Annotated in this window: 56 protein-coding genes and 1 other RNA gene (1 of these 57 only partly in view); 21 read left to right on the top strand and 36 right to left on the bottom strand. The window is 58.0% G+C overall.

The genetic code is table 11. From position 1 onward, the window contains the following. Positions 1–20 precede the first annotated feature (20 nt). Genes ACOQH0_RS18730 through ACOQH0_RS18745 form a run of 4 tightly spaced genes read left to right on the top strand, consistent with a single transcriptional unit; the run spans position 21 to position 3,532 of the window. Positions 21–380 carry a copper resistance protein gene (locus ACOQH0_RS18730; RefSeq protein ID WP_211446515.1) on the top strand — a complete coding sequence of 120 codons (360 nt, stop codon included), beginning with the start codon at positions 21–23 and terminating at the stop codon, positions 378–380. Between the two features lie 48 nt (positions 381–428). Then, positions 429–2,438 carry a protein-disulfide reductase DsbD family protein gene (locus ACOQH0_RS18735; RefSeq protein WP_421510974.1) on the top strand — a complete coding sequence of 670 codons (2,010 nt, stop codon included), beginning with the start codon at positions 429–431 and terminating at the stop codon, positions 2,436–2,438. 1 nt (position 2,439) lies between these two features. Next, positions 2,440–3,042 carry a DsbA family protein gene (locus ACOQH0_RS18740; RefSeq protein ID WP_421510975.1) on the top strand — a complete coding sequence of 201 codons (603 nt, stop codon included), beginning with the start codon at positions 2,440–2,442 and terminating at the stop codon, positions 3,040–3,042. Beyond that, positions 3,032–3,532 (top strand): protein disulfide oxidoreductase, encoded by a 501-nt coding sequence (locus ACOQH0_RS18745; RefSeq protein ID WP_421510976.1) that lies wholly within the window; start codon positions 3,032–3,034, stop codon positions 3,530–3,532. Before ACOQH0_RS18740 ends, ACOQH0_RS18745 begins: the two co-directional genes overlap by 11 nt. A 3-nt stretch (positions 3,533–3,535) precedes the next feature. Here the strand turns inward: ACOQH0_RS18745 and ACOQH0_RS18750 are convergent, their stop codons facing one another. The 8 genes from ACOQH0_RS18750 to ACOQH0_RS18785 all read right to left on the bottom strand — a co-directional run bounded on the left by ACOQH0_RS18750 (position 3,536) and on the right by ACOQH0_RS18785 (position 13,566). After that, positions 3,536–4,279, bottom strand: coding sequence for an SDR family oxidoreductase (locus ACOQH0_RS18750; protein WP_089600025.1), 744 nt, complete (start codon positions 4,277–4,279; stop codon positions 3,536–3,538). A 70-nt stretch (positions 4,280–4,349) separates the two neighbouring features. Beyond that, a complete protein-coding gene (gene gcvP / locus ACOQH0_RS18755; RefSeq protein WP_348555859.1) occupies positions 4,350–7,223 on the bottom strand; it encodes an aminomethyl-transferring glycine dehydrogenase in 2,874 nt (957 codons plus the stop codon). 124 nt (positions 7,224–7,347) lie between these two features. Next, positions 7,348–7,737, bottom strand: coding sequence for a glycine cleavage system protein GcvH (gene gcvH / locus ACOQH0_RS18760; RefSeq protein WP_008499718.1), 390 nt, complete (start codon positions 7,735–7,737; stop codon positions 7,348–7,350). 23 nt (positions 7,738–7,760) lie between these two features. Then, complete coding sequence (gcvT, locus tag ACOQH0_RS18765; RefSeq protein ID WP_010435344.1) at positions 7,761–8,855, bottom strand: glycine cleavage system aminomethyltransferase GcvT; 1,095 nt, start codon at positions 8,853–8,855, stop codon at positions 7,761–7,763. A 397-nt stretch (positions 8,856–9,252) separates the two neighbouring features. After that, positions 9,253–10,455 carry an FAD-dependent 2-octaprenylphenol hydroxylase gene (gene ubiI / locus ACOQH0_RS18770; protein WP_253179009.1) on the bottom strand — a complete coding sequence of 401 codons (1,203 nt, stop codon included), beginning with the start codon at positions 10,453–10,455 and terminating at the stop codon, positions 9,253–9,255. 12 nt (positions 10,456–10,467) lie between these two features. Next, positions 10,468–11,646 (bottom strand): 2-octaprenyl-6-methoxyphenyl hydroxylase, encoded by a 1,179-nt coding sequence (gene ubiH, locus ACOQH0_RS18775; protein ID WP_421510977.1) that lies wholly within the window; start codon positions 11,644–11,646, stop codon positions 10,468–10,470. Beyond that, positions 11,643–12,956, bottom strand: coding sequence for a Xaa-Pro aminopeptidase (gene pepP, locus ACOQH0_RS18780; RefSeq protein ID WP_421512371.1), 1,314 nt, complete (start codon positions 12,954–12,956; stop codon positions 11,643–11,645). The genes ubiH and pepP overlap by 4 nt, the downstream gene beginning before the upstream one ends. Before the next feature lie 31 nt (positions 12,957–12,987). Continuing rightward, positions 12,988–13,566 (bottom strand): YecA family protein, encoded by a 579-nt coding sequence (locus tag ACOQH0_RS18785; RefSeq protein WP_125914856.1) that lies wholly within the window; start codon positions 13,564–13,566, stop codon positions 12,988–12,990. A 166-nt stretch (positions 13,567–13,732) separates the two neighbouring features. Here ACOQH0_RS18785 and zapA point away from each other — a divergent pair, with 166 nt between their 5' ends. From zapA to ACOQH0_RS18800, 3 genes are all read left to right on the top strand, one after another. After that, the gene (gene zapA, locus ACOQH0_RS18790; RefSeq protein ID WP_014071673.1) at positions 13,733–14,062 is read left to right on the top strand and encodes a cell division protein ZapA; all 330 of its coding nucleotides are present in this window, start codon (positions 13,733–13,735) and stop codon (positions 14,060–14,062) included. A gap of 41 nt (positions 14,063–14,103) precedes the next feature. Continuing rightward, positions 14,104–14,287, top strand: a non-coding RNA gene (gene ssrS, locus ACOQH0_RS18795) — 6S RNA. Positions 14,288–14,311: 24 nt separating this feature from the next. Then, entirely contained in the window at positions 14,312–14,908 is a 597-nt protein-coding gene (locus ACOQH0_RS18800) for a 5-formyltetrahydrofolate cyclo-ligase (protein ID WP_420984320.1), read from the top strand. A gap of 97 nt (positions 14,909–15,005) precedes the next feature. Here the strand turns inward: ACOQH0_RS18800 and serA are convergent, their stop codons facing one another. Together serA and rpiA are read right to left on the bottom strand one after the other, a co-directional pair. Then, positions 15,006–16,238 (bottom strand): phosphoglycerate dehydrogenase, encoded by a 1,233-nt coding sequence (serA, locus tag ACOQH0_RS18805; protein ID WP_421510978.1) that lies wholly within the window; start codon positions 16,236–16,238, stop codon positions 15,006–15,008. A 265-nt stretch (positions 16,239–16,503) separates the two neighbouring features. Further along, positions 16,504–17,163: a ribose-5-phosphate isomerase RpiA gene (gene rpiA, locus ACOQH0_RS18810; protein WP_420984319.1), complete on the bottom strand. Its 660-nt coding sequence runs from the start codon at positions 17,161–17,163 to the stop codon at positions 16,504–16,506. A 127-nt stretch (positions 17,164–17,290) separates the two neighbouring features. On the opposite strand from rpiA, the gene argP reads away from it, so the two are divergent. After that, positions 17,291–18,184, top strand: a complete 894-nt coding sequence (argP, locus tag ACOQH0_RS18815) for a DNA-binding transcriptional regulator ArgP (RefSeq protein ID WP_006178395.1) — start codon at positions 17,291–17,293, stop codon at positions 18,182–18,184. A 48-nt stretch (positions 18,185–18,232) separates the two neighbouring features. On the opposite strand, the gene ACOQH0_RS18820 is transcribed toward argP, so the two are convergent. The 7 genes from ACOQH0_RS18820 to tkt form a co-directional block, all read right to left on the bottom strand. Continuing rightward, positions 18,233–18,973 (bottom strand): oxidative stress defense protein, encoded by a 741-nt coding sequence (locus ACOQH0_RS18820; RefSeq protein WP_042715527.1) that lies wholly within the window; start codon positions 18,971–18,973, stop codon positions 18,233–18,235. Between the two features lie 93 nt (positions 18,974–19,066). Further along, positions 19,067–19,702 carry an arginine exporter ArgO gene (argO, locus tag ACOQH0_RS18825; RefSeq protein ID WP_415342974.1) on the bottom strand — a complete coding sequence of 212 codons (636 nt, stop codon included), beginning with the start codon at positions 19,700–19,702 and terminating at the stop codon, positions 19,067–19,069. A gap of 145 nt (positions 19,703–19,847) precedes the next feature. After that, complete coding sequence (locus ACOQH0_RS18830; RefSeq protein ID WP_010435377.1) at positions 19,848–20,702, bottom strand: small-conductance mechanosensitive channel MscS; 855 nt, start codon at positions 20,700–20,702, stop codon at positions 19,848–19,850. A gap of 186 nt (positions 20,703–20,888) precedes the next feature. After that, a complete protein-coding gene (gene fbaA, locus ACOQH0_RS18835) occupies positions 20,889–21,968 on the bottom strand; it encodes a class II fructose-bisphosphate aldolase (RefSeq protein ID WP_010435379.1) in 1,080 nt (359 codons plus the stop codon). 92 nt (positions 21,969–22,060) lie between these two features. Beyond that, entirely contained in the window at positions 22,061–23,224 is a 1,164-nt protein-coding gene (pgk, locus tag ACOQH0_RS18840) for a phosphoglycerate kinase (RefSeq protein WP_010435381.1), read from the bottom strand. A gap of 49 nt (positions 23,225–23,273) precedes the next feature. Beyond that, positions 23,274–24,293, bottom strand: coding sequence for an erythrose-4-phosphate dehydrogenase (gene epd / locus ACOQH0_RS18845; RefSeq protein ID WP_010435383.1), 1,020 nt, complete (start codon positions 24,291–24,293; stop codon positions 23,274–23,276). Positions 24,294–24,634: 341 nt separating this feature from the next. Next, the gene (gene tkt / locus ACOQH0_RS18850; protein WP_010435385.1) at positions 24,635–26,626 is read right to left on the bottom strand and encodes a transketolase; all 1,992 of its coding nucleotides are present in this window, start codon (positions 26,624–26,626) and stop codon (positions 24,635–24,637) included. 272 nt (positions 26,627–26,898) lie between these two features. On the opposite strand from tkt, the gene ACOQH0_RS18855 reads away from it, so the two are divergent. Next, a complete protein-coding gene (locus tag ACOQH0_RS18855; RefSeq protein ID WP_421510979.1) occupies positions 26,899–27,657 on the top strand; it encodes a M48 family metallopeptidase in 759 nt (252 codons plus the stop codon). Between the two features lie 210 nt (positions 27,658–27,867). After that, a complete protein-coding gene (locus ACOQH0_RS18860; protein ID WP_421510980.1) occupies positions 27,868–29,136 on the top strand; it encodes an OprD family outer membrane porin in 1,269 nt (422 codons plus the stop codon). Positions 29,137–29,216: 80 nt separating this feature from the next. On the opposite strand, the gene ACOQH0_RS18865 is transcribed toward ACOQH0_RS18860, so the two are convergent. The 14 genes from ACOQH0_RS18865 to ACOQH0_RS18930 form a co-directional block, all read right to left on the bottom strand. Then, positions 29,217–30,857: a thiamine pyrophosphate-binding protein gene (locus tag ACOQH0_RS18865; RefSeq protein WP_421510981.1), complete on the bottom strand. Its 1,641-nt coding sequence runs from the start codon at positions 30,855–30,857 to the stop codon at positions 29,217–29,219. 14 nt (positions 30,858–30,871) lie between these two features. Then, complete coding sequence (locus tag ACOQH0_RS18870) at positions 30,872–32,341, bottom strand: aldehyde dehydrogenase (protein WP_421510982.1); 1,470 nt, start codon at positions 32,339–32,341, stop codon at positions 30,872–30,874. A gap of 9 nt (positions 32,342–32,350) precedes the next feature. After that, positions 32,351–33,121, bottom strand: coding sequence for an aspartate dehydrogenase (locus ACOQH0_RS18875; protein WP_421510983.1), 771 nt, complete (start codon positions 33,119–33,121; stop codon positions 32,351–32,353). Positions 33,122–33,130: 9 nt separating this feature from the next. Further along, the gene (locus tag ACOQH0_RS18880; RefSeq protein WP_042719034.1) at positions 33,131–33,925 is read right to left on the bottom strand and encodes an SDR family oxidoreductase; all 795 of its coding nucleotides are present in this window, start codon (positions 33,923–33,925) and stop codon (positions 33,131–33,133) included. Beyond that, positions 33,909–34,679, bottom strand: coding sequence for an alpha/beta fold hydrolase (locus ACOQH0_RS18885; RefSeq protein ID WP_089599994.1), 771 nt, complete (start codon positions 34,677–34,679; stop codon positions 33,909–33,911). Before ACOQH0_RS18885 ends, ACOQH0_RS18880 begins: the two co-directional genes overlap by 17 nt. Positions 34,680–34,688: 9 nt before the next feature. Further along, positions 34,689–35,219, bottom strand: a complete 531-nt coding sequence (locus ACOQH0_RS18890) for a cupin domain-containing protein (RefSeq protein ID WP_010435408.1) — start codon at positions 35,217–35,219, stop codon at positions 34,689–34,691. 10 nt (positions 35,220–35,229) lie between these two features. Further along, positions 35,230–36,486, bottom strand: coding sequence for an MFS transporter (locus ACOQH0_RS18895; protein WP_421510984.1), 1,257 nt, complete (start codon positions 36,484–36,486; stop codon positions 35,230–35,232). A gap of 25 nt (positions 36,487–36,511) precedes the next feature. Beyond that, a complete protein-coding gene (locus ACOQH0_RS18900) occupies positions 36,512–37,699 on the bottom strand; it encodes an NAD(P)/FAD-dependent oxidoreductase (RefSeq protein ID WP_421510985.1) in 1,188 nt (395 codons plus the stop codon). Beyond that, complete coding sequence (locus ACOQH0_RS18905; protein WP_100166378.1) at positions 37,696–38,622, bottom strand: VOC family protein; 927 nt, start codon at positions 38,620–38,622, stop codon at positions 37,696–37,698. The genes ACOQH0_RS18900 and ACOQH0_RS18905 overlap by 4 nt, the downstream gene beginning before the upstream one ends. 78 nt (positions 38,623–38,700) lie before the next feature. Continuing rightward, a complete protein-coding gene (locus ACOQH0_RS18910; RefSeq protein ID WP_010435418.1) occupies positions 38,701–39,489 on the bottom strand; it encodes an IclR family transcriptional regulator in 789 nt (262 codons plus the stop codon). A 12-nt stretch (positions 39,490–39,501) separates the two neighbouring features. Next, positions 39,502–40,251, bottom strand: coding sequence for an SDR family oxidoreductase (locus ACOQH0_RS18915; RefSeq protein ID WP_421510986.1), 750 nt, complete (start codon positions 40,249–40,251; stop codon positions 39,502–39,504). Then, positions 40,251–41,273, bottom strand: coding sequence for an aromatic ring-hydroxylating oxygenase subunit alpha (locus ACOQH0_RS18920; protein WP_032640649.1), 1,023 nt, complete (start codon positions 41,271–41,273; stop codon positions 40,251–40,253). Before ACOQH0_RS18920 ends, ACOQH0_RS18915 begins: the two co-directional genes overlap by 1 nt. 10 nt (positions 41,274–41,283) lie before the next feature. After that, complete coding sequence (locus ACOQH0_RS18925) at positions 41,284–41,592, bottom strand: recombinase-like helix-turn-helix domain-containing protein (RefSeq protein WP_010435424.1); 309 nt, start codon at positions 41,590–41,592, stop codon at positions 41,284–41,286. Next, entirely contained in the window at positions 41,589–41,912 is a 324-nt protein-coding gene (locus ACOQH0_RS18930; protein ID WP_421510987.1) for a Rieske (2Fe-2S) protein, read from the bottom strand. The genes ACOQH0_RS18925 and ACOQH0_RS18930 overlap by 4 nt, the downstream gene beginning before the upstream one ends. A gap of 414 nt (positions 41,913–42,326) precedes the next feature. Between ACOQH0_RS18930 and ACOQH0_RS18935 the strand changes: the two genes are divergently transcribed. Continuing rightward, positions 42,327–43,538: an MFS transporter gene (locus ACOQH0_RS18935; protein ID WP_421512372.1), complete on the top strand. Its 1,212-nt coding sequence runs from the start codon at positions 42,327–42,329 to the stop codon at positions 43,536–43,538. 3 nt (positions 43,539–43,541) lie between these two features. Here the strand turns inward: ACOQH0_RS18935 and speB are convergent, their stop codons facing one another. The 4 genes from speB to ACOQH0_RS18955 all read right to left on the bottom strand — a co-directional run bounded on the left by speB (position 43,542) and on the right by ACOQH0_RS18955 (position 47,104). Continuing rightward, positions 43,542–44,462, bottom strand: a complete 921-nt coding sequence (speB, locus tag ACOQH0_RS18940) for an agmatinase (protein ID WP_008499737.1) — start codon at positions 44,460–44,462, stop codon at positions 43,542–43,544. 287 nt (positions 44,463–44,749) lie between these two features. Next, positions 44,750–46,726: a biosynthetic arginine decarboxylase gene (gene speA, locus ACOQH0_RS18945; RefSeq protein WP_042717829.1), complete on the bottom strand. Its 1,977-nt coding sequence runs from the start codon at positions 46,724–46,726 to the stop codon at positions 44,750–44,752. Positions 46,727–46,734: 8 nt separating this feature from the next. Beyond that, entirely contained in the window at positions 46,735–46,866 is a 132-nt protein-coding gene (gene yqgB, locus ACOQH0_RS18950; protein WP_127312443.1) for an acid stress response protein YqgB, read from the bottom strand. Positions 46,867–46,960: 94 nt separating this feature from the next. Further along, entirely contained in the window at positions 46,961–47,104 is a 144-nt protein-coding gene (locus ACOQH0_RS18955; RefSeq protein WP_419716700.1) for a hypothetical protein, read from the bottom strand. 423 nt (positions 47,105–47,527) lie between these two features. On the opposite strand from ACOQH0_RS18955, the gene metK reads away from it, so the two are divergent. The 8 genes from metK (at position 47,528) to ruvX (ending at position 54,597) form a co-directional block, all read left to right on the top strand. Beyond that, on the top strand, positions 47,528–48,682 hold the full coding sequence (gene metK / locus ACOQH0_RS18960; RefSeq protein ID WP_010435443.1) for a methionine adenosyltransferase: 1,155 nt from the start codon (positions 47,528–47,530) through the stop codon (positions 48,680–48,682). A gap of 358 nt (positions 48,683–49,040) precedes the next feature. Then, the gene (gene galP / locus ACOQH0_RS18965) at positions 49,041–50,438 is read left to right on the top strand and encodes a galactose/proton symporter (RefSeq protein WP_089599979.1); all 1,398 of its coding nucleotides are present in this window, start codon (positions 49,041–49,043) and stop codon (positions 50,436–50,438) included. A gap of 58 nt (positions 50,439–50,496) precedes the next feature. Then, positions 50,497–50,994: a SprT family zinc-dependent metalloprotease gene (locus ACOQH0_RS18970; protein ID WP_421510988.1), complete on the top strand. Its 498-nt coding sequence runs from the start codon at positions 50,497–50,499 to the stop codon at positions 50,992–50,994. A 94-nt stretch (positions 50,995–51,088) separates the two neighbouring features. Further along, positions 51,089–51,796 (top strand): deoxyribonuclease I, encoded by a 708-nt coding sequence (endA, locus tag ACOQH0_RS18975; RefSeq protein ID WP_421510989.1) that lies wholly within the window; start codon positions 51,089–51,091, stop codon positions 51,794–51,796. A 51-nt stretch (positions 51,797–51,847) separates the two neighbouring features. Beyond that, entirely contained in the window at positions 51,848–52,579 is a 732-nt protein-coding gene (gene rsmE / locus ACOQH0_RS18980) for a 16S rRNA (uracil(1498)-N(3))-methyltransferase (protein ID WP_010435451.1), read from the top strand. 19 nt (positions 52,580–52,598) lie between these two features. After that, positions 52,599–53,546 carry a glutathione synthase gene (gene gshB / locus ACOQH0_RS18985; RefSeq protein WP_010435454.1) on the top strand — a complete coding sequence of 316 codons (948 nt, stop codon included), beginning with the start codon at positions 52,599–52,601 and terminating at the stop codon, positions 53,544–53,546. A gap of 74 nt (positions 53,547–53,620) precedes the next feature. Further along, complete coding sequence (locus ACOQH0_RS18990) at positions 53,621–54,181, top strand: YqgE/AlgH family protein (protein WP_010435456.1); 561 nt, start codon at positions 53,621–53,623, stop codon at positions 54,179–54,181. Beyond that, positions 54,181–54,597 (top strand): Holliday junction resolvase RuvX, encoded by a 417-nt coding sequence (ruvX, locus tag ACOQH0_RS18995; protein ID WP_006811925.1) that lies wholly within the window; start codon positions 54,181–54,183, stop codon positions 54,595–54,597. Before ACOQH0_RS18990 ends, ruvX begins: the two co-directional genes overlap by 1 nt. Positions 54,598–54,607: 10 nt before the next feature. Here the strand turns inward: ruvX and ACOQH0_RS19000 are convergent, their stop codons facing one another. Then, positions 54,608–55,588, bottom strand: a complete 981-nt coding sequence (locus ACOQH0_RS19000; RefSeq protein WP_218308351.1) for a type IV pilus twitching motility protein PilT — start codon at positions 55,586–55,588, stop codon at positions 54,608–54,610. A gap of 17 nt (positions 55,589–55,605) precedes the next feature. Here ACOQH0_RS19000 and ACOQH0_RS19005 point away from each other — a divergent pair, with 17 nt between their 5' ends. Together ACOQH0_RS19005 and ACOQH0_RS19010 are read left to right on the top strand one after the other, a co-directional pair. Then, positions 55,606–56,307 (top strand): YggS family pyridoxal phosphate-dependent enzyme, encoded by a 702-nt coding sequence (locus tag ACOQH0_RS19005; RefSeq protein ID WP_421510990.1) that lies wholly within the window; start codon positions 55,606–55,608, stop codon positions 56,305–56,307. A 21-nt stretch (positions 56,308–56,328) separates the two neighbouring features. Next, positions 56,329–56,729, top strand: partial view of a YggT family protein gene (locus tag ACOQH0_RS19010; RefSeq protein WP_010435467.1) — the 5' portion only. The gene runs 166 nt beyond the window's last position; the window shows 401 of its 567 coding nt (coding positions 1–401); it begins with the start codon at positions 56,329–56,331; the stop codon falls past the right edge of the window.

Raw genomic sequence — 56,729 nt, forward strand, 5'->3', positions numbered from 1 at the left:
CGTGAATATTTGAGGCAAAGATGATCAAACGACAACGCAACGCTATCCTGCTTGTTGCCCTGGCCTGTCTGGTGGTGCTGATATGCACCGCCCAGCGGATGGCCGGGATGCACGCGCTTGTCATGAACGTCACCGCCGCAAGCCAGCCTGTCCAGCAGGGGCAGGAGAGCATCGACGCACCGGTGACGCCCTGTGAACTCAGCGCGAAATCGCTGATGGCCGTTCCGCCAATACTGTTTGAAGGTGCTCTCTTTGCCGTCACCCTGCTTCTTGCGCTACTGGCCGCTAATCCGCCACGCCGCGAGCGGCTGTGGCCTCCCCGCGTTATCTCCCCGCCCCGATTACGGGTACATCTAAGACTCTGCGTATTCCGTGAATGAGCATTCGCCTGACACATCAGGTTAATTCATCATTTACGGAGAAAATTTATGTTTACTGTATTCAGGCGACTGCTGGTCTGCCTGCTTTGGCTATGGCTGCCCCTCAGCCAGGCCGCCGACAGCGGCTGGCTACGTGCCGCCGATAATCAGCACGCCAGCGTCAGGCTGCGCGCGCAGCCTGACAATAATGGCGATACCCGCCTGCTGCTGGATGTTGCCCTTGAAAAAGGGTGGAAAACCTACTGGCGCTCGCCGGGAGAAGGGGGCGTTGCCCCTGCCATTCTCTGGCATCAACCGGTTGATGCCACCTGGCGCTGGCCTACGCCCGAGCGTTTCGACGTTGCTGGCATCACCACGCAGGGTTATCACGGCGACGTGAGTTTTCCCATTACGGTGCGTGGCGAGTCGCCAAAAACCCTGAGCGGCGTGCTGACGCTGTCTACCTGCAGCAACGTCTGTATTCTCACCGACTACCCCTTCTCACTGGATCTGACGACCAGCGCGGGCGGCGACTTTGATTACGATTACCGTCGGGCGATGGGCACGCTACCGCTCAGTAGCGGATTGACGTCAGCGATTAGCGCCAGCTACACCTCCGGGAAGCTGACCGTAACGGCACAACGTGACGCAGGCTGGCAGCAGCCCTCGCTGTTTATCGACAGCATGGACGATGTTGATTTCGGCAAGCCAACCTTTTCCGTGCGCAGCGGGTCGCTTGTCGCCACCATCCCGGTGACGGACAGCTGGGGCGACGCGGCTCCTGACATCAGCGGCAAAACGCTGTCAGTCGTTCTCGCGGATAGCGGCCAGGCGCAGGCGTCCAGTCTGGATATCGGTAAAGGTACCCTCACGCCAGCGTTCTCGTTAGGCTGGGTGCTGCTGATGGCGCTGGCTGGCGGCCTGATCCTCAACGTCATGCCCTGCGTGCTGCCCGTTCTGGCCATGAAGCTCGGCACGCTGATGCAAACCGAACGTCAGGCGCGCGGCCAGATACGCAGGCAGTTTCTTGCCTCGGTAGGCGGGATCGTCATTTCGTTCCTTGCGCTGGCGCTAATGATGACGGTGCTGCGTTTAGGTAATCAGGCGCTCGGCTGGGGGATCCAGTTCCAGAACCCGTGGTTTATCGCTGCGATGGCGCTGGTGATGGTGCTGTTCAGCGCCAGCCTGCTGGGATTGTTTGAGATCCGCCTCCCCTCCTCTGCCAGCACCTTCCTCGCCACGCGCGGCGGCAACGGGCTCGCGGGCCATTTCTGGCAAGGCGCGTTTGCCACCCTGCTGGCAACGCCCTGCACCGCGCCGTTCCTGGGTACTGCCGTGTCGGTTGCGCTGGCGGCACCGCTCCCGCTGCTGTGGGGCATCTTCTTTGCGATGGGTGTCGGCATGAGCCTTCCCTGGCTGCTGGTGGCGGCCTGGCCGGGGCTGGCACAGAGGCTGCCGCGTCCAGGGCGCTGGATGAACGTGGTGCGAGTGATATTGGGATTGATGATGCTCGGCTCGTCCCTGTGGCTGCTGAGCCTGCTGGTGGTGCATATCGGCACGCTGCCCGTTATCACGCTGGGTGTGACGCTGAGCCTTATCCTGCTGCTGGTTACTGCCTGGCGCTACCGCTGGCAAACCGCGCTGTGTGCCGGTGCCTTTGCCCTGGTCGTTGCCGCCGCAGCGGCGTTTATAACCGCCCCCGGCGGGGAGCACGGCCGTCGCGATCGGGTGAACTGGCAGCCGCTGAGTGAAGAGGCGATTGCCCGCGCGCTGGCTGACAACAAGCGGGTGTTTGTTGACGTGACCGCCGACTGGTGCGTGACCTGTAAAGCCAATAAATACAACGTGCTGCTGCGCGACGACGTGCAGGATGCGCTTTCCGCACCGGATATTGTCGCCCTGCGCGGAGACTGGAGCCGCCCTTCCGCCAGCATTAGTCAGTTCTTAACCACGCGCGGCAGCGCCGCCGTGCCGTTTAACCAGATTTACGGACCGGGATTACCGCAGGGCCACGTGCTGCCTGCGTTATTAAGCCGCGACGCGGTGCTTACCACCCTGTCCGATGCGAAAGGAAAATAACATGAGAGCCTTTATTGCCTTGCTTCTGCTGTCTTTATCCACGTTCAGCGTTGCCGCGCCGTCAGATGACGCGTCCAGTGACCAGCTGGCTAAACTGCTGTTCAACGACCCCAATAGTCCGCGTACCGGCGCAAAAGCGCCAAAGCTGATTATTGTCTCTTTCACTGACTACAACTGCCCTTACTGCAAGCAGTTCGACCCTAAGCTTGAGAAAATCGTGCATGACAACCCGGACGTGCAGCTCATCGTTAAGCTGTTACCGTTCAAGGGCCAAAGCTCGGTGAATGCGGCAAAAGCGGCGCTTTCGGTGTGGCAGCAACAGCCTGAGAAATTCTGGGCGCTGCACCAGCGGTTGATGATGAAAAAAGGGTATCACGACGATGCCAGCATCGCGACGGCTCAGACAAAGACCGGGACGGACAGCATTAAGACAGAGGATAAAACCATGGACTCTCTGAAAATGAACCTGATCCTGTCGCAGGTGCTGAATATTCAGGGCACCCCGGCGACCATCATTGGCGACCAGATGGTCGCGGGAGCCATTCCTTATGAGGATCTGGAGGCGCTGGTGAAAGAACAGCTGACGCAAGCCCGTGGCCAGTAAGCTCCCGCGCCAGGTGCGCGAACTCGCAATGTGGCTGCTGATCGGCGTTGCCGTGAGCCTGGCGGTAGATTATTTCCGCCAGCCCGAGCTGCCGCAGAATTTCGCCTCAGCCGCGCTGCAAACGCTCGACGGTAAGCCCGTCGACCTTATCGCCATGAGTGAGGAACGTCCTCTGCTGGTGTACGTCTGGGCTACCTGGTGTGGCGTATGCCGCTACACCACGCCATCCGTATCGTCACTTGCTGCAGAGGGCGGCAACGTGATGTCGGTTGCGCTGCGCTCCGGTGATAACGCCACGCTGGAGAGATGGCTGGCGAAGAAGAAAATGACGCTGCCGACGGTCAACGACGCCAGCGGAAGCCTGTCTCGCCAGTGGGACGTGCAGGTCACGCCCACGCTGGTGGTGATCTCTCACGGAGAGGTGAAGTCGATCACCACCGGCTGGACCAGCAGCTGGGGCATGCGGCTGCGGCTGTGGCTGGCGTCGTAGTTGTTACTTTCCGCCCGCCAGCTCCAGGAAGCTGCCGGTCACGTAGGAGGCTTTGTCGCTCAGCAGCCAGGTAATGGCCTGAGCGACTTCCTCCGGCTGGCCGCCGCGCTGCATGGGCAGCATGGATTTCACCCGATCCACGCGCCCCGGCTCGCCGCCGGAGGCGTGGATATCGGTATAGATCAGCCCGGGGCGTACGCAGTTGACGCGAATGCCCTGTGCTGCCACCTCCAGCGATAATCCCGTCGTCAGCGAGTCCACCGCCCCTTTGGAGGCGGCGTAATCCACATATTCCCCCGGTGCGCCCAGACGGGAGGCGGCGGAAGAGACGTTCACTATCGCGCCTCCTTTACCACCATGTTTGTGCGACATACGCTTTACCGCCTCGCGACAGCAGAGAAAATAACCCGTGACGTTGGTGGCCAGCACGCGGTTAATGCGCTCGGCTGAGAGGCTTTCGATGGTCGACTGCTCGAACAGAATACCCGCGTTGTTCACCAGCGCCGTTAGCGGCTCGCCTTCACGATCGATACTGTCAAACATCGCCATAACCTGCGCTTCATCACTGATATCCGCGCGCACGGCAAACGCTTTACCGCCTGCCTCAACAATCTGATTGATCACGTCCGTCGCGGCCTTGATGTTATGGTGAAAATTCACCGCCACGGTGTAGCCTTCGCGTGCCAGCTGCAGCGCAGTGGCTTTACCGATACCCCGGCTCGCGCCGGTGACGAGTGCAATTGCCATTCGCTTCTCCCAATAAAAAAGCCGGGTGGCGGCTTCGCCTTACCCGGCCTACGTTACTACATCAGCATTATTACTGGTATTCGCTCATCGGCACGCAGGAGCAGAACAGGTTACGGTCGCCGTAGACGTCATCGAGACGCTTCACGGTCGGCCAGTATTTGTTTGCCACGCCTGCCGGGAAGACCGCCAGCTCGCGGGAATAACCGTGGTTCCACTCTGCGACCATCTCGTGCTGGGTGTGCGGTGCGTTGACCAGCGGGTTATCTTCCAGCGTCCACTCACCGTCCTGCACGCGGTCGATCTCCATGCGGATCGCCAGCATCGCGTCGATAAAGCGGTCCAGCTCGGCTTTGCTCTCGGACTCCGTTGGCTCAACCATCAGCGTACCCGCCACCGGGAACGACATGGTTGGCGCGTGGAAGCCGTAGTCGATCAGACGCTTGGCGATATCCAGTTCGCTAATGCCGGTCTGCTCTTTCAGCGGACGAATATCGAGGATGCACTCGTGCGCCACGCGACCGTCGCGGCCGGTGTAAAGCACCGGGAAGGCGGACTTCAGGCGAGTCGCAATATAGTTGGCGTTGAGGATCGCCACCTGGCTCGCCTGCTTCAGTCCTTCCGCACCCATCATGCGGATATACATCCAGCTGATTGGCAGAATAGAGGCGCTGCCGAACGGTGCCGCTGAGACCGCGCCCTGACGGGTCAGCATGCCTTCAATCTGCACTACGCTGTGGCCTGGCACAAACGGTGCCAGATGCGCTTTCACACCGATTGGGCCCATGCCCGGGCCGCCGCCGCCGTGCGGGATGCAGAAGGTTTTGTGCAGGTTCAGGTGCGACACGTCCGCACCGATAAAGCCCGGAGAGGTGATGCCCACCTGCGCGTTCATGTTCGCGCCGTCGAGGTAAACCTGACCGCCGAACTGGTGCACCACTTCGCACACTTCACGGATGGTCTCTTCGTACACGCCGTGAGTGGACGGGTAGGTCACCATGATGCAGGAGAGCTTGTCACCCGCCTGCTCGGCTTTCGCACGCAGGTCGGCCAGATCGATGTTGCCGTTCTTATCGCACGCCACCACCACCACTTCCATGCCCGCCATCTGGGCAGAGGCCGGGTTGGTACCGTGCGCGGAACTAGGGATAAGGCAGATATCGCGGTGACCTTCGCTGCGGCTTTCGTGATAGTGACGGATCGCCAGCAGGCCCGCGTACTCGCCCTGCGCGCCGGAGTTAGGCTGCATGCAGAGCGCGTCATAACCGGTCAGCTTCACCAGCCAGTCGGAAAGCTGGTTGATCATCATGTGATAACCTTCCGCCTGCTCTGGCGGGCAGAACGGGTGCAGCTCGGAAAACTCCGGCCAGGTGATAGGGATCATCTCTGCCGCGGCGTTCAGCTTCATGGTGCAAGATCCCAACGGGATCATCGCCTGGTTCAGCGCCAGATCCTTGCGCTCCAGAGAGTGCATATAGCGCATCATCTCGGTTTCGCTGTGGTAGCGATTAAAGACCGGGTGCGTCAGGATCGCATCATTACGCAGCATGCTTTCCTGAATGGAGCGGCTGTCGAGCGCCACGTCTTTGTCCAGCGTATCAACGTCCAGACCGTGCGCGTCACCCAGCAACACGCTAAACAGGTTCAGGATATCGTCACGGGTGGTGCTTTCATCCAGCGTAATGCCGACGGCGTTGTGAATGTCGCTGCGCAGGTTGATCTTTGCTGCATCCGCGCGCGCCAGCACGGCCGCTTTGTCCGCCACGTCCACGCACAGGGTGTCGAAGTAGTGAGCGTGGCGCAGCTTAAGGCCTTTCTGCTGCAGACCGCAGGCCAGAATATCGGCCAGGCGATGAATGCGGCTGGCAATACGCTTCAGGCCAGCCGGGCCGTGGAACACGGCGTACAGGCTGGCGATGTTGGCCAGCAGCACCTGGGAGGTACAGATGTTAGAGTTCGCTTTCTCGCGGCGGATATGCTGCTCGCGGGTCTGCATCGCCATGCGCAGCGCGGTGTTACCGGCAGCATCTTTTGAGACGCCGATAATACGGCCAGGCATGGAGCGTTTGAATTCATCTTTCGCGCCGAAGAACGCCGCATGCGGGCCGCCGTAGCCCATCGGCACGCCGAAGCGTTGCGCAGAACCGAAGACAATATCCGCGCCCTGTTTGCCCGGCGCCGTCAGCAGCACCAGGGCCATAAAATCGGCGGCAACGCTGACAACCACTTTGCGGGACTTCAGCTCGGCAATCAGCGCGCCGTAGTCGTGAACTTCACCCGTCGTACCTACCTGCTGCAGCAGCACGCCGAAGACGTCCTGGTGATCCAGCACTTTGTCGGCGTCGTCGACGATCACGTCAAAGCCGAAGGTTTCCGCACGGGTGCGTACCACGTCCAGCGTCTGCGGATGCACGTCCGCCGCCACGAAGAATCGGTTAGCGTTTTTCAGCTTGCTGACGCGTTTTGCCATCGCCATTGCTTCGGCAGCGGCGGTCGCTTCATCCAGCAGAGAAGCGGAGGCGATATCCATGCCGGTCAGATCCAGCGTCACCTGCTGGAAGTTCAGCAGCGCTTCCAGACGGCCCTGAGAGACTTCTGGCTGATAAGGGGTGTAAGCGGTGTACCAGCCCGGGTTTTCCAGCATGTTGCGCAGGATAACCGGCGGCAGCTGCACGTTGGTGTAGCCCATGCCAATGTAAGACTTATAGCGCTTGTTCAGGCCTGCGATAGCCTTCAGCTCCGCCAGCGCGGCGAATTCCGTGGTGGCTTCCCCCACCTGAGGCGGCGTGGCAAGCTGGATGTCTTTTGGCACAATCTGGCCGATCAGTGCGTTTAATGAATCCGCGCCAACTGTCTTCAGCATCTCCTGCTGTTGCTGAGCATCCGGCCCAATGTGACGTTCAATGAAGGCGCCACGGTTTTCAAGCTGGCTTAAAGTCTGTGTCATGAGCGATGGTTCCTGAAACGTGCAGTGAATTTAAGTTCCCTCTCCCTCCGGGAGAGGGTTAGGGTGAGGGGAAGACTGGCACCCTCACCCCTGCCCTCTCCCGGAGGGAGAGGGGGATAAACAATTACTCGTCTTCTAACAGTGCTTCGTACGCGGTCGCATCCAGCAGCGCGGCAACCTGAGATTCGTCGCTGGCTTTGATCTTGAAGATCCAGCCGCCTTCATACGGCTCGCTGTTCACCAGCTCTGGCGAATCGCTCAGCGCGTCGTTAACGGCAACGATTTCACCGCTCACAGGAGCGTAGATGTCAGAAGCCGCTTTTACGGACTCCGCTACGGCGCAGTCGTCGCCCGCGCTAACGGTCGTGCCCACATCAGGCAGGTCAACAAACACCATGTCGCCCAGCAGCTCTTGCGCATGCTCGGTGATCCCTACGGTGTAAGTGCCGTCCGCCTCTTTGCGCAGCCACTCGTGTTCTTTGCTGTATTTCAGTTCTGCTGGCACATTGCTCATTGAAGTTCTCCTGATAAAAATGATTAGGCGACCGGCTTACCGGCGCGAACAAAAATCGGTTTGGTCACGTTGACCGGCATTTCGCGGTTGCGGATTTGCACTACCGCCGTTTCGCCAATGCCCGCCGGCACGCGTGCCAGTGCAATACTGTAGCCCAGCGTCGGGGAGAAGGTACCGCTGGTGATCACGCCTTCGCGATGATTGCCGTCGGCATCGGTGAAGCGCACCGGCAGTTCGCCGCGCAGCACGCCTTTTTCCGTCATCACCAGACCAACCAGCTGTTCAGTGCCCTTCTCGCGCTGCATCTCCAGCGCTTCACGGCCAATAAAGTCGCGGTCAGCCGGTTCCCACGCGATGGTCCAGCCCATATTGGCGGCCAGCGGAGAAACGCTTTCGTCCATCTCCTGACCGTAGAGGTTCATCCCCGCTTCCAGACGCAGCGTATCGCGCGCGCCCAGACCCGCAGGCTTCACGCCCGCTTCCACCAGCGCGCGCCAGAAATCAGCGGCCTTCTCGTTTGGCATCGCAATTTCGTAGCCCGCTTCACCGGTGTAGCCGGTGGTGGCGATAAACAGATCGCCCGCCTGCACGCCGAAGAACGGCTTCATGCCTTCGGTTGCTTTGCGCTGCTCGTCGGTAAACAGAGACGCGGCTTTCGCCTGCGCGTTAGGACCCTGCACGGCGATCAGCGACAGATCGTCACGGACGGTGATATCGATGGCATAAGGTTCGGCGTGTTGGGTGATCCAGGAGAGGTCTTTTTCGCGGGTGGCGGAGTTTACAACGAGGCGGAAGAAATCTTCAGTGAAGTAATAGACGATAAGGTCATCAATCACGCCGCCCGAGGCATTCAGCATGCCGGTGTAGAGCGCTTTGCCCGGCGTCTTCAGTTTAGCGACGTCGTTTGCCAGCAGATAACGCAAGAACTCCCGGGTGCGGCTACCGCGCAGATCGACAATCGTCATGTGTGACACGTCGAACATACCGGCATCGGTGCGCACCGCGTGGTGCTCATCAATCTGCGAGCCGTAGTGCAGCGGCATCATCCAGCCGTGGAAGTCCACCATGCGGGCGCCGCATAACACGTGTTGTTCGTACAAAGGAGTCTGTTGAGCCATCTTGTCCTCGTTGAAAAATTCACCGTGAAACCCGGTATCGGCCTCGTTCCCGAATGCCGACGCAAACGTTCTCTTTTACCTGAACTTACCACCGAAACCGGCGGTTAACCATAAGGTAAAACGGGCCATCACATTAGCTTATGACCAAAAAACGCTGAAAAGCCTACAGAGTTATTCACTGGAAAAATGCGATTAACCCCGCACAAAATTAACAATGATCTAACAAGATTTAGCACATGGTGATATTTCGTGCGGAAAAACGGGCCGAATTTCCGCACCGGAAAAAACGCGACATTAGTTAATCTAATGCGAAAAATGAGGTGGAATTAGATTATTTCAAACGAGGGAATTTCCCCGGCGCAGCGGCCGGGAAAATAAAGTGTGACGTGGATCTAAGTTAGCGCAGCCAGTCAGGGAGATCGTTAAGACCCATCGCCTGACGGAGAAGTTGAGGTTTGACGCCAGGAAGCGTATCGGCCAGTTTAAGACCGATATCGCGCAGCAGTTTTTTCGCCGGATTCGCCCCGGCAAACAGCTCGCGGAAGCCCTGCATCCCCGCCAGCATCATCGCCGCGCTGTGCTTGCGGCTGCGCTCATAGCGACGCAGGTAGAGATGCTGACCGATATCTTTCCCTTCGCGATGCAGGCGACGCAGTTCTTCTACCAGCTCCGCCGCGTCCATAAAGCCAAGATTAACGCCCTGCCCGGCCAGCGGATGAATGGTATGGGCCGCATCGCCCACCAGCGCCAGACGGTGCGCCGCAAACTGACGCGCGTAGCGGCCGGTTAACGGGAACACCTGACGCTCGCTTTCAAGCGTGCACAAGCCAAGGCGGTTATCAAACGCCATGCACAGCGCCTGGTTAAAGGCATCCGGCGTCGCCTCCTGCATCAGCTGCGCTTTTTCCGGCACCAGTGACCAGACGATAGAGCACAGGTGCGGATCGCTCAGCGGCAGGAACGCCAGAATGCCGTCGTTGTGGAAAATCTGCCGCGCCACGCCGCCGTGCGGCTCTTCGGTGCGGATCGTTGCCACCATCGCATGATGGCGGTAATCCCAGAAGGTCAGCGGGATATCGGCTTTGTTGCGCAGCCAGGAGTTCGCACCGTCGGCACCGACCACCAGACGCGCGGTCAGCATGTCGCCGCTTTGTAGGGTGATAAACGCCTCGTTTTCACCCCATGCCACCTGCTGGATCTGCGCGGGCGCAACCAGCGTCACGTCGCTGCACTGCTGCGCTTTCTGCCACAGCGCGTGGTGGATCACCGCGTTTTCGATGATGTGACCCAGATGGCTATAGCCCATGCTTTCATCGTCAAAGGCTATATGACCAAAGCTGTCTTTATCCCACACTTCCATGCCGTGATAGCAGCTGGCGCGCTGCGCCACAATATCTGCCCAGACGCCAAGGTGCGTCAGCAATTTCTCGCTGGCGGCATTGATCGCCGAGACGCGGAGTTCCGGCGGGGCATCCTGCGCGACGGGCTGCGGCGCTTTTTGCTCCAGCACGGCCACGCGAAGGCCGCTGCCCTGTAAACCGCAGGCCAGCGCCAGCCCGACCATACCGCCGCCAACAATGGCGACATCAACATTTTGCACGGTGATAACTCCTTAACGCGCGACCCAACCCAGGGTCCGCTGCGCCAGCACGTCACGTGCCGGAATGAACAGTTCCATCGCCATCAGCCCGAGGTTGCGACCCGCAACCAGCGGTGCCCAGCGATTGGCAAACAGATGAACTAAACCATCGGTAACGCCGATTGTCGCCTCTTTATCGGCCTGGCGTCGCTTCTGGTAATGGCTAAGTACCGAATAAGCGCCACAATCTTTTTGCTCGCCCCATGCCATCGCCAGCGATTCCGCCAGGCTCATGACATCACGCAGCCCAAGGTTAAATCCTTGTCCGGCAATCGGATGTAATGTCTGCGCAGCGTTGCCGACCAGCGCCACGCGGTGAGATACAGACTGCGATGCGGTGGTTAACGACAGCGGATAGACTGCACGTCTCCCCGCATGGGTAATACGCCCGAGTCGCCAGCCGAAGGCTTTCTGCAGCTCGGTACAAAAACGTTCGTCGGACCAGGCCCGAACCTCTTCAGCTTTTTCCTGCGGATGACACCAGACAAGCGAACAGCGCCCGTCCGACATCGGCAGCATCGCCAGCGGGCCGTGCTGCGTGAAGCGCTCAAACGCCCGGCCGTTGTGCTCTGCTGCGGTCGCGACGTTCGCAATGACCGCGACCTGCCCGTAAGGCTGCTGCCGCCACTCTACGCCGCACTGCGTGCCGAGCGCCGAACGCGAGCCGTCCGCCGCCACCAGAAGCTGACCGTCGAGAACGGTGCCATTATCGAGCGCTACGCTCACCGCGTCTTCGCTGCGGCTAAAACTGGCGACGCGCGCCGGACAGTGTAGCGTGACGCCAGGCGCATCCTGTAACAGACGGAACAGACGCAGGCCAACGTCGTGGAGTTCAACAACCTGACCCAGCGCGTCGATACGGTAATCATGGGCATCCAGCGTCACAAAACCGGCATGCCCGCGATCGCTCACGTGCACGGTGTTAATTGCCGTGGCGCAATCAGCGATCGCCTGCCAGATGCCAATGCGGGAGAGCTGCTGGCAGGTACCCTGCGCCAGGGCAATGGCGCGGGAATCAAAACCCGGATGATTCTTTGCCTGCGGCGCAACGGCTTCAACCAGATGTACCGGGAGCTGGCCCTTCGTCAAATGCGAAATGGCTAACGCCAGCGTGGCGCCGGTCATCCCACCGCCCACGATGATCACGCTCATGCGCGTGCCGCTGCCATCAGCGCCTCAATATCATCGGCGTTCTTCACGACGGTTGCGGTCAGGTTTTCATTGCCGTTTTCGGTGATCACGATGTCGTCTTCGATGCGAATGCCGATCCCGCGGTATTGTTCCGGCACGTCAGCATCCGGCGCAATGTACAGACCCGGCTCAACGGTTAACACCATGCCTGGCTCCAGCACGCGTGAACGTTCAGGACCGTATGCGCCCACGTCATGAACATCCAGACCTAGCCAGTGGCTCAGGCCGTGCATAAAGTACGGACGGTGGGCATTCTCGGTAATCAGCATGTCGACGTCGCCCTTCAGAATGCCGAGTTTCACCAGACCCGTAATCATGATCCGCACCACTTCACCGGTGACATCCTGAATGGAGGTACCCGGACGATATAACCTGAGCGCCGTTTCCAGGGATTCGAGCACGATGTCGTAAATTTCGCGCTGAGCAGGCGAGAATTTACCGTTCACCGGGAAGGTTCGGGTGATGTCGCCTGCGTAGCCCAAATACTCACACCCGGCGTCAATCAGCACCAGATCGCCGTCGCGCAGCGCACTTTCGTTTTCGGTGTAGTGCAGAATGCAGCCGTTTTCCCCGCCGCCAACGATGGTGTTGTAGGACGGGAAGCGCGCGCCGTGACGGTTAAATTCGTGGTGAATTTCGCCCTCAAGCTGGTATTCGAACATGCCGGGACGGCACTTCTCCATGGCGCGAGTGTGGGCCAGGGCGCTGATTTCGCCCGCGCGGCGCAGCACGTTGAGCTCTTCCTCAGACTTAAACAGGCGCATCTCATGCACGACCGGGCGCCAGTCTGTGAGCGTGGCGGGAGCAGACAGGTTCTGCCGCGAACCTTTACGCAGCTTATCCAGCGCGGTGAAGACAATCTCATCCGCATACGCATATTCGCCCTGGGCGTGATACAGCACGTCCAGACCGTTGAGCAGTTGGTAAAGCTGCTGGTTGATTTCGCTAAAGGCCAGCGCGCGGTCAACGCCCAGCTTCGCCGGGGCGGCCTCTTGCCCTAAGCGGCGGCCAAACCATATTTCAGCGGTCAGATCGCGCACGCGGTTGAAAATCACGCTGTGGTTGTGGGTGTCATTGCTCTTGATCAGCACCAGTACCGCTTCCGGCTCGTTAAACCCGGTGAAGTACCAAAAATCGCTGTTCTGGCGATAGGGGTATTCGCTGTCGGCACTGCGCGTCACTTCGGGCGCGGCAAAAATCAGGGCAGCGCTTCCCGGCTGCATGCTGGCTAACAGCGCCTGACGACGGCGCAAATACTCTTGATTCGAGATAACCATGACACCCTCCTGTGCGTTATTTTTCTTAATGTAAGGTTGGCTTGCGGACTTCCGGCGCGGTCGGCTGTGAACGCGTAAAGGTGTCGTGGCACAGCAGCGCCGCCACGCGCACGTATTCGATGATCTCTTCGAGGGACATTTCCAGCTCTTCCTGGTCTTCGTCCTCATCGTAGCCAAGCTGTGCAATATTACGCAGATCGTCGATGGCTTCACCCGCTTCGCCGGTCACTTTATCGAGCTTCGGCTGAGACACGCCCAGGCCCAGCAGATAATGGTTTACCCAACCCGCGAGCGCATCCGCGCGATCGAAGACGCTGACGTCGTCCCCATCAGGCAGATAAAGCTGAAAAAGGAAGCCATCGTCTTCCAGCGAATCGCTGGTCGTCGCGTGCATTTTACGCAGCGCTTCTGCCAGTTCGTGACCAAACGCCAGTCCTTCGTTCGTGAGGTCGTGGATCAGCGGCTGCCAGGAGCTGTCGCTGTTTCCGCCGCACAGCATGCCACTGATCAGACCGTGCATTTCGGCAGGGGTTAAACCCACTCCCTGCTGGTTCAGTAACTGGTTTAAATCCTTGTAACCAGGCATTTCGTTCTGTATAGACATGCGCATTCGTCATCATTGGGGGATATTCATGATATGCTACCACTTTGGACCCTGGTGATACCAGAAAAGGGCTTGTATCTTCACATCAGGGTAGCTATAGTGTCGCCCCTTCGCAGCCCCCGGGGCAGTAAGCGAAGGCAGCGCAGTCAATCAGCAGGAAGGTGGCATGTCTGCACAACCCGTCGATCTCCAGATTTTTGGCCGTTCACTGCGAGTGAATTGTCCACCTGAACAAAGGGATGCTTTGAATCAGGCTGCGGACGATTTGAATCAGCGGTTGCAAGATCTAAAAGAACGCACTAGAGTCACAAATACTGAGCAGCTGGTTTTCATCGCCGCGTTGAACATCAGCTATGAACTGACTCAGGAAAAAGCGAAGACCCGCGACTACGCGGCAAGCATGGAGCAACGCATTAAAATGCTCCAGCAGACCATAGAACAGGCATTGCTTGATCAAGGTCGCACTCCCGAAAGACCGGGACCAAAGTTTGAATAACACTTCTCAGTTGACTATGGTAGAGTAACTGTGAAGACAAAATTTCTCTGAGATGTTCGCAAGCGGGCCAGTCCCCTGAGCCGATATTTCATACCACAAGAATGTGGCGCTCCATGGTTGGTGAGCATGCTCGGTCCGTCCGAGAAGCCTTAAAACTATGACGACACATTCACCTTGAACCAAGGGTTCAAGGGTTACAGCCTGCGGCGGCATCTCGGAGATTCCCTCTCTTTTCTTCTACCGACTACCATGACTCAATTCCCTGAAGTTTCTGCTTCACGCCAGGACATCCGTCAGTTAATTCGTCAGCGCCGCCGTGCGTTAACCCCCGATCAGCAAGCGCATTTTGCCCAGCAGGCCGCCGCCCGTATGATGGCGTATCCCCCTGTCGTGATGGCGCACACCGTTGCGCTGTTTCTGTCATTTGACGGAGAGCTGGATACCCAGCCGCTGATAGAACAGCTCTGGCGCGCCGGGAAGAAGGTGTATCTGCCGGTGCTGCACCCGTTCAGCGACGGTAATCTGCTGTTTCTGCACTACCACCCGCACAGCGAGCTGGTGGTGAACCGCCTGAAAATCACCGAGCCGAAACTCGACGTCCGCGACGTGCTGCCGCTCTCTGAGCTGGACGTGCTGATCGCGCCGCTGGTGGCGTTTGATGAACAGGGCCAGCGTTTAGGGATGGGCGGCGGTTTTTATGACAGGACGCTGCAAAACTGGCAGCAGTACGGGCTACAGCCGGTGGGTTACGCGCATGATTGTCAGGGCGTGGAGGCGTTGCCGGTGGAGAAATGGGATGTGCCGCTGCCGGCGGTGATAACACCCAGTAAAACGTGGCTTTGGTAGAATTAAGCCGGGTGGCGGCTACGCCTTACCCGGCCTACAAAACCTCAACGTAGGTCGGGTAAGGCGCAGCCGCCACCCGACACCACAAACCGCACGATCAGTACAGCAGACGTGCGCGAATCGTCCCCGGAATCGTCTTCATGCTCTGCAGCGCTTTCTCGGCCACATCGTCATCCGCTTCGATATCAATAACCACATAGCCCATCTGCGAGTTGGTCTGCAGATACTGCGCAGCAATGTTAACGCCCTGCTCGGCAAAGATCTGGTTGATGGCGGTCAGCACGCCTGGACGGTTTTCGTGGATGTGCAGCAGACGACGACCGCCGTGCAGCGGCAGAGACACTTCCGGGAAGTTCACGGCAGAGAGCGTAGAACCGTTGTCGGAGTATTTGCTCAGCTTACCTGCTACTTCCAGACCGATATTCTCCTGCGCTTCCTGAGTCGAACCGCCGATATGTGGCGTCAGAATCACGTTGTCGAACTCGCACAGCGGAGAGGTGAACGGATCGCTGTTGGTGGCGGGCTCCGTCGGGAACACGTCGATGGCCGCGCCCGCCAGATGCTTACGCTTCAGCGCATCCGCCAGTGCCGGGATATCAACAACCGTGCCGCGCGCGGCGTTGATCAGCAGTGAGCCCGGTTTCATCAGCGCCAGCTCTTCCGCGCCCATCATGTTCTTGGTGGAGGCATTTTCCGGCACGTGCAGGCTTACCACGTCGCTCATGTTCAGCAGGTCAGACAGATGTTGAACCTGGGTCGCATTGCCCAGCGGCAGCTTGCTTTCGATATCGTAGAAGAACACGTGCATACCCAGGGATTCCGCCAGAATACCGAGCTGCGTACCAATGTGGCCGTAGCCGATAATCCCCAGCTTTTTACCACGCGCTTCGAAAGAGCCGGACGCCAGTTTGTTCCACACGCCGCGGTGCGCCTTGGCGTTCGCTTCAGGAATACCGCGGAGCAGCAGCAGCAGTTCGCCAATCACCAGCTCCGCCACGGAACGGGTGTTGGAGAACGGGGCGTTAAACACGGGAATACCGCGTTTGGCGGCAGCATTCAGGTCAACCTGGTTGGTACCGATGCAGAAGCAGCCGATAGCCACCAGCTTTTCCGCCGCGGCAATAACGTCTTCAGTCAGATGAGTACGGGATCGCAGGCCAATGAAGTGGGCATCACGGATGGACGCTTTCAGCTCTTCGGTATCGAGCGCGCCTTTGTGAAATTCGATGTTGGTGTAACCTGCCGCACGAAGGCTATCGATTGCTTTTTGATGCACGCCCTCGACCAGCAGGAATTTAATCTTGTCTTTCTCCAGTGATACCTTTGCCATTTACCCGACCCTGTTTTTGTCTGAACTGATGTTGTGCTGGATATGAATCCGCTGTAGCCAACATATCAAAAAAAACTATTGCAGCAATATGAACGTTTGCGTCGGCACTCTGAAGAAAAGTCATCCAGGGCAAAATGTCAGAGGAAAATGCTATGGAAATTTACAAACGCGGCAGGATCGGCAAAAGAGGTTCAAAAACGTGATACAAGTCACCGAATTTAGCTTTCAAAAATTTTTTAGCGGGGGGAGGACTCCCCCCGTCAGATCATTTTACGATGGTTTTCACGCCGTCAGCCGTGCCGATCAGCGCCACATCCGCGCCACGGTTGGCAAATAACCCTACGGTCACTACGCCTGGAATAGTGTTGATGGCATTTTCCAGTGCGACTGCGTCGAGGATTTCCAGACCGTGAACGTCGAGGATCACGTTACCGTTATCGGTGACTACGCCCTGACGATATTCCGGACGACCGCCCAGCTTCACCAGTTGACGGGCAACCGCGCTCCGGGCCATCGGGATCACTTCGACCGGCAGCGGGAAATTACCCAGGATGTCGACCTGCTTGGAGGCGTCCGCGATACAGATGAACTTGTCCGCTACAGAAGCGATGATCTTTTCACGCGTCAGCGCCGCGCCACCGCCCTTGATCATCTGCATATGGCCGTTGATCTCATCCGCGCCATCAACGTAAATGCCCAGACGATCCACTTCGTTGAGATCGAAAACGGTAATGCCGAGGCTTTTCAGCTTTTCCGTGGAAGCATCGGAGCTGGAAACCGCGCCCTCGATCTGCCCCTTCATCGTGCCCAGGGCATCGATAAAGTGTGCCGCCGTTGACCCCGTACCAACACCGACAATGGTACCCGGCTGTACGTACTGGAGAGCGGCCCATCCTACTGCTTTTTTCAGTTCATCCTGCGTCATGATCGTTTTGCCTGTGGTGTGAAAACTCAGGGCGCATTATAGAACACGTCGGATGGATTTCGTCTGCCACGAAGGGAAAATTGTGTCATAGTGCAGATTAAGCAAAATTAAGGAGTAAGCCAGAGCAATGAAACGTCCGGACTACAGAACACTACAGGCACTTGATGCGGTTATTCGTGAACGCGGTTTTGAGCGCGCGGCGCAGAAGTTGTGCATTACCCAGTCCGCCGTATCACAGCGTATCAAACAGCTTGAAAACATGTTCGGGCAACCCCTGCTGGTGCGTACCGTTCCGCCGCGTCCAACGGAGCAAGGGCAAAAGCTCCTCGCGCTGCTGCGTCAGGTTGAACTGCTGGAAGATGAGTGGCTGGGTGATGAACAAACGGGTTCCACGCCGCTACTGCTGTCGCTGGCGGTGAACGCTGACAGTCTGGCAACCTGGCTGCTGCCTGCCCTTGCGCCAGTCCTGGCCGATTCCCCTATTCGACTGAATTTACAGGTAGAAGATGAAACCCGTACACAGGAGCGCCTGCGTCGTGGTGAAGTGGTTGGCGCGGTCAGTATCCAGCCTCAGGCACTGCCAAGCTGTCTTGTCGATCAGCTAGGTGCGCTGGACTACCTGTTTGTTGGCTCAAAAGCCTTTGCCGAGCGCTACTTCCCGAATGGCGTCACCCGCGCCGCGCTGTTGAAAGCCCCTGCCGTGGCGTTCGACCATCTGGATGATATGCACCAGGCGTTCCTGCAGCAAAACTTCGACCTCCCGCCGGGCAGCGTGCCGTGCCATATCGTGAACTCGTCTGAAGCCTTTGTGCAGCTTGCACGTCAGGGCACCACCTGCTGCATGATCCCGCACCTGCAGATTGAGAGAGAGTTGAAAAGCGGTGAGCTGATTGACCTGACGCCGGGGCTGTATCAGCGCCGGATGCTCTACTGGCACCGCTTTGCGCCGGAAAGCCGTATGATGCGCAACGTCACCGACGCGCTGCTGGCGTTCGGACATAAGGTGTTGAGACAGGACTAATCGCTTGAATTCCCTCTCCCTGTGGGAGAGGGTTAGGGTGAGGGCAAATTACTGCGCCTTAGCCGCCTCAGTTTGCTGAGTTTGAGTTGGCTCCAGCTGGAACACCACATCCACCTGATCGTCGAACTGAATGGTTGGCTGCTCATAGGTTTCCTGAGCAGAAACCGGGGCTGCATCAGCCTTCATCATGCGTACCATCGGGCTTGGCTGGTAGTTAGAGACGTGGTAACGCACGCTGTAAACCGGGCCGAGCTTGCTCTTAAAGCCAGAAGCCAGCTGCTCCGCCTGATGGATTGCATCATCAATCGCGGCTTTACGCGCTTCGTCTTTGTATTTCTCCGGTTGCGCAACGCCCAGCGAGACGGAACGAATTTCATTCAGCCCCGCTTTTAACGCGCCATCAAGCAGCGAGTTCAGCTTATCAAGCTGACGCACGGTCACTTCGACGGTACGTACTGCACGGTAGCCTTTAAGAATGCTTTTCCCGTTCTGGTAGTCGTAATCCGGTTGGGTACGCAGGTTAGCGGAACTAATATCTTTTTTACCTACGCCATTCTGCTCGAGGAAAGAGAGATATTGCGCAACACGATCGTCAGCCTGCTTTTTAGCGGAGGCGGCATCTTTCGCGGCCACGTTCACTTCAATTGCCAGGGTTGCAACATCCGGTACCGCGTCCACGCTTGCGGTGCCTGAAGTGACGATGTGCGGGCCATTTGGCAATTCATTTGCCTGCACCGACACCGCACCTAAACTCACTAATGCCGCCAGGGCCATCACTTTAAACTTCACTGTCATTCCTCCATGTTGCGAAGAGTGCCCCAACATCAGGGCGCATGCCAGCAAGCTTAGCGGGTCTTGTTCAGATGTCCATAAGACAAACGCTTAGTTGAACAATCCCTGTACATTATGAATGCCCTCTTTTGCCAGCTGGAAAGCAATAAACCACATCACCAGACCGACCAGCGTATTGATGATGCGCTGAGCTTTAGCGGTACGCAAACGCGGGGCCAACCATGCCGCCAGAATGGCGAGGCCGAAGAACCAGAGGAAGGAGGCGCTGACCGTACCGAGCGCAAACCAGCGCTTCGGCTCAACGTCCAGTTGTCCGCCCAGGCTACCCAACACCACGAAAGTATCAAGATAAACATGCGGGTTGAGCCAGGTCACCGCCAGCATGGTGACGATAATTTTCCAGCGGCCCTGCTTCATCACTTCGGCGCTCGCAAGCTCAAGGTTGCTGCTCATCGCCGTTTTCAAAGCACCGAATCCGTACCACAGCAGGAACGCCACGCCGCCCCAGGTCACCAGCGCCAGCAGCCATGGAGACTGCATCAATAGCGCGCTGCCACCAAAAATCCCGGCGCAAATCAGCAGCAAGTCACTGACGGCACACAGCAACGCGATCATCAGATGATACTGGCGGCGGATGCCCTGGTTCATCACGAACGCATTTTGGGGACCGAGAGGCAGGATCATGGCCGCACCTAGTGCAAGGCCTTGAAAGTAATAGGATAACATGACGTAAATCTCGCAGAATTGTCTTTGGAGCAGACTATACTGTGAGAATGACATTAGAGGAAATTGATAATATTAATTGGGTATTAGCATGGCTAATAAAATAAAAGCCCGGTGGCGCTAGCGCATACCGGGCCTACGGGAGATGTTATTCGGCTTCTTTTACTTTTTTGACGTTTACGTCCATCTGCGGGTACGGGAAGCTGATGCCGTTGGCGTCAAACTCGCGCTTAATGCGCTCCAGCACGTCCCAGTAGACGTTTTGCAGATCGCTGCTTTTGCTCCAGATACGCACCACGAAGTTAATAGAAGAAGCGCCCAGTTCGTTGAGGCGGACCGTCTGCTCTTTGTCTTTCAGAATGCGATCGTCTGAAGCAATGATATTGCTAATCAGCGATTTTACCTGATCGATGTCGGAGTCATAGGCCACGCTGATAATCAGCTCATTACGACGTACCGGTTCACGGGAGAAGTTAATGATGTTGCCCGCGATGATTTTCCCGTTCGGTACCACCACGATACGGCCATCGACGGTACGCAGGGTGGTTGAGAAAATCTGCACCTGCAGTACGGTTCCGGCAATGCCGCCAAGGTCAACGTATTCACCCGAGCGGAACGGACGGAAGGTGACCAGCAGAACGCCTGCCGCCAGGTTTGAAAGTGAGCCCTGCAGTGCCAGACCAATAGCCAGACCAGCCGCACCGAGCACGGCGATGACGGATGCCGTCTGCACGCCCACGCGACCCAGCGCCGCAATCAGCGTAAAGGCGATGATGCCATAACGCACCAGTGCGGAGAGGAAATCAGCCACCGTGGCGTCAATGTGACGGGCCAGCATCACGCGGTTGACCGCGTTCGATACGATACGCGCCACGATCATCCCGACGATGATGATGGCAATCGCCGCGACGATGTTCACGGCATAGCTCAGCAGCAGTGCCTGGTTGCGCACCAGCCAGTTACCGGCGTGATTGATGCTGTCTACAACATCGAGTTGTTCCATTTATTCTTCCTTTTGTTAAACCAAAACACAAAATCCATCCCCCATGGAGACAGGCAGGTCAGTAAAGGGTAAACAAAAAGCGCAAATATTGCCAAACAGATCACAAAAGCAGATGTTGCAGCATGTTGAAAACGCGAAAAAAAAGGCCCGCATGTGCGGGCCTTCTGATGCTGTTAGCAGCTCAAATTACAGAACGTCGATCGCGTTCAGTTCTTTGAATGCCTGCTCCAGACGGGTCACCATGGACGTCTGCGCAGCGCGCAGCCATACGCGTGGATCGTAGTATTTCTTGTTCGGCTGGTCTTCGCCTTTCGGGTTGCCCAGCTGACCCTGCAGGTAAGCTTCGTTGGTTTTGTAGTACTGCAGGATACCGTCCCATGTTGCCCACTGGGTGTCGGTATCGATGTTCATTTTCACTACGCCGTAGCTTACGGAGTCTTTGATTTCCTGAGCAGAAGAACCGGAACCGCCGTGGAAGACGAAGTTCAGGCTGTTGTGCGGCAGGTTGTGTTTCTTAGAAACGTATTCCTGAGAATCACGCAGGATGGTTGGGGTCAGAACCACGTTACCTGGTTTGTAAACGCCGTGCACGTTACCGAAGGACGCTGCAATGGTGAAGCGTGGGCTGATTTTGCTCAGCTCGGTGTAAGCGTAATCAACGTCTTCTGGCTGGGTGTAAAGTGCAGAAGCGTCCATGTGGCTGTTGTCCACGCCGTCTTCTTCACCACCAGTGCAACCCAGTTCGATTTCCAGGGTCATGTCCATTTTGGACATACGCGCCAGGTATTTGGAGCAGATTTCGATGTTTTCGTGCAGTGACTCTTCAGACAGGTCAATCATGTGAGAAGAGAACAGTGGCTTACCGGTTGCCGCGAAGTGTTTTTCACCCGCGTCCAGCAGACCGTCGATCCACGGCAGCAGTTTCTTCGCGCAGTGGTCAGTGTGCAGGATAACTGGAACACCGTAGTGTTCAGCCATCTGGTGTACGTGGTGCGCACCAGAGATAGCACCCAGGATAGCAGCCCCCTGAGGAACATCAGTTTTCACGCCTTTACCTGCGATGAACGCTGCGCCACCGTTAGAGAACTGAACGATAACTGGAGCTTTAACTTTGGCTGCAGTTTCCAGTACGGCGTTGATGGAGTCGGTACCCACGCAGTTAACTGCTGGCAGAGCGAAGTTGTTTTCTTTAGCTACCTGGAACACTTTCTGTACGTCATCACCAGTGATAACGCCAGGTTTTACGAAATCAAAAATTTTAGACATGTTGCTTAGTCCTGTATCTTCGGCCGTTAGAAAAGGTGCGTGCTCTTATAAGCGCGCTGAAAATTGGGCAGGTTTCCCTGCCCTTGAATGGCTTACTTCTTAGCGCGCTCTTCGAGCATTGCTACTGCTGGCAGTACTTTGCCTTCCACGAATTCGAGGAATGCGCCGCCACCAGTGGAGATGTAGGAGATCTTGTCAGCGATACCGAACAGGTCGATTGCTGCCAGGGTGTCACCACCGCCTGCGATAGAGAACGCTTCGCTATCTGCGATTGCGTTAGCAACGATCTCAGTACCTTTGCGGAAGTTCGGGAATTCGAACACGCCAACAGGACCGTTCCACAGGATAGTTTTTGCGTTTTTCAGGATTTCAGCCAGTTTCTGTGCAGAAACGTCGCCCAGGTCCAGAATCTGCTCTTCATCTTTGATGTCATTTACAGATTTCAGGGTCGCGGTTGCGGTTTCGGAGAACTCGGTCGCTACGCGAACGTCAGTTGGAACCGGGATGTCACAGGTGGTCAGCAGGCGTTTGGCTTCGTCAACCAGGTCTGCTTCGTACAGGGATTTACCCACGTTGTGGCCCTGAGCAGCAACGAAGGTGTTCGCGATACCACCGCCAACGATCAGCTGGTCAGCGATTTTAGACAGGGAATCCAGAACGGTCAGTTTGGTAGAAACTTTAGAACCACCAACAATAGCCACCATTGGACGAGCCGGTTCTTTCAGTGCTTTACCCAGCGCTTCCAGTTCGTCAGCCAGCAGAGGACCGGCACAGGCTACGTCCGCGAATTTACCGATACCGTGGGTTGACGCCTGCGCGCGGTGAGCCGTACCGAAGGCATCCATGACAAATACGTCACACAGTGCAGCGTATTTTTTAGACAGTGCTTCGTCGTCTTTCTTTTCGCCTTTGTTGAAGCGAACGTTTTCCAGAACAACCAGTTCACCGGCAGCCACTTCAACGCCGTCCAGGTAATCTTTCACCAGGCGAACCGGGCTGGACAGTTTGTCTTTCAGGTAATTAACAACCGGCAGCAGAGAGAACTCTTCGTTGTACTCGCCTTCAGTTGGACGACCCAGGTGGGAAGTGACCATCACTTTAGCGCCCTGCTTCAGAGCCAGTTCGATGGTTGGCAGAGATGCACGGATACGCGCGTCGCTGGTCACTTTGCCATCTTTAACCGGTACGTTCAGATCGGCACGGATGAAAACGCGTTTACCAGCCAGATCCAGATCGGTCATCTTAATTACAGACATGGTGAATCCTCTCGTTGATTCTTAAAGTTTTGCAGACGCACGATGCGTCTTACCTGAAACCTTGAGCGGCCATTGCTAACGTGGTGTCGAGCATTCGGTTAGCAAAGCCCCATTCGTTATCACACCAGACCAGCGTCTTGATAAGGTGTGCCCCACTGACGCGCGTTTGTGTGCCATCGACGATAGCGCTGTGCGGGTCGTGGTTAAAATCTACTGAGACCAACGGTAATTCCGTATAGTCAACTATACCATGAAATGCACCCTGTGCCGCTTTTTGCAGCAACAGGTTGACTTCACAGGCTTTTACCGGTTTTTTCACCGTCACGCTGAGGTCGATTGCGGTCACGTTAATCGTCGGAACGCGCACGGCAATCGCTTCGAAACGGTCGTTAAACTGCGGGAAAATTCGGGTGATCCCTGCCGCCAGTTTCGTATCCACCGGGATGATTGACTGGCTCGCTGCGCGAGTGCGTCGTAAATCCGGATGGTAGGCGTCGATAACCTGCTGATCGTGCATGGCGGAGTGAATCGTGGTCACGGTGCCGGATTCAATGCCATACGCATCGTCTAACAGTTTGATGACCGGAATAATGCAGTTGGTGGTACAGGAGGCGTTGGAAACAATGCGGTGTTCGGCCTGCAGTTCATGCTGGTTAACGCCAAACACGACGGTCGCGTCGAGGTCGTTACTGCCGGGGTGAGAAAACAGGACTTTTTTTGCGCCTGCGGCCAGATGTGCTTCGCCATGTTCGCGGCTGCCGTAAACGCCGGTACAGTCAAGCACGATATCCACACCCAGTTCACGCCACGGTAGCCCGGCGATGCTGCTCTCATGCAGTACGCGGATGGCATCGTCGCCGACAAACAGCTGATCTCTTTCCTGGCGAACATCCCAGGCAAAGCGTCCGTGGCTGGTGTCATATTTCAACAAATGCGCCATGCCCGCAGCATCCGCCAGTTCGTTGATTGCTACCACGGTTATTTCCGCACGACGCCCGGATTCATATAAAGCACGAACCACGTTGCGCCCGATGCGACCGAAGCCATTAATCGCTACGCGTACGGTCATAGATCTCCTGCAAAGCTATCCCTGGGTTTGAGGTGGCTGAAAGAGTAATCCAGCGACGCCCGAAGGGGAATCCTTGCTGTCACAAACTGCGATTGATTGGTCAATTGTCGAACATTTAATCGACTGAAACGCTTCAGCAAGAATAAGCGAATTGGGGAATAAAAGGAATCTCTGTCCAGATGAATAAGCGGGCTATATGACTTGCATCACATTTTTGATGGAATAATTAACGACGAGATAAAAGCAAAACGGTAACCGAGAGGTTACCGTTTTTAGTGTTTGCCCCCTCTCCCCGTGGGAGAGGGTCGGGGTGAGGGCATCAGCCCGCACCATACAAACAATTACAGCAGTTCTTTCGCCTTAGCGACAACGTTCTCAACGGTGAAGCCGAACTCTTCGAACAGCAGCTCTGCCGGAGCAGATTCACCGAAAGTGGTCATACCGACGATAGCGCCGTTCAGGCCAACGTATTTGAACCAGTAGTCAGCGATACCCGCTTCCACAGCGACGCGAGCGGAAACCGCTTTAGGCAGCACAGATTCACGGTATGCAGCATCCTGCTTGTCGAACGCATCGGTAGACGGCATGGAAACCACGCGCGCTTTCACGCCCTCGGCAGTCAGTTTCTCCCAGGCTGCAACAGCCAGTTCAACTTCAGAACCGGTGGCGATGAAGATCAGCTCTGGCTGGCCCGCGCAATCTTTCAGCACGTAACCACCGCGAGCGATGTTCGCCAGCTGCTCAGGCGTACGCTCCTGCTGTGCCAGGTTCTGACGGGAGAGGATCAGCGCGGTTGGACCGTCCTGACGCTCAACGCCGTATTTCCACGCCACCGCGGATTCAACCTGGTCACATGGACGCCATGTGCTCATGTTCGGCGTCACGCGCAGGGAAGCCACCTGCTCTACCGGCTGGTGAGTTGGGCCATCTTCGCCCAGACCGATGGAGTCGTGGGTGTAGACCATCACCTGACGCTGTTTCATCAGCGCGGCCATACGCACGGCGTTACGTGCATATTCAACGAACATCAGGAAGGTAGAGGTGTACGGCAGGAAACCACCGTGCAGGGAGATACCGTTGGCGATCGCGGTCATACCGAATTCACGTACACCGTAATGGATGTAGTTACCGGCAGTGTCTTCGTTGATCGCTTTAGAACCGGACCAGATAGTCAGGTTAGAAGGCGCGAGGTCAGCGGAGCCACCGAGGAATTCTGGCAGCAGAGGACCGAAGGCTTCGATCGCATTCTGAGACGCTTTACGGCTCGCGATTTTAGACGGGTTCGCCTGCAGCTTAGCAATGAACTCGTTCGCTTTCGCGTCGAAGTCAGACGGCATGTCGCCTTTCATGCGACGGGTGAACTCAGCTGCTTCCTGAGGGAAGGCCTTCGCATAGGCAGCGAACTTCTCGTTCCAGGCCGCTTCTTTCGCCTGGCCCACTTCTTTTGCATCCCACTGAGCGTAGATCTCAGATGGGATTTCGAATGCAGGGTGTTTCCAGCCCAGTGCTTCACGGGTCAGTGCGATTTCCGCATCACCCAGCGGTGCACCGTGGGAGTCGTGAGTACCCGCTTTGTTCGGCGAACCGAAGCCAATGATGGTTTTGCACATCAGCAGGGACGGTTTGTCCGTCACAGCGCGCGCTTCTTCTACTGCACGTTTAATCGAGTCAGCATCGTGGCCATCAACGCCACGCACAACGTGCCAGCCGTAGGCTTCGAAGCGTGCTGCGGTGTCGTCAGTGAACCAGCCTTCAACGTGACCGTCGATGGAGATACCGTTGTCGTCATAGAACGCAACCAGTTTGCCCAGCTTAAGGGTACCTGCCAGGGAGCACACTTCGTGAGAAATGCCTTCCATCATGCAGCCGTCGCCCATGAACGCGTAGGTGAAGTGGTCAACGATGTCGTGACCAGGACGGTTGAACTGCGCCGCCAGCGTCTTCTCCGCAATCGCCATACCGACTGCGTTAGCAATACCCTGACCCAGCGGGCCGGTGGTGGTTTCTACGCCCGCGGTGTAACCCACTTCCGGGTGACCTGGCGTTTTGGAGTGCAGCTGACGGAAGTTTTTCAGCTCTTCGATTGGCAGATCGTAGCCGGTGAGGTGCAGCAGGCTATAGATCAGCATAGAGCCGTGGCCGTTGGACAGCACGAAGCGGTCGCGGTCAGCCCATGACGGGTTCTGCGGGTTGTGGTTCAGGAAGTCACGCCACAGGACTTCGGCGATATCAGCCATACCCATAGGAGCCCCTGGGTGGCCAGATTTGGCTTTCTGTACTGCATCCATGCTCAGCGCACGAATAGCATTAGCAAGCTCTTTACGTGAGGACATTTTAACTCCAGATCGGACTGTTAAAGGCCATGCCCTTGACGACAGCGCGTTTTGGGCTACGCCGGAAAAAAGTGCCAACAATGTAACCCAAGCCGCAAGTCATGTACATGGAGCATTCTTTTGCTCGTTAAGAAATCTCTGGATCATGCTCGCATGTTGCGCAATCTCCTCGCCCGCCCCTGTCTATATTCCTTATACTTAGCCCGACACCGGCTTCGCTGACGGTGCACTTTTCGGATTTTATTCAGATTAACGAGTACGGAAGCAATCTCATGAAAATGCGTGCAATAGTGCTGGCCCTGGGTACGACGCTCCTGCTGAGCGGCTGTCAGAATATGGATTCTAACGGTCTGATGACCTCAGGCGCAGAAGCCTTTCAGGCCTATTCCCTGAGCGACGCGCAGGTAAAAACGCTGAGCGATCAGGCGTGTAAGGATATGGACGGAAAAGCCACGCTTGCCCCGGCTAACAGTACCTACACGCAGCGTCTGAATAAGATTGCATCCGCGCTGGGCGACAACATCAACGGCCAGCCGGTGAACTACAAGGTTTACATGGCGAAAGACGTGAACGCCTTCGCCATGGCGAACGGCTGTATTCGCGTCTATAGCGGGCTGATGGACATGATGACCGACAACGAAGTGGAAGCAGTTATCGGCCACGAAATGGGCCACGTTGCGCTCGGCCACGTGAAGAAAGGGATGCAGGTTGCCCTGGGTACCAATGCCGTTCGTGCGGCGGCGGCCTCAGCGGGCGGTATCGTTGGCAGCCTGTCGCAGTCACAGCTTGGCGACGTCGGTGAAAAGCTGGTTAACTCCCAGTTCTCCCAGCGTCAGGAGTCCGAAGCGGATGATTACTCCTACGACCTGTTGCGCAAACGCGGGATTAATCCATCAGGTTTAGCCACCAGCTTCGAAAAACTGGCCAAGCTGGAAGCGGGTCGCCAAAGCTCCATGTTTGACGATCACCCGGCCTCGGAAGAACGTGCACAACATATTCGCGACCGTATGGCCGCAGACGGAATTAAATAATTTTACCGGGAGGCATATTTGCCTCCCTTTTATTTCGCATGAATTGCCAATTTAAAAGCACGTATCGGTAACTCGCCAGCAAGCCCCGCCACATCTGCATTTAGCCCCTGAAACGTCTGGTCACATATTTATTGCAATCGTTAATATTTCCGGTAATTATCAACCACGCAATCATTCAAATTAATATATCCAGACAGAGACGTTCCCTCCGTGAAAAAAGAATTATCATTCGTTGCGTTAAGTTTATTCGCCGCATTACCTGCCGCAGCAAGCCAGCAATCCGACAGCCAGGGTTTTATTGACGACAGCCATCTGGATCTGTTTTTACGTAATGCCTATATCAGCCGCGATTACCATCAGGGTCAGCAGGATAAAGCCGAATGGGGCCAGGGCATCATTGCCACCTTTGCATCCGGCTATACCGAAGGGCTGGTGGGCTTCGGCGTAGACGGTATCGCCCAGTATGGCGTGCGTCTGGACGGTGGCCGCGGCAAGAGCGGCGCGGGCGGCATCGACTTCTTTAAGCAGGAAGACGACGGCCGGGCAAAATCCGATCTGGCAAAGTTTGGCGCGACGGCCAAAATGCGCATCTCCAATACCGTGCTGAGCTACGGGAACCAGCGTCCTGAGCTGCCAATCATTACATCCGACAGCTCCCGCCTGCTGTTTGAAAGCTACACCGGCACCCTGCTGACCTCGAAAGAGATCGACGGTCTGGAAGTGAACGCCGGTTACTTCACCGACGAGCAGCGTAAAAGCGATGACCGCCACGACAGCGGGCTGAAGAGCCTGACCTTCGGCGGCGCAAGCTACCAGTTCAACGACCAGTTCAGCGGCGCGCTGTACGCCTCTCATAATGAAGAGGTAATGAATAAGCAGTATCTGGGCATGAACTTCAAACAGCCGTTCAGCACCGGACAGCAGCTGGTGCTTGATTTCAACGGCTACAATTCGCGGCTAGATCAGCGCTACGCGGACAGCCTCGACACGGGCCGCAGCAACACCATCTGGAGCCTGGCGGCGAGCTACATCTGGGATATTCATACCTTCAAGGTGGCGTACCAGCAGAGCAGCGGCAGCACCGGCTACAACTACGGCGGCTATCGCGACCAGGGCGGCGTGGGGGACGGCGGCAACACCATCTGGCTGGCGAACTCCTACTGGTCTGATTTCAACGGTGAAGACGAGCGCTCATGGCAGGCCTCTTACGGTCTGGACTTCGCCGGGCTCGGCCTGCCGGGCCTGAGCTGGACCACCGCTTACGTGCGTGGCGACAACATTAAAACGTCTGAAACCAGCAACGGCAAAGAGCACGAGTGGTTTAACCAGATCCAGTACAAGGTACAGGATGGCCCGGCAAAAGACCTGACGCTGCGCCTGCGCTACTCCGTACTGCGCGTCTCCAGCAACGCCAGCGACTATAACGTGGGCGGGGATGAGATCCGCGCTTACGTGGAATACCCGTTTAACGTGTTCTGATGAAAAAAGCCGGGTGGCGGCTTCGCCTTACCCGGCCTACAGTTTTCTCCCTCTCCCTGTGGGAGAGGGTTGGGGTACAGCTAGTAAAGCGTCTTCTGCGGCGGCCCGGCAAACTTCAGCGCGCCAATCTGCCCCATTCGCACTTCCACCACCGACGGCCCCGGCATCGCCAGCGCCTCCGTCATCACCGCATCAAAATCTTCTGCCCGCTCAACGCTCCACGCCTGCAGGCCAATTGCCTGTGCCAGCAGGGTGAAGTCCGGGGTATGCAGCTCGTTGTAATACTGCCGCCCACCGAAATACTTATCCTGAATACCGCGCATCACGCCGTAACCGCCGTCGTTCATGATCAGCAGCGTCACGTTGGCTTTTTCCTGCGCCAGCGTCGCCAGTTCGCCTAAATTCAGGCTCAGGCCGCCGTCGCCCACCAGCCCCACCACCTTGCGCTGCGGGTTGGCGATCGCAGTGCCGATCGCCATCGGCAGCCCCATGCCAATTGCCCCGGCCAGAGAGTGAATGTTCATCAGAGGTCCGTTGGCGCGAAACAGACGGCTGCCCCACAGGCTGCCAGACACGGTGATATCGCGCACCAGCAGGCCATCTTTCGGCAGCGCTTTCTCGATGGCGTCGTTGAGCTTCGCGTAGGCGCCGCACTGCTCGCGCAGCCCCTGCTCGGCTTGCTCAACCGCCTGCTGCACCTGCGTATCCCACTGTGCGTTGCCCCACTCGCGGCCCTGAATTTTGTCTGCAAGCGCGCCAAGCAACGCGGAACAGTCGGCTACCAGCATATTGTCCATCAGATAGTTACGGCTTGCCGCCGCCGGGTCGATATCAATCTGCACGCGCGGATGCGGCAGCTCAAGCGTCCAGGAACGGGTTTCGTTGCTGCGCAGGCGTGAACCGGCGACCAGTGTAAAATCGCACTGCGCGATGAGTGCTTCCACCGACGGCGAGTTGTGGAACGCCCGCAGGCTGGCGCGATGGCTGTCCGGCAACACGCCGCGCGCGTGGGTGCTGGAGATCACCGTCACGCCCGCATCCGCCAGTTTTTTCACCGCGTCAGCGCTTCCCAGCGCCCCGCCGCCCAGCCACAGCAGCGGCTGTTTTGCCAGCTTAAGCTGCGTCCACAGTGCGTCAACCGTCGTGGGATCGACGGCTGGAACCGAAGCCGGTTTCACCGGTTTCGTCACCAGCGACAGCGGAATTTTCGCACCCTGAATATCAATCGGGATTTCCACAGAAACCGGCCCGCACGGCGGCGTCTGTGCCTCCTGAATGGCTTTGTGCAGAATGGCCATCGCCTGGTTAGCATTGCTGATGCGGTACGCCCGCTTTGAGCTGGCCTTCAGGAAGGTCAACTGGTCGCGGGTTTCGTGGATAAACCCGGTGTCGGCATCCAGCCAGGCTTTCTCTACCTGCCCGGTTAAATGCAGCAGCGGCGTGCAGGCGTTCATGGCTTCCACCAGCGCACCTACGGCGTTACCCGCGCCCGCGCCGGTGCTGGTCAGCGCCACGCCGAGGCCGGAAAAGCGCCCGTGGGCGTCGGCCATGGTGACGGATCCCGCCTCGCCGCGCGCGGGCACGAAGCGGATGTTGCCCCGCTGCCCCACCGCGTCAGCAATCGGCAGGTTGTGAATGGAGATGACGCCGTAAATGGCCTCAACCTGATACTGCTCCAGCGTTCTGGCGATGGCGTCGCCGACGGTTATCATTTCGCTCATTGCTCACCCTTTTCTCAGTCGCACCAGTGGTTGACGCTGTTACCCGTCGCCAGATAAATGCTCTTTTGCTGCATCCAGGCTTTTAGCCCCTGAATGCCCTTTTCGCGGCCCAGGCCGCTCTCTTTAAAGCCCCCGAACGGGGTCGAAATGGCAAAAACCTTGTAGGTATTGATCCACACGGTGCCCGCTTCCAGCTGGTCGCTTAACCGCAGGGCACGCCCGGTATCGCGCGTCCAAATTCCCGCCGCCAGGCCGTAAACCGAGTCGTTCGCCTCGCGAATAAGCGTGGCTTCATCGCGAAACGGCATCGCCACCAGCACCGGGCCGAAGATCTCCTCCTGACACACGCGGGCGCTGTTGCTCAGCCCCTCGATAATCGTGGGCTGGAAAAAGCTGCCGTTAGCAAGATTGGGATCGGCAGGGATCTCCCCGCCGCACAGCACGCGGCCGCCCTCGCGCTTCGCCAGCTCAACGTACGCCTGCACACTCTGACGATGCCCGTCGTTGATCAGCGGCCCCACGTGGACGCCGTCGGTAAACGGGTGCCCGACGCGCAGCCCGCGAGTTAACTCCAGCAGCCGCGTCATCAGCGGCGCGTAAATGCTCTCGTGAATGAACAGCCGCGATCCGGCAATGCACGCCTGCCCCGCCGAGCTGAAAATGCCGTAGCAGATCCCGCGCGCGGCCTGTTCGAGGTCTGCATCTTCCAGCACGATGGTCGGGGATTTTCCACCCAGCTCCAGCGAGGCCGGGATCAGCTTTTCCGCCGCCACGTGCGCCAGATGACGGCCCGTGGTGGTGCCGCCGGTAAAGGAAATTTTCCGCACGCGAGGATGGCGCGCCAGCGCATCGCCAATCACAGAGCCTTTGCCCGGCAGGACGCTCAGCAGCCCGGCGGGCAACCCGGCCTGTTCGAAAATCCGCGCCAGCTCCAGCGCCATCAGCGGCGTGGCTTCGGCGGGCTTGAGGATCACCGCGTTACCGGCAGCAATGGCCGGCGCGACCTTCTGCATCTCGCTGGCAATCGGCGAGTTCCACGGCGTGATGGCGGCCACCACGCCGAGCGGCTCGTAGCGGCTCAGCGTCAGCAAATCCGGCTGGCGCGGCGTTGGGAGCTCACCCTCCAGCAACTCGCAGGCGGCGGCAAAGTAGCGCGCCGTTCCCGCCGCGCTCATCACCAGCCCGCGCGCTTCCGCCAGCGGTTTGCCGTTATCGCGGCTCTGCATCTGCGCCAGTCCATCCACGCGGGACTCAATCAGATCGGCAACCTTATGCAGGATCTTCGCCCGGACGTGCGGCAGGCAGCCGCGCCACGCCGGATCGCGCCAGGCGCGCTCTCCGGCCTCAATCGCCTCCTGCAGATCGTCGAGACTTGCCGCATTCAGCGTAGCGTTAATTGACCCGTCAGCCGGGAAGTGGCTCTGCATCGGGTTGCCGCTGCCGTGTCGCCACTGGCCGCCGATAAAAATCTTCAGATCGTCCATTGTCACTCCTCAGCTCAGGGCCAGTTCACGGCAGGCGCGCACCGCGCTCAGTGCCGCCAGGGTGGAGGTTTTAGGATTAGAAGCCAGCGGCAGCCCGCTCAGCTCAAGATGGAACTCGCCGAACAATCCTTCCACGTGCAGCGTGTGGGTATTGCGCTTCGTTAACGGGTCGACCATCAGCTGCACGCGGGTCTCATCCATCCCCACACCGCCGAGCGCCACGGTTGCCGCCACGTTAGCGTTGGCAGGAAACAAACGCGCCGCCTCGCGGGCGCTGCCCTCGAAGAAGACCTTTGCTTCAGAAACAGAACTGAGATCGACAAGCTGCTCGGCGTAGCTGCCACGCCAGCTGGCCGGGCTTTTGCGCGACTGATAGGTCACGCGTTCAAGCCCGCCCTCTTTCGCCGCCGCCAGCCCGTCGATACCGGCAACCGCACCCGAGAGCAGCGTCAGTTTGCCTCCCGCCGCAACCAGCCGCTGCTCCAGCGCGCTGTCCGCCAGCGCACCGGTGGAGATCACCGCCAGATGCCAGCCGCGTCCTAAAATCGCTTCGCCATACTGCGCCACCGCCTGCTGGCTGGCGCACTCCAGCACCAGATCGGGCGTATGCGCGCACTCCATCGGGGAGGCCAGCGCCACCACATCCTCGCCAAGCTGCGCGCGGATCGCCGCGTGATGAGACTCTCGCGCCACGATCCAGCCAATAACGACGCCCGCTGGCAGACGCTCAATCACCGCCTGCGCCATGGCACCGAATCCAATTAACATTACCTTTTTCATGATGCGTCCTTACAGGTGGCGGCAGAAGCCGCCGGAAACGTCCAGCGCGGCGCCGGTGGTAAACGAGGCCAGCGGCGAGGCGAGAAACAGCAGCGCCTGCGCGGGCTCCTGCGGCTTGCCGAGGCGCGCCATCGGAATGCCGCGCTTGCGCGCGATATCCGCCGTCCACTCCAGCCAGCTCTGGCTTTTGTCCGCCCGGTTCTCAAAGCGGCGCTGCCACTGCCCGGACTCCACCATGCCGAGCAGAATGGAATTGACGCGGATGCCTTTGCCCACCAGCTCTTTTGAGAGCGTGAGCGTCATATTCAGCAGCGCGGCGCGGGCGGCGGAGGTGGCGATCATGTGCTCCTCCGGCTGCAGCGCCAGCAGGGAGTTCACGCAGGTGATAGAGGCGATGTCGGACTGCTCCAGCAGAGGCTGAAACGCCTGCACCGGGTTGATCACCCCGAACAGCTTCAGCTCGGCCTCGTGCAGCCACGCCTCACGCGGGGTGTCGTGGAAGTGCGCCACGTAGCCCTGCCCGGCGTTGTTGATCAGCATATCCGCCCCGCCAAAGCGAGCCTGCACCGCGTCCGCGAAGGCCTGAATCTCGTCGGCGTTCAGCACGTCGCAGCGATAAGAGAAAATCTCCCCGTTGGGGTATTCGTTTTGCAGCGCCGCGTGGGCGCTGGCGAGCCGGTCCGGATCGCGGCCGCAGAAGGCGACCCTTGCCCCCTCGCCCAGCAGCAGGCGCAGCGTTTCAAAGCCAATGCCGGACGAACCGCCGGTAACGACCGCCACGCGGCCGTCAATGTGTGCATTCATCGCGCACCTCTTCGTTAATGCGTAAAAGCTGTTGGTTAAAAAACGCGTCGTTGTCGAGATAGCTGGCGTGTCCGGCCTGCGGGATCGCGATAAACGGCATGCCGTAGCGCAGCGCCAGCCCCTGCACCAGCTCCGGCTGGGTGATGGCATCCTGCTCGCCGCACCAGACTTCAAAATTGCCCGGGAAGCGCTTAAGCCAGCCGTGAATGTCGTCGTGCACCAGCATCCACGCGGCCGCGAGGTAGCCTTCCGGGCGCAGCGTGCGCATGCCCGCCGCCACGGTGGCAACATCTTCCTCTCGCGCGCCGGGGCGCAGCAGTTTCGCGGCGCGGGTCTGGGCGAGGATCTCACCGCCCAATGCCATCTGCTGTTCGCGGCTGCGCCAGACCTGCTCGCGCTGCGCCGGTGCGGCATTGCCGTAGCCCTGCGCGGCGTCCGCCAGCACCAGATGGATGACGCGATCCGGGAACTTCGCCGCAAAGGCGCTGGCGACCAGTGCGCCGAGCGAATGGCCGACCAGCACCGCCTGCCAGACGCCCGCGCGGTCAAGCATCGCCGCCAGCGCGTCGGCGTAATCCCCCGCGTTTGCACGCTCAACCGCCAGCATCGGGCTTTCGCCATAGCCGGGCATGTCCCACGCCAGCACGCGAAAGCCGTTCAGCGCCATCTGCTTGTGCCAGGAGGCCGCGCCGGAGCTGATACCGTGCAGCAGCATCAGCGGGATGCCGCTTCCCTGTTCACGAAAACCCGTCATCATGCCCCCTTAGTTCCGCTTCACTTTGGAAAGCGGATGATCGGCGGGGTAGGTCGGGATTTCCGGCTTGTTGGTCCCCAACATGACGCACATCAGCGCCTCTTCTTCGCCGTGGTTAAACAGCCCGCGATAGATGCCCGGCGGAACGGAGATCAGGTCACGCTCCCGCAGCACGGTTTCGGTGTAGTTGTCGCCGTCCTGGATCATCAGCGTGATCTGCCCTTTAAGCATGAAGAACACCTCTTCCACGTCGTCGTGCAGGTGCAGCGGCCCTTCGCACTTCGACGGCAGCACCATGGTGGAGAAGGTAAAATGATCCGCCTGCACGGTGTTGGTGTCGTTCGCGACGCCCGTTGCGCCGGTGCCGATATAGCGCATCTGCGCCCGGCGGTACTTCGGGTCAAAATCGGCCTGGAACTTCAGCGCGTTCCAGTCGTACTTGCGGCCTTCGAAGCGCGCAATGCGCGACTCGACCCACTCTTCCATCGTCAGGTGGTCAGGTTTGATGCCTGTTGTGTTGGTTACGGTTGAATCAGTCATGACACTCTCCTCAGTAACGTCTCAGCAGCGGCAGTAACAGGACGCAGCCCACCGCCGCCATCACCGCCAGAAAAATCAGCCCGGAATCCATGCTGTGGGTGAAGGCGATTAACGCCCCCATCACCGCTGGCGACAGCGCGCCCGCAAAGTTTCCCAGCCCGTTGAAAATGCCGCCCGCCGTGGCGCTCACCCGCGGATGGGTGGCCTTCGCCAGCAGGGCGAAAATGTTGGGTGCGCCGGTGCCCCACATAAAGGTGCTGAAGCTCATCGCCGCGATGATGGTCAGCGGGGTGTCGAGGTGCATCACCGCCGCCAGGCCTATCGCAGCCCCCGCCATCGAGATAAAGCAGGCCGCCGCGCGCTTATCGACCCGGTCCGACAGCCACGCGCCAATGACCTCGCCCGCCAGCATGGCGATGAACGGCATCGACGACAGCCAGCCCGCGTGCTCCAGGTGAATGCCTTTGCCCTTAATCAGGTAGCCCGGCAGCCAGCCGTTGATGCCCCACAGGTAGGTCAGGAAAGCGATATTAAAGATGCAGATGATCCAGAAGTGCGGGCTGACAAACAGCTCGCGGCGCGCGGCGCGGCGCTCGTCCTGAGACGCCTGCGAGGTGCCGGGCTTCGTATCCAGACGGATCCCGCGCAGGCCGATGCGCACAAAGATCAGCACCGGCACGGTGAGCATCGCCATCACGAAGAAGGTGCTTTGCCAGCCGAAGGTGTTCAGCAGCCAGAGGGAAAGCGGGAAGCCAATCGCCGCGCCCACCGGCGTGCCCAGCAGCCAGAGCATGGTGGCGCGCGCCTGAAGATGCTGCGGGAAGTTGTGGCGCACGATGGCGAAGGCCAGCGGGAACAGCGGCCCTTCTGCCACGCCCAGCAAAATGCGCAGGACGATCATCAGCGTGTAATTATGGGTGAAGCCCATCGCCACCATCAGCACGCACCACACCGCCATCATTCCGGTGAGCAGGCGCAGCGGCGCAATTTTGTCGCCCAGCCCGCTTAAAAACACCGACGAAAAGCCGTAGCTGAGCAGAAAGGCGCTCATCAGAATGCCGAGGCGCGTGGTGTCGAAATCGATGCCCATCGCCTGCTGGAAATGGCCGTCGGAAAACAGCGCCGCGATGCTGATTTTGTCGAAGAACGCCAGCAGCACGCAGGCCAGCAGCGACAGCGGGATGGCCCAGCGCACCGCTTTTTCAGGCGTACGGGTTCCCTCACCGCTCGCCTCAACGGGCGCGGTGTTGGTCTCTAATGTGGTCATGTCTCCCCCTACGGGTGCGGGTTAGCTATCGCAGTGACATCAGTGAAAAGGTCGGGTCGTCGAGCGGTACATCCGATAAATCCCGCCCCGCTGCCATCCAGCGCTTCGCCAGCTTGACGGTGCGCGCGTCGTCGAACGCCACCAGCTGCGTCAGCCGCCCGCTCTCGTCCAGCGAGAAGAACAGCGAATCTTCGCGCGCTACTGTTCTGCTGCCCGGCTGCGGAATGCCGAGGATCTGAATGTTGTGCTGGTATTGATCCGACCACAGCCACGGCGCGTCGTCGTAGCCCGGCGCATCGGGGTTGAGCATCGCTTTCGCCGTCGCCACCGCCTGGTTCTGGGCGAAGGCCCAGGACTGAATGCACAGGCCGTAGTGATGATGCTGCGCCACATCGCCGGCGGCAAAAATGTACGGATCCGACGTTCGCCCCTGGGCATCCACGACGATCCCGCACCCGGTTTTCAGCCCCGCGTCGCGGGCCAGCTCCAGGTTGAGATCGACGCCGATCCCCACCACCACCGCATCAAAGGTTTCACGCTGGCCGTCGCAGTGGATAACCGGCAGGCCGTTATCGTCCTCCAGCTCCAGCGCGCCGCAGCCGGTACGGATATCCACGCCCTGCTCGCGGTGAAGGGCCGCTAAGCGCTGCGATACCTCGCCGCTCACCGAGCGCATGCAGAGCGCGGGCTGCTGCTCGAACAGCGTGACCGCTACGCCGCTTTTCCGAGCGGACGCGGCAATCTCAAGGCCAATCCAGCCGCCGCCGATAATCGCCAGGGTTTGGCTTTCAGCCAGCCGACCTTTCAGGCGCTGCGCGTCCTGCCAGTGGCGCAGGGTATAGACCTGCGGATGCGCCGCCCACACCTCACCCGGCACGCGCGCCCGCCCTCCGGTAGCAATTAAAAGGATGTTGTAACTAAGGCGTTTGCCGTTACTCAAACGCACCGTTTTCGCCTCGCGGTCGATCTGCTCCGCACGCAGCGGACGGTGCCAGGTCAGGTTAAGCGTCCGCTGCGCTTCGTCGGAAAACAGGCGCGGAAGCGACGCGTCCGGCTCCAGCAGAGAGGCTTTCGACAGCGGCGGACGCTCGTAGAAATCCCACTCTTCTTCCGCCACCACGCAAATCTCGCCGTCGAAGCCCTCGTCGCGCAGGGTTTTCGCCGCCCAGCCGCCCGCCTGGCCGCCGCCGATAATGACAATGCGCGACGTCATACCGCCTCCGGTTTTTTCTGCTGGCGGCGCGTGTCGTGGTCGATCCCACCTTCCACCGCCCATTCGGTAAAGGAGACCAGCGAGTGCTCCAGCTCGCGCGGCTGCCAGTTTTCGGTCAGATAATCGTCGTTGGTGTAATACTCAAACGCGCCGCCGGTCGGGCTGTTGACGTACCAGAAGTACGCCGACGACACCGGATGGCGGCCCGGCCCGATAAAGGTGCTCCAGTCATTTTTATTCATCGCGATACCGCCGCCGATCACCTCGTGGATGTCGCGCACGGTGAAGGCCACGTGGTTCAGCCCGCGCCTGCGGTTCGGCAGCTGCAGCAGGAACAGGTTGTGATGGCCGCCGCGCGCGCCGCAGCGCAGGAACACGGCGCGGTTGATGTAGCGGTCAGAGACCTGGAAGCCGAGCACCTCGCGGTAGAATTTTTCCACCGCCGCCAGCTCCTCCACGAAGAACACCACATGCCCGACGTTGATGGGTTGGGCGCGATCGTAAACCGGGCTGGGCGTGTCGATCCGGCGGGCGTCGCCCCACTGGTTAATCGGCTCGACGTTCAGCTCCACGTCGGTCTGCTGGCTGACCTGCACCCGCAGCGTCATGCCGTTCGGGTCGATACACTCCAGCGCGTCGCCCACCTCGCGAAAGCCGGGCTGCTGCGCAAGCTTTGGGCGCAGCGCGTTGAGATCTGACTGACTCGCAACCGCCCAGGTCATGCGGCGCAGGGTGTTGCCCGCTTCAAACGCGGGCGGCAGGTCGGGGCTGTCGATGGGATTAAGCTCCACGCGTGCGCCGCTCAGGGTGGTAAAACGCTGGCCGCTGGCATCGCCCGTCAGGCCAAAATCACGCATGAATTTGGCGCAGTGCGTCAGGTCTTCCACGCCAAATTCCAGCTTTTCAATTCCGGTTACACTCATCGTTCGTTGCCTCATCTGGCCCAAATTGGGCGTAAAACATGCCCGACGCGGTCAAGCGCCTGACGTTAACTCACTGATTTAACTGGCCTGTGACAGATATCCTAAGAAGCCAGAAATTTTATCCGCCGCGAGGCGAACCTCGTTTTGCAGGCGCTCGCGGTCGGTCTGCGGGATCTCCTCCGACGGCACCAGAATGCTGACTACCGCCGCCACGCGTCCGCTTCGGTCATACACCGGGTAGACGATGGAGGAGATGCCGTGGCGGAAGAAGGATTCGCCGATCACGTATCCGCGGGCTTTGTCCTGCTGCACCATCTGCCACAGGGCTTCGCGATCGTGAAGCTGCCCCGGCGTGTTGCCCGGCAGGCGCTCGTGCGGAAACAGCTGTTCAAACTCGGCGCGGGAAATATCGGTCAGCAGCATGCGGCCCAGCGAGGTGCAGTGCACCGGAAGACGGGTGCCAATGCTGACCTGATTGATGCGCGACCCGGCGGCGCTGACGCGGGCGATGTAGATAATGTCGCGCCCGTCGCGGATCGCCAGATGGCTGCTGCACTGGCTCACGTCGCGCAGCTGCTCGATGACCGGCTGGCCAACCTGGGCCACGTCAAGCGAGGCGATGTACTCAAAGCCCAGGCGCAGCACGTTCATGCCCAGCGAGAAGGTATTGGTGCGCGCGTTGCGCTCCAGAAAGCCCATGAACTCCAGCGTCTGTACCACGCGGTAGGCGGTGGCCTTCGGCATATCCACCAGCCGGTGCAGCTCGGCAAAGGTCAGTTCGCGATGCTGCTCGCCAAAGGCCAACAGCAGCTGTAAACCGCGCTCCAGCCCCGGCACCAGATACTTCACTTCCCGATCGTTTGCCATCATCGCCCTACCTCAATTAAAGACAAAACCGCCGTTGACCGGGATCAGCTGTCCGGTGATGAACCGCGACAGATCGCTTAACAACCAGACCACGCTGCCGGTGACATCCTCCGGCTGCTGCGCCCCCGTTAATGCGCGACCGTTTTCGTAAAGCTGATGCCGCTCGGCCGGAACATACTCGGTTGCCTCGACGCGGGTTAATCCCGGGGCGATGGCGTTGATTCGAATGCGCTTTTCGCCAAGCTCGCGCGCCATTGAGCGGGTCATGGCAATCACCGCGCCCTTGCTGGCGACGTAGGCCATCAGGCGCGGCGCGCCCCATAGCGCGGTGTCGGACGCCACGTTCACAATGCCCGCCCCTTCGCGAAGCAGCGGCACGGCGGCGCGCGTCACCAACCAGGTGCCTTTGACGTTCACGCTCATCACGCGGTCCCACAGGTCAGGATCGTAATCGAGCATGTTTTTGCCGCCCACGCCCGTCGCCATCGCCGCGTTGTTCACCAGGCCGTCAATCTGCCCCTGCTCGCCAATGGCGCTAAACGCCTGCTCAATGGAATGCGGATCGGCCAGATCGATAACGTGCGATTCGATCGCATAGTCCTGCTCGCGCAGCCCGTGCGCACGTTCAGCCAGCTCGCCTTCGAGGATGTCGCACATCACCACTGCGGCGCCCTGCTCCGCGCAGGCTTTGGCAAAGTGATAGCCCAGCCCGCGCGCGGCGCCGGTCACCACGATGCGCTTACCGCTCAGCAGCCCGTTCATCAGGCGGCTCCCTGCTGTTCTTCGCGCAGCGCCAGCTGCTCTTTCGCGGCCTTTTGCATCATGCGGCGCAGGCGGGAAAGGCCGACGTCGTGCTGGTACAGGTATTCATGGTCGCGGGCGTTTGGGGCCAGGCTTTCCAGCACCACGCGGTCCTGCTCCAGCACTTCCCAGTGCAGTTTTTCCAGACGGTTGCGGTACATGAAGCGCCACATGTCGCGCTGCCAGCCCTGCACGCGGCGGATGCGCCAGAAGAAGACGCGGCAGTTGTCGTTATCTTCCGGCACCACCATGCCGACGATAAAGAAGTGGCCGCCCGGTCCGAAGCGCTTTTTGTAAGGAATGGAGAGGCGCATCCAGCAGGTGCCGCTGTTGCCCAGCTCTACCCAGTCGAAGTTGACGCCGCTCTGCCCTTTTTTCTCGAAAATAAAGCCGGTTTTGGTCGGCTGGAGCACCATGTCGGCCTTGCGATCCCCTTCCGCCATTGAGTGCGAGGACGAATGCAGATAGGTGCCGTGCATCGGGTCCATCACATTTTCCAGCGCGTACTGGTAGTTGCACTTCCACGCGGCGGTGCAGAGGAAGTTGCTGAAGTTCTCCGTATCGGCAAGTTCATCCGGGAAGGTCAGCGCGTCCGGCTGCTGGTCAGCGGTGACGCCAAACCACAGGAAGATGGCGCCGTGCGCCTCCTGCACGTTATAGCTGCGCACGCACTGCTGGCCGACCAGCGGGCATTTGTCCACGGCGGGCACATCCTTCACTTCGCCGTTGCCCGCCACTTCCACACCGTGATACCAGCAGGCAATGCGGTCGCCGAGGTTCCAGCCCATCGACAGGCGCGCGCCGCGGTGCGGACAGCGGTCTTCCAGCGCCTGCACCTGGCCGTCTTTATTACGCCAGACCACAATCTGCTCGCCCAGGCGGGTGATGCCCACAGGAGCAGACTGCACTTCCCAGCTTGCCAGTACCGGATACCAGAGGCCGCGCAGGCCTTTATCGAGATAGTTTTGTACGGTCGTCGTCATCGCGTTGTCCTCAGTAGCCGTTAACCTGTAAGAATGCCTGGAAGCTGGCCTCGCGCCACGGCTCACCCTGCTGGTCGTGCATGCGCACCGCGTTCAGCCCGTTCACCAGTTCCGGTAGCGTTTCAACGCCCTGTTCGAAGAGATCTTCCAGCGTGGCAATCAGGTTCACCTCCCAGCTTTCCGGCTCGCGGCTGCGGGTTTGCCAGATCAGGTTGGTGTAATCACCCGGCTTATGAATGGCACCGTTGCCGCCCTCTGCAGGCGGGGTAAACTGGCGGCTTTCCGGCAGCGCCGGGTTGTAGTTCAGGATGTCGCTCATGCCACGGTCTCCTCGACGAAGGTAATCTGAATTTGGTTTTCAAAGACCCGAAGCGGGTAGCGGTTCAGGTTGCGACCACCGGGGCCGTGCAGGCACTGGCCAGTTTTGACGTCAAACACCGCCTCATGCAGAGGACATTCCACTTTGCCGTCCTCCACAAATCCCTGGCTCAGCAGGGCATAAGCGTGCGGACATACGTCTTCCAGCGCGTAATATTCACCGTCAATCAGGTAAACGCCGATCTCTTTACCGTCGACGTTGCCGCTAAAAGGGAAATCTTCCTGTACTTGTTCTGCGTCACATACGCCTATCCAGCTCATCACGATCCTCCAGGCTTTTGTTTCATATATGAAACTCTGTTTCTTATTTAATACGGTCAATATAAAAGCGATGAATGTTTCGTCAAGCGGCAATGTGACGAATTTGTTAATCAAACAGGTATTAATTAACTAAGTGTGCAAAGGATCACGAAAAAATGCAGCGATATGAAATTTTCATTATTGTGGCGTGATAAATACGATTTATTAATGCCCTCAATCTTTCAATAAAAGATATTGACTTCTGTTCTTTTTGTTCCTTAAAAATAAAGTAGCGTCACATCCTTGATGTTTCACCTGTGAAACGAAAAATTTATTTACCCTTAATAAACAATGAGTTTCACCAGTGAACCATTTTAGAACCGTGACAATCACTTTGATAAAAATATAAATAGATGAAACCGTAAGGCGGGCATGATGACGGCAAGATGGCAAGGTACAATTGCATTGTTATTACTGATTATTATTTCCTACGTCGACCGGGTTAATATCTCGGTAATGATTTTAAACCCGGAATTTGCCGAACATTTTCAGCTAAATGAAAACAGAATGTTGCAGGGAATGCTCATGACCTGCTTTCTGCTGGGTTATGGTTTTTCGGCTTTATTATTAACACCGGTTATCGAAAGCAAACTCCATTACCGTCAGGGATTGTTAAGCAGCATTGCGATTTGGGCCGCGGTCTGCGCAATTTCTCCGCTGCTGGGTTCGCTAATGAGCATGCTTATCGCCCGCGTGATTTTGGGTGTTGCCGAAGGACCGCTCTTTTCGCTGAAGACGCGCTTTATCAGCGATAACTTTAGCGCGGAAGCGATCGGCAAACCCAACGCCGTCACCGCGCTGGGCGTCTCGCTCGGGCTGGCCGTGGGCTTTCCGCTGGTCACCTGGCTGATGGCGCATCTAGGCTGGGCCGGGTCGTTTTACGCGCTGGCGGTGATGAATCTGGTGTTGGGCGGCGGGCTCATCTGGCGTTTTCTGCCTGCGCCGCACAGCCCGATGAAGATGAAAAAACCGGGGTTTGTTCGCACCTTCACGCTGGCCTGGCAGACGCCGCTGCTGGGCTGGATCCTGCTGGTTGAAATCGCCACGCTGAGCTATCTGTGGGGCAGCAGCGCGTGGCTGCCCGCATGGCTGCGTGACGAGCACCACTTCTCGCTGCACGCGACGGGCATGCTTGCGGCGATCCCCTTCCTGCTGAGCCTGGGGTCAAAGTTTCTGGGCGGCGTACTGCTCGACAAAATGCGGCCGGAACAGGCGCCGGTACTGTTTGTGGTGGGCGGTACGTTGACGGCACTCTCCGTGGTCGCACTGATGCTCAGCCATCAACCCGCATGGCTGGCGCTGTTTATGCTGTCTGCCAACGTGTTCTGGGGACTTCAGGGAGCGGCTATTCCTGCGGTAATCCAGCATCACGCCGCCCGAGACGCCGTGGGCAGCGCGTACGGCATTATTAATGGGATAGGCAATATCTGCGCGGCGTTTATTCCGCTACTGATGGGGATGGTGATGAAATCGGTGGGGTCGGTCAGCTCTGGCTTTTCGGTGCTGGTCGTCTCACAAGTGATTACCCTGCTCGCCGGAGGAATGCTGCTGCTGCGCATGCGTCGCGCAGCAGCAATGAGCGCGTAAGGCTTATTCGCCTTTTTTCGCCGCCTGGATGTAGAGCATTTCCAGCGCCAGGGTCGCCGCGGCCAGCGCGGTGATCTCGGACTGGTCATAGGCCGGTGCTACTTCCACCACGTCCATCCCGACGATGTTCAGATCCTTCAGGCCGCGCACCAGCTTGATGGCGCGGTCTGAGGTCAGGCCGCCGATAACAGGCGTACCGGTGCCCGGCGCAAACGCCGGATCCAGGCAGTCGATATCGAAAGTCAGGTACACAGGCATATCGCCGACGATCTGCTTAACCTGCGCCAGAATATCGTCCACGCCGCGATCGTTGACCTGGCCCGCATCCAGCACGGTGAAGCCGTTGTCTTTGTCGAACTCGGTGCGGATACCGATCTGCACCGAGTGGTTCGGGTCGATCAGGCCTTCGTTCGGCGCGGTGAAGAACATGGTGCCGTGGTCGAACTCGCAGCCGTTCGCGTAGGTGTCGGTATGCGCATCGAAGTGCACCAGCGCCATTTTACCGAAGTGCTTGGCGTGAGCGCGCAGCAGCGGCAGGGTCACGAAGTGGTCACCGCCAAAGGAGAGCATGCGCTTACCGGCAGCCAGCAGCTTCTCGGCGTGGGCCTGCAGCTTTTCGCTCATCTCACGCGCGTCACCGAAGGCGTACACCAGGTCACCGCAGTCCACCACGTTCAGGCGCTCGCGCATATCGAAGTTCCACGGGAAGCGGTTGTGCTCCCAGGCCAGGTTGGTAGAAACCTGACGGATCGCTGCCGGGCCGTGACGACCGCCCGCGCGACCGGACGTTGCCATGTCGAACGGTACGCCGGTGATCACCCAGTCAGCGTCACTGTCGTACGGCTGGAAGTTCATCGGAAGGCGTAAAAAACCAAACGCGTTAGATACCAGAGAGTTATCGTACTGATGACCTAAAGTGCTCATGTCCTGACCTCTTTTAAAGTCGATACATTAAAAACAGATGAAAAAAAATCCCCTCCGCGTCGTTAAACCCGACGAGGAAGGGATTGATTCGTAAATCGCTAATTGGGGCGAATTATCGCCGGTAATGCAGACGGGTTCAAGTGAGTATAGCATTCTGCCGGATGACGGCTCCGCCTTATCCGGCCTACATACCGTAGGCCCGGTAAGCGCAGCGCCACCGGGCATCAGCGGCACAGCAGCCTGCTGCCCTCACCCCGCCCCTCTCCCTGAGGGAGAGGGAGGTTAACCTACTCGTCTTCCAGGTAGGTGTACCCGTACAGACCCGCTTCAAACTCTTCCAGGAACTGCTGCTGTAACGCATCGTCCAGACCGGTGTTTTTCACCTGGTCGCGGAACTGGGTGAGCAGTTTTTTCGGATCCAGCTGAACGTATTCGAGCATGTCCGCTACGGTGTCCCCTTCGTCAGACAGCTCGACTTCCACGTTGCCGTCAGGGAAGACGAACACGTCAACCGCTTCGGTATCACCGAACAGGTTGTGCATGTTGCCGAGGATCTCCTGATACGCGCCGACCATAAAGAAGCCCAGCATCGGTGGGTTCTCCGGGTCGTACTCCGGCATTGGCATCGTCGTTGCGATACCGTCGCCGTCAACGTAGTGGTCGATAGCGCCATCGGAATCACAGGTGATGTCCAGCAGCACCGCACGACGTTCCGGGGCGTGGTTCAGCCCTTCCAGCGGCAGAACCGGGAACAGCTGGTCGATACCCCAGGCATCCGGCATAGACTGGAACAGCGAGAAGTTGACGTACATTTTGTCCGCCATACGTTCCTGCAGCTCGTCGATAATCGGACGGTGCGCGCGGTTGCTCGGGTCGAGTTGCTTCTGCACTTCATGGCACATGTTCAGATAGAGTTGCTCCGCCCACGCGCGCTCCTGCAGGCTAAAGGTGCCGGAGGAATAGCCCACGTGAATATCGTGCAGGTCCATCTGGCTGTCGTGCAGCCATTCGCGCAGGGAACGGCGCGTGCCCGGCTCGTGCATCTCCTGCCAGGTTTCCCACATGCTTTGCAGGGAACGCGGGGCATCTTCTGCCGGAGGCGTCGCTTCGGTGATTTCGCTACGCTCAACGCCGATGATGTTAGAGACCAGCACCGTATGGTGCGCGGTAACCGCGCGGCCAGATTCGGTGATCACCGTCGGGTGCGGCAGGCCGTTCTCTTCACAGGCATCGCCAATCGCCCAGATAATATTGTTGGCATATTCGTTCAGGCCGTAGTTCACGGAGCAGTCGGACTGCGAGCGTGTACCTTCATAATCCACGCCCAGGCCACCGCCCACGTCGAAGCACTGAATATTCACGCCGAGCTTGTGCAGCTCAACGTAGAAGCGCGCCGATTCACGCACGCCGGTGGCGATGTCGCGAATGTTGGCCATCTGCGAGCCGAGGTGGAAGTGCAGCAGCTGAATGCTGTCGAGACGACCGCGCTCGCGCAGAATTTCCACCAGCTGCAGCACCTGGTTCGCCGCGAGGCCGAACTTGGATTTTTCACCGCCGGAGGACTGCCATTTACCGGAACCCTGCGACGCCAGACGCGCACGCACGCCGAGGCGTGGGATGACGTTCAGACGCTCAGCCTCTTCCAGCACGATAGCGATTTCAGTCATCTTCTCGATAACCAGATAGACCTTGTGGCCCATCTTCTCGCCAATCAGCGCCAGACGAATGTATTCACGGTCTTTATAGCCGTTACAGACGATCACCGAACGGGTCATGCCCGCGTGCGCCAGAACGGCCATCAGTTCCGCTTTGGAACCGGCTTCCAGACCCAGCGGTTCACCGGAGTGGATCAGGGATTCAATCACGCGGCGGTGCTGGTTTACCTTAATCGGGTAAACCAGGAAGTAGTCGCCTTTATAGCCGTAGGATTCACGCGCGCGTTTGAACGCGGCGTTAATAGAACGCAGGCGATGTTGCAGGATCTGCGGGAAGCAGAACAGTGCAGGCAAACGCTGGCCCTGTGCTTCGCGGGCTTTCACCAGTTTGGCGAGATCGACGCGCGCTTCAGGGACGTCCGGATCAGGGCAGACGCTGATGTGGCCCAGTTCGTTGACGTCGTAGTAGTTATTACCCCACCAGGCAATATTGTAAGTGCGCAGCATCTTGCTGGCTTCCTGGGAGCTCATCGCAACCTCCTGCATAGAACGTAGTACACCCTGTTCGCCCGCTGACGAAGGCGAAAAAGAAGACATGTCGTCAGACATAGCGAACCTCAACTCTTTGTATTAAGTGTAAAACAGTTGACTACTATCGCAGCGTTATACGGCGATAACAACCCATAAACGGCTCCGTTTCCCAGCAGAGTATGCTGAAATCCAGACCGTGCGACCGGTTTCTTATTCATATCATTGTAAAACACGTATCCGAACTCTGTATGACAAGGTTCGGCGAAACCACGAGAAAACTCTTGTATTAACAAGAGCGCCCTTGTTCAGTTGTCACAGAGCGTAACCGGCCCTGGGATCCTGAGAAGCGCCGAGATGGGTATAACATCGGCAGGTTTGCAGACTAGAAATGCGGGTTGCGGGAATCAACTGCGCGCCAGAACGGCTGCGCTGAATTAGCGGAAAACGATGGTTCATTATCTCGTATCACCTCCACGGCCGCCTCTGCTGAAACGGACCACAAGCCAAAGCTAAATGTTCACTGCTTAACCCGGCTGGAAGTGGCGACACGATGAGGTCATCGAGCGCTTTTTGTATGAGCCGCGTGCCGCGTTTTATACCGAGAAGGTGGGGAAAATGCAAAACAAAAATGCGTGGGTTGCCAGTGCCGTCAGGAAATATTTCCAGCTTTGTTTTCAACGCAGTGAGAGGTAAGTCAAAAAAAACTGGAAATCGGGTGAAGAAGTGACCTAAAATGGACGTCCAGATGTTAATCCATCTATACTGATTAACACTCAGACTGCCAGTGTCAAAAACCTGCAGGCCTTGGTAGAATACTCTCCTTTGGCTATTCCACACAGCAGTTCGAGCTAACCAAATTCCTCTTAGGTGAAATAAAACATGGCAAAACACCTGTTTACGTCCGAGTCCGTATCAGAAGGACATCCTGATAAAATTGCTGACCAAATCTCCGATGCGGTGCTGGATGCGATCCTTGCCCAGGATCCTAAAGCGCGCGTAGCGTGTGAAACCTATGTCAAAACCGGCATGGTTCTGGTCGGCGGTGAGATCACCACCAGCGCATGGGTTGATATCGAAGAGATCACCCGTAACACGGTGCGTGAGATCGGCTATGTACATTCTGATATGGGCTTTGATGCCAACTCTTGCGCGGTACTGAGCGCCATCGGCAAACAGTCCCCGGACATCAACCAGGGCGTTGACCGCGCCGATCCACTGGAGCAGGGCGCGGGCGACCAGGGCCTGATGTTCGGCTACGCAACTAACGAAACCGACGTGCTGATGCCAGCGCCGGTTACCTACGCACACCGTCTGGTACAGCGTCAGGCTGAAGTGCGTAAAAACGGCACCCTGCCATGGCTGCGTCCGGATGCGAAAAGCCAGGTCACCTTCCAGTATGACGACGGTAAAATCGTTGGCATTGATGCGGTAGTTCTCTCCACTCAGCATTCTGAAGATATCGATCAGAAATCGCTGCAGGAAGCCGTGATGGAAGAGATCATCAAGCCGGTTCTGCCAACCGAATGGCTGAGCTCTGCAACCAAATTTTTCATCAACCCAACCGGACGCTTTGTTATCGGCGGCCCAATGGGCGACTGCGGCCTGACCGGCCGTAAAATCATCGTGGATACCTACGGCGGCATGGCGCGTCACGGCGGCGGTGCATTCTCCGGTAAAGACCCGTCTAAAGTTGACCGTTCTGCCGCGTACGCTGCACGTTATGTTGCGAAAAACATCGTTGCTGCTGGCCTGGCTGACCGCTGTGAGATTCAGGTTTCCTACGCAATCGGCGTGGCTGAACCGACCTCCATCATGGTGGAAACTTTCGGTACTGAGAAAGTGCCTTCAGAACAGCTGACCCTGCTGGTGCGCGAGTTCTTCGACCTGCGTCCATACGGCCTGATTCAGATGCTGGATCTGCTGCACCCAATCTATAAAGAAACCGCTGCGTACGGTCACTTTGGTCGCGAACATTTCCCATGGGAAAAAACCGACAAAGCCGCCCTGCTGCGTGAAGCTGCCGGTCTGAAGTAATCGACTGACAGGGTTTAACAGGCCAGCCTTTGTGCTGGCCTTTTTTATGTCGGGTGGCGGCTCAAAGCCACACCATTTGAAACCGCTTACACCCTGCCGAATATATCCCGCTTTCAGAATAATCTCTTTGCTTGATCGCCTTTCTTCTGCTGTTACATTTCATTTCAGTTAAGTCTGAAATTCAAACAAACGCGATGCACATCACCTGATTTACCTCTATATTTTCAAAGCGTTAATTATCTTTACGGTTGCACGCTAGTGTAACCGATTACACCAATGTGATTTGTCTCACATATTTTTACGGGTCACTCACCTACCCTTAACATCGACAAAACTGATAAATCAAATGGAGGGCATAATGCCTGACAATAATAAACAAGGGCGTACGTCCAACAAGGCGATGACATTCTTCGTCTGCTTCCTCGCCGCCCTGGCAGGATTACTTTTTGGCCTGGATATCGGCGTGATTGCCGGCGCACTTCCCTTCATCGCAGACGAGTTCCAGATTACCGCGCATACCCAGGAATGGGTGGTCAGCTCCATGATGTTTGGTGCGGCAGTCGGTGCCGTTGGCAGCGGCTGGCTCTCCTTCAAGCTCGGGCGCAAAAAGAGCCTGATGATCGGCGCGATCCTGTTCGTTGCCGGTTCACTCTTCTCTGCCGCTGCCCCTAACGTTGAAGTGCTCATTCTTTCCCGCGTTTTGCTGGGCCTGGCTGTCGGTGTCGCTTCCTATACCGCACCGCTGTATCTTTCCGAAATCGCGCCGGAGAAAATCCGCGGCAGCATGATTTCCATGTACCAGCTGATGATCACCATCGGTATTCTGGGTGCTTACCTTTCCGATACCGCGTTTAGCTACAGCGGCGCATGGCGCTGGATGCTCGGCGTGATAATCATACCGGCCATTCTGCTGCTGATTGGCGTCTTCTTCCTGCCGGACAGCCCGCGCTGGTTTGCCGCAAAACGCCGCTTCGTTGATGCTGAACGCGTGCTGCTCCGCCTGCGCGATACCAGCGCTGAGGCGAAAAACGAGCTGGAAGAGATCCGCGAAAGCCTGAAGGTGAAACAGTCCGGCTGGGCGCTGTTTAAAGAGAACAGCAACTTCCGCCGCGCGGTGTTCCTCGGCGTGCTTCTGCAGGTGATGCAGCAGTTCACCGGGATGAACGTCATCATGTACTACGCGCCAAAAATCTTCGAACTGGCGGGTTATACCAACACGACCGAGCAGATGTGGGGCACCGTTATTGTCGGCCTGACCAACGTGCTGGCGACCTTTATCGCCATCGGATTGGTGGACCGCTGGGGGCGTAAGCCTACCCTGACGCTGGGCTTCCTGGTGATGGCCGTCGGCATGGGCGTGCTGGGCACCATGATGCACGTGGGCATTCACTCTCCAACCGCCCAGTACTTCGCGGTGGCGATGCTGCTGATGTTTATCGTCGGGTTTGCAATGAGCGCCGGTCCGCTGATTTGGGTGCTGTGCTCTGAGATCCAGCCGCTGAAAGGGCGTGATTTTGGTATCACCTGCTCCACCGCGACTAACTGGATTGCCAACATGATCGTCGGCGCAACGTTCCTGACTATGCTCAATACCCTGGGCAATGCCAACACCTTCTGGGTCTACGCCGGTCTGAACCTGTTCTTTATTGTTCTGACTATCTGGCTGGTTCCAGAAACCAAACACGTTTCACTGGAACACATTGAACGTAACCTGATGAAAGGTCGTCCTCTGCGCGAAATCGGCGCACACGACTAATTCTCTGGCGGGAGGTGCCCCTTGCACCTCCCCGCTTCGCGCTTTATGCTCTGCCCCTATGAAAGCTCCCCGTCTCCCCATTGCCATTCAGCAAGCCGTTATGCGCAGCCTGCGGGAAAAACTCGCCCAGGCCAACCTGAAGCTCGGCCGCAACTATCCTGAACCGAAGCTGGTTTATCAGCAGCGTGGAACCGCAGCAGGCACCGCCTGGCTGGAATCGTATGAGATCCGCCTGAACCCGGTGCTGATGATGGAAAACCAGCAGGCGTTTATTGAGGAAGTGGTGCCGCACGAGCTGGCGCATCTTCTGGTGTGGAAGCACTTTGGCCGCGTAGCGCCGCACGGGAAAGAGTGGAAGTGGATGATGGAAGCCGTGCTCGGCGTTCCGGCTCGCCGCACGCATCAGTTCGAACTGGAATCAGTACGTCGCAATACATTTCCCTACCGCTGCCGGTGCCAGCAGCACCAGCTCACCGTCCGCCGTCATAACCGCGTGGTGCGCGGCGATGCAACCTACCGCTGCGTAAAATGCGGCGAACCACTGGTCGCCGAATAATTATCTGAACTTTCAGGAACTTTCCTGATCTGACTGATTGCATACGGGAACAACATTCGTTACGTTTCGGGCTTGTTTTGACACGGAGTGTAAGATGTCCCGTTATGTTTCTCTCGCGGTTGCCCTTCTGGCGACGGCCCTCTCCGGCCATGCTCTGGCCGACGGTATCAACAGTTTCTCTCAGGCCAAAGCTGCTGGCGTGAAGGTGAACGCTGATGTTCCGGGTGATTTCTACTGCGGCTGTAAAATTAACTGGCAGGGTAAAAAAGGCGTCGTTGACCTCGAATCCTGCGGCTATAAGGTGCGTAAAAATGAAAACCGCGCCAGCCGCATTGAATGGGAACATGTGGTTCCGGCGTGGCAGTTTGGCCACCAGCGCCAGTGCTGGCAGGATGGCGGGCGTAAAAACTGTTCCAAAGATCCGGTTTATCGCCAGATGGAAAGCGATATGCACAACCTGCAGCCTGCGGTTGGCGAAGTGAACGGTGACCGCGGCAACTTTATGTACAGCCAGTGGAACGGTGGCGAAGGCCAGTACGGTCAGTGCGGCATGAAGGTGGATTTCAAAGAGAAAGTCGCCGAGCCCCCTGCCCGCGCGCGCGGCAGCATCGCCCGTACCTACTTCTATATGCGTGACCGTTATGACCTCAACCTTTCACGCCAGCAGACGCAGCTGTTCAATGCCTGGAACAAGCAGTACCCGGTAACCGAGTGGGAATGCCAGCGCGACGAGCGCATCGCCAACGTCCAGGGGAATCACAACCCTTACGTCGAGCGGGCTTGCCAGGCGCAAAAGAGCTAACCTACACTACGGCAATTCGCTTATATCGCATGACACATGGAATTTCTGACTATGCGCATTCCCCGCATTTACCATCCTGAACTGATTACCGCAGGCCGCGAAATCGCCCTGTCTGATGACGCCGCCAACCACGTGGGCCGCGTGCTGCGCATGGGTGCAGGTCAGGCCATCCAGTTGTTCGACGGCTCGAACCAGGTTTTCGACGCGGAAATCACGCGGTCTGATAAAAAAAGCGTGCACGTGAACGTGCTGCGTGGCGAAGTGGATGACCGGGAATCGCCGCTGCACATTCATCTGGGCCAGGTAATGTCGCGCGGTGAGAAAATGGAATTCACCATTCAGAAATCCATTGAACTGGGTGTAAGCCTCATTACGCCACTTTTTTCTGAACGCTGTGGCGTTAAACTGGATGCGGAACGTCTGAACAAAAAGATCCAGCAGTGGCAGAAAATTGCTATTGCGGCGTGCGAACAGAGTGGCCGCAACCGTATCCCGGAGATCCGCCCGGCGATGGACCTGGAAGACTGGTGTGCAGAAGAGGACAGCGGGCTGAAGCTCAATCTTCATCCGCGCGCCAGCGCCAGCATCAATACGCTGCCATTGCCCGTCGAGCGCGTACGCCTGCTGATTGGCCCCGAAGGCGGCCTGTCGGCGGACGAAATTGCGATGACGGCACGTTACCAGTTTACTGATATTCTGTTGGGACCTCGCGTTCTGCGCACTGAGACAACGGCACTCACGGCCATTACCGCGCTACAGGTACGGTTTGGCGATCTGGGTTGAAGTAATAACGGAGAAGAACATGATCAAGCTCGGCATCGTGATGGACCCCATCGCAAACATTAACATCAAGAAAGATTCCAGCTTCGCCATGCTGCTGGAAGCGCAGCGTCGCGGGTATGAACTCCACTATATGGAGATGAACGATCTTTACCTGATCAACGGTGAAGCGCGCGCACGTACCCGCATCGTTAACGTCGAGCAGAACTACGACAAATGGTATGAGTTCGGTACCGAGCAGGACATTGCCCTGGCCGACCTCAACGTGATCCTGATGCGCAAAGATCCGCCGTTCGACACCGAATACATCTACAGCACCTACATTCTTGAGCGTGCAGAAGAGAAAGGGACGCTGATTGTCAACAAGCCGCAAAGCCTGCGCGACTGCAACGAGAAACTCTACACCGCCTGGTTCTCTGACCTGACGCCGGAAACGCTGGTGACCCGCAGCAAGGCGCAACTGAAAGCGTTCTGGCAGAAGCACGGCGATATCATCATGAAACCGCTGGACGGCATGGGCGGCGCGTCGATTTTCCGCGTGAAAGAGGGCGACCCGAACATTGGCGTGATTGCCGAAACCCTCACCGAGCTGGGCACGCGTTACTGCATGGCGCAGAACTACATTCCGGCGATCAAAGACGGCGATAAGCGCGTGCTGGTCGTAGATGGCGAACCTGTACCTTACTGTCTGGCGCGTATTCCTCAGGGTGGCGAAACCCGCGGTAATCTGGCCGCTGGTGGCCGTGGTGAACCCCGTCCGCTGACCGAAAGCGACTGGGAAATTGCCCGCCGCGTCGGGCCGACGCTGAAGGCCAAAGGCCTGATCTTCGTTGGGCTGGATATCATCGGCGATCGCCTGACCGAAGTGAACGTCACCAGCCCGACCTGCATCCGTGAAATCGAAGCGGAGTTCCCGATCTCGATCACCGGAATGCTGATGGACGCTATCGAAAAACGTTTACAGAAATAATCTGTGACAGCGCCCAGGTTTATCCCCATACTGGGCGCTGTCGCTTTTTAAACCAGGAAACAGTACCTCTGACAATGAATTTACAGCATCACTTTCTTATTGCCATGCCTGCTCTCCAGGATCCGATTTTCCGCCGCGCCGTGGTTTATATTTGCGAATACAACGAAGACGGTGCGATGGGGATTATCATCAACAAGCCGCTGGAAAACCTGCAGGTTGAAGGAATTCTGGACAAGCTGAAAATCACCGCTGAAGCGCGTCTCCCGGAGATCCGTCTCGATAAACCGGTGATGCTGGGTGGCCCGCTCGCGGAAGATCGTGGTTTTATCCTGCATACGCCGCCGGTCTTCTCTTCCAGTATTCGTATCTCCGACAACACCGTTGTCACGACCTCTCGCGACGTGCTTGAAACGCTGGGCACTGCCGAGCAACCTTCCGAAGTGCTTGTCGCGCTGGGCTACTCCTCGTGGGAGAAAGGCCAGCTTGAACAAGAGATACTGGATAACGCGTGGCTGACCGCACCTGCCGATATGAACATCCTGTTTAAAACGCCTATCGCCGATCGCTGGCGTGACGCGGCGAAACTGATTGGCATCGATATTCTGACCATGCCAGGCGTAGCGGGGCACGCGTAATGAGCGGAACGCTTCTGGCCTTCGATTTCGGAACGAAGAGCATCGGCGTCGCCGTTGGTCAGCGCATCACAGGCACGGCGCGCCCGTTGACGGCACTCAAGGCCAACGACGGCACGCCGGACTGGAACCTCATCGAGCGCCTGCTCAAAGAGTGGCAGCCGGACGACGTGATTGTGGGCTTGCCGCTGAACATGGACGGCACCGAACAGCCGCTCACCGCCCGCGCGCGTAAGTTCGCCAACAAAATTCATGGCCGCTTTGGCGTGTCGGTAAAGCTCCACGATGAACGTCTGAGTACCGTCGAAGCGCGCGCAGGCCTGTTTGAGCACGGTGGTTTCCGGGCGCTGAACAAAGGCAGCGTCGACTCCGCCTCTGCCGTCATCATTCTCGAAAGCTATTTCGAACAAGGTTACTGAGCGCCGGGGCCTACAGCCGCCCCTGCGCCCGCCTTTCCGCGAGACTCTGCTCAAAGTTCTGCATTCCCGCCTGCTGACCGGTTTGTATGATGCCGGGTAATTGCCACGTCTTCCCTTCGCGGATGAGATTCGCCGCCGCCGAGGTGTTCACCAGCAGTTCATAAAGCGCCACGCGCCCGCCCTGTACGTCCTGGAGCAGTTTTTGCGCCAGTACAGCGCGAAGGCTACCTGCCAGCTGGTTACGCACCGGATCTTTCTCCTGCGCCGGGAAGGTATCCACCAGCCGTTCAATCGCCTGCGAAGCGCCGCGTGTATGCAGCGTTGCCAGCACCAGGTGCCCGGTTTCGGCCGCCGTCAGCGCAAGGCGGATGGTTTCGCTGTCGCGCAGCTCTCCCAACAGAATAACGTCCGGATCTTCGCGCAGCGCACTGCGCAGCGCCTCGGCAAAGGAGAGACTGTGCTGACCCATCTCCCTCTGCTGTATCAGGCAGCGTTCACTCTGGTACATAAACTCCACCGGATCTTCGAGCGTCAGAATATGGCCGTCAGTGTGATGGTTGAGAAAATCCACCATCGCCGCGAGCGTCGTGGATTTTCCGCTACCGGTCGCACCCGTCACCAGAATCAACCCGCTTTCGCTGGAGAGCAGTTCCGGGATAGCTCTGGGCACACCCAGTGCAGAAAGCTGCGGGCACGCGAGCGGCAACAGTCGCAAGGCGATCGACACTCCCTTCATATGCGTAAACGCACTGCCGCGAAGACGCTGATTGCCTGTGAGCGTGACGGCAAAGTCTACCTGTCCATTTGCCCACCACGCGCCCTGCTGTTCATCGTTGAGCCAGGTTTTTAATAGTGCCTCAACGTCGGGGGCCGGAAACGGGGCCGGTTCAAGGCGGCCTAATCTGCGCCAGCGCGGCGGTGAATCACTGCACAGGTGTAGATCGGAGACGTTATGCTTTACACTAAGGGCCACAATTTCTTCCACATCCATAGACTACTCCTCGGAAAATGAACGACATTGCGCATAACCTGGCACAGGTCCGGGACAAAATCTCAGCCGCTGCAACGCGTTGCGGCCGTGCTTCAGAAGAAATTACCCTGCTTGCAGTCAGCAAAACGAAGCCTGCGAGCGCCATCGCAGAAGCGATAGCGGCAGGCCACCGGGCGTTTGGCGAAAACTACGTGCAGGAAGGCGTGGATAAAATTCGCGCCTTCCAGGAGCAGGGGAATGCGGATCTGCAGTGGCACTTTATCGGCCCGCTGCAGTCGAACAAAAGCCGTCTGGTGGCAGAGCATTTCGACTGGTGCCATACCGTTGACCGACTGCGCATTGCTACCCGTCTGAACGACCAGCGGCCCGCAGAGATGCCCGCGCTTAACGTGCTGATTCAAATCAACATCAGTGATGAAAACAGCAAGTCCGGCATTGCGCTGAGTGAGCTGGATGCACTGGCAGAAGAAGTCGCCGCCCTGCCGCGTTTAACCCTGCGCGGGCTGATGGCAATTCCGGCGCCTGAGTCAAGTTATGAAAGGCAGTTTGCCGTGGCACAGCAAATGGCTGTAGCATTTGAGGCGCTTAAAGCGCGCTATGAAACGGTAGACACGCTTTCACTGGGCATGTCGGATGATATGGAAGCCGCTATCGCGGCAGGCAGCACTATGGTGCGCATCGGCACGGCAATTTTCGGTGCGCGCGACTACTCAAAATAATAAGGAAACCTGAGGAACGCCATGAAGACGTTGACTTTCCTGCTCTCAACGGTGCTTGAGCTGTATACGATGGCGCTTTTACTGCGCGTCTGGATGCAGTGGGCCCGCTGTGATTTTTACAATCCGTTTTCCCAGTTTGTCGTGAAAATCACGCAACCTGTTGTCGGGCCGCTGCGCCGTATTATTCCGGCGATGGGTCCCATCGACAGTTCGTCTCTGCTGGTGGCGTTTATTCTGAGCGTTATCAAAGCGATCGTGCTGTTTATGGTCATCACCTTCCAGCCGATTATCTGGATTGCTGCGGTCCTGATTCTGGTCAAAACCGTCGGGTTGCTGATCTTCTGGGTGCTGCTGGTAATGGCGATAATGAGCTGGGTAAGCCAGGGCCGTAGTCCGGTTGAATATGCGCTGATCCAACTGGC

Origin of the sequence: Enterobacter sp. JS8-1, from assembly GCF_049187015.1 — a bacterium.
Taxonomy (GTDB): Bacteria; Pseudomonadota; Gammaproteobacteria; order Enterobacterales; family Enterobacteriaceae; genus Enterobacter; species Enterobacter mori.

Bases quoted from the DNA above. Each gene is read 5' to 3' on its own strand.
- ACOQH0_RS18730 (WP_211446515.1), top strand. From the start codon at position 21: ATGATCAAACGACAACGCAACGCTATCCTGCTTGTTGCCCTGGCCTGT.
- ACOQH0_RS18735 (WP_421510974.1), top strand. From the start codon at position 429: ATGTTTACTGTATTCAGGCGACTGCTGGTCTGCCTGCTTTGGCTATGG.
- ACOQH0_RS18740 (WP_421510975.1), top strand. From the start codon at position 2,440: ATGAGAGCCTTTATTGCCTTGCTTCTGCTGTCTTTATCCACGTTCAGC.
- ACOQH0_RS18750 (WP_089600025.1), bottom strand. From the start codon at position 4,279: ATGGCAATTGCACTCGTCACCGGCGCGAGCCGGGGTATCGGTAAAGCC.
- gcvP (WP_348555859.1), bottom strand. From the start codon at position 7,223: ATGACACAGACTTTAAGCCAGCTTGAAAACCGTGGCGCCTTCATTGAA.
- gcvH (WP_008499718.1), bottom strand. From the start codon at position 7,737: ATGAGCAATGTGCCAGCAGAACTGAAATACAGCAAAGAACACGAGTGG.
- gcvT (WP_010435344.1), bottom strand. From the start codon at position 8,855: ATGGCTCAACAGACTCCTTTGTACGAACAACACGTGTTATGCGGCGCC.
- ubiH (WP_421510977.1), bottom strand. From the start codon at position 11,646: ATGAGCGTGATCATCGTGGGCGGTGGGATGACCGGCGCCACGCTGGCG.
- ACOQH0_RS18785 (WP_125914856.1), bottom strand. From the start codon at position 13,566: ATGTCTATACAGAACGAAATGCCTGGTTACAAGGATTTAAACCAGTTA.
- zapA (WP_014071673.1), top strand. From the start codon at position 13,733: ATGTCTGCACAACCCGTCGATCTCCAGATTTTTGGCCGTTCACTGCGA.
- ACOQH0_RS18800 (WP_420984320.1), top strand. From the start codon at position 14,312: ATGACTCAATTCCCTGAAGTTTCTGCTTCACGCCAGGACATCCGTCAG.
- serA (WP_421510978.1), bottom strand. From the start codon at position 16,238: ATGGCAAAGGTATCACTGGAGAAAGACAAGATTAAATTCCTGCTGGTC.
- rpiA (WP_420984319.1), bottom strand. From the start codon at position 17,163: ATGACGCAGGATGAACTGAAAAAAGCAGTAGGATGGGCCGCTCTCCAG.
- argP (WP_006178395.1), top strand. From the start codon at position 17,291: ATGAAACGTCCGGACTACAGAACACTACAGGCACTTGATGCGGTTATT.
- argO (WP_415342974.1), bottom strand. From the start codon at position 19,702: ATGTTATCCTATTACTTTCAAGGCCTTGCACTAGGTGCGGCCATGATC.
- ACOQH0_RS18830 (WP_010435377.1), bottom strand. From the start codon at position 20,702: ATGGAACAACTCGATGTTGTAGACAGCATCAATCACGCCGGTAACTGG.
- fbaA (WP_010435379.1), bottom strand. From the start codon at position 21,968: ATGTCTAAAATTTTTGATTTCGTAAAACCTGGCGTTATCACTGGTGAT.
- pgk (WP_010435381.1), bottom strand. From the start codon at position 23,224: ATGTCTGTAATTAAGATGACCGATCTGGATCTGGCTGGTAAACGCGTT.
- epd (WP_010435383.1), bottom strand. From the start codon at position 24,293: ATGACCGTACGCGTAGCGATTAATGGCTTCGGTCGCATCGGGCGCAAC.
- tkt (WP_010435385.1), bottom strand. From the start codon at position 26,626: ATGTCCTCACGTAAAGAGCTTGCTAATGCTATTCGTGCGCTGAGCATG.
- ACOQH0_RS18855 (WP_421510979.1), top strand. From the start codon at position 26,899: ATGAAAATGCGTGCAATAGTGCTGGCCCTGGGTACGACGCTCCTGCTG.
- ACOQH0_RS18865 (WP_421510981.1), bottom strand. From the start codon at position 30,857: ATGAGCGAAATGATAACCGTCGGCGACGCCATCGCCAGAACGCTGGAG.
- ACOQH0_RS18870 (WP_421510982.1), bottom strand. From the start codon at position 32,341: ATGGACGATCTGAAGATTTTTATCGGCGGCCAGTGGCGACACGGCAGC.
- ACOQH0_RS18875 (WP_421510983.1), bottom strand. From the start codon at position 33,121: ATGAAAAAGGTAATGTTAATTGGATTCGGTGCCATGGCGCAGGCGGTG.
- ACOQH0_RS18880 (WP_042719034.1), bottom strand. From the start codon at position 33,925: ATGAATGCACACATTGACGGCCGCGTGGCGGTCGTTACCGGCGGTTCG.
- ACOQH0_RS18885 (WP_089599994.1), bottom strand. From the start codon at position 34,679: ATGACGGGTTTTCGTGAACAGGGAAGCGGCATCCCGCTGATGCTGCTG.
- ACOQH0_RS18890 (WP_010435408.1), bottom strand. From the start codon at position 35,219: ATGACTGATTCAACCGTAACCAACACAACAGGCATCAAACCTGACCAC.
- ACOQH0_RS18895 (WP_421510984.1), bottom strand. From the start codon at position 36,486: ATGACCACATTAGAGACCAACACCGCGCCCGTTGAGGCGAGCGGTGAG.
- ACOQH0_RS18900 (WP_421510985.1), bottom strand. From the start codon at position 37,699: ATGACGTCGCGCATTGTCATTATCGGCGGCGGCCAGGCGGGCGGCTGG.
- ACOQH0_RS18905 (WP_100166378.1), bottom strand. From the start codon at position 38,622: ATGAGTGTAACCGGAATTGAAAAGCTGGAATTTGGCGTGGAAGACCTG.
- ACOQH0_RS18910 (WP_010435418.1), bottom strand. From the start codon at position 39,489: ATGGCAAACGATCGGGAAGTGAAGTATCTGGTGCCGGGGCTGGAGCGC.
- ACOQH0_RS18915 (WP_421510986.1), bottom strand. From the start codon at position 40,251: ATGAACGGGCTGCTGAGCGGTAAGCGCATCGTGGTGACCGGCGCCGCG.
- ACOQH0_RS18920 (WP_032640649.1), bottom strand. From the start codon at position 41,273: ATGACGACGACCGTACAAAACTATCTCGATAAAGGCCTGCGCGGCCTC.
- ACOQH0_RS18925 (WP_010435424.1), bottom strand. From the start codon at position 41,592: ATGAGCGACATCCTGAACTACAACCCGGCGCTGCCGGAAAGCCGCCAG.
- ACOQH0_RS18930 (WP_421510987.1), bottom strand. From the start codon at position 41,912: ATGAGCTGGATAGGCGTATGTGACGCAGAACAAGTACAGGAAGATTTC.
- ACOQH0_RS18935 (WP_421512372.1), top strand. From the start codon at position 42,327: ATGACGGCAAGATGGCAAGGTACAATTGCATTGTTATTACTGATTATT.
- speB (WP_008499737.1), bottom strand. From the start codon at position 44,462: ATGAGCACTTTAGGTCATCAGTACGATAACTCTCTGGTATCTAACGCG.
- speA (WP_042717829.1), bottom strand. From the start codon at position 46,726: ATGTCTGACGACATGTCTTCTTTTTCGCCTTCGTCAGCGGGCGAACAG.
- yqgB (WP_127312443.1), bottom strand. From the start codon at position 46,866: ATGAATAAGAAACCGGTCGCACGGTCTGGATTTCAGCATACTCTGCTG.
- ACOQH0_RS18955 (WP_419716700.1), bottom strand. From the start codon at position 47,104: ATGAACCATCGTTTTCCGCTAATTCAGCGCAGCCGTTCTGGCGCGCAG.
- metK (WP_010435443.1), top strand. From the start codon at position 47,528: ATGGCAAAACACCTGTTTACGTCCGAGTCCGTATCAGAAGGACATCCT.
- galP (WP_089599979.1), top strand. From the start codon at position 49,041: ATGCCTGACAATAATAAACAAGGGCGTACGTCCAACAAGGCGATGACA.
- ACOQH0_RS18970 (WP_421510988.1), top strand. From the start codon at position 50,497: ATGAAAGCTCCCCGTCTCCCCATTGCCATTCAGCAAGCCGTTATGCGC.
- endA (WP_421510989.1), top strand. From the start codon at position 51,089: ATGTCCCGTTATGTTTCTCTCGCGGTTGCCCTTCTGGCGACGGCCCTC.
- rsmE (WP_010435451.1), top strand. From the start codon at position 51,848: ATGCGCATTCCCCGCATTTACCATCCTGAACTGATTACCGCAGGCCGC.
- gshB (WP_010435454.1), top strand. From the start codon at position 52,599: ATGATCAAGCTCGGCATCGTGATGGACCCCATCGCAAACATTAACATC.
- ACOQH0_RS18990 (WP_010435456.1), top strand. From the start codon at position 53,621: ATGAATTTACAGCATCACTTTCTTATTGCCATGCCTGCTCTCCAGGAT.
- ruvX (WP_006811925.1), top strand. From the start codon at position 54,181: ATGAGCGGAACGCTTCTGGCCTTCGATTTCGGAACGAAGAGCATCGGC.
- ACOQH0_RS19000 (WP_218308351.1), bottom strand. From the start codon at position 55,588: ATGGATGTGGAAGAAATTGTGGCCCTTAGTGTAAAGCATAACGTCTCC.
- ACOQH0_RS19005 (WP_421510990.1), top strand. From the start codon at position 55,606: ATGAACGACATTGCGCATAACCTGGCACAGGTCCGGGACAAAATCTCA.